Source organism: Staphylococcus saprophyticus subsp. saprophyticus ATCC 15305 = NCTC 7292 (assembly GCF_000010125.1).
Lineage (GTDB): Bacteria > Bacillota > Bacilli > Staphylococcales > Staphylococcaceae > Staphylococcus > Staphylococcus saprophyticus.
In genome coordinates this window covers 1672475-1730145 of sequence record NC_007350.1, presented here as the reverse complement: position 1 = coordinate 1730145, position 57671 = coordinate 1672475, and the positions used below count along the sequence as shown (strand labels likewise).

Here is a 57671-nt window from a genome sequence, read left to right as displayed (position 1 = left end):
ATCCTCAATAGAGATATGAGGTCGTTCATAGTGCTTATGTATCTCACATGGTACGACATCTTTCCAAAGATCCGTTTGATTCATTAATGATTGACGAATAGAAGTGCCGCTTGCAAATGTTTGGTGAGAGATTTCATTATCGTGATGGGCAGACTGAAATCGGGAAATCGTCCATGGTTGTATTGATGGTGCGTATGTTTGGATTGCTCTCACATAAGAAAGGCCTAATGTATTGTTGGGCGATGATAGCAAGTCATTATCAGTAATCAGTTCGCTTAAGATTCTTGGGTAGCTTTTGCCTTCTTTTAATTTTTCTAAAAATAGAGGTGATTGCTCAATTTTATCAATAGACTGTGCCAATGATAGAAAATCATCCATATTACCCGATTCGCTTCCAAATGATAAATGAGAAACATTTAAATAATCTGCTATCTGCACAGCTGTTTTTGCGAAATATTGACCTGCAGACACTGATGCATAAGCTGGAAGCTCTACGACAAGGTCGACGGCACGCAATGCCATTTTTGCACGAGTGAATTTATTGTAAATTGCGGGTTGGCCTCTCATCACAAAGTTTCCACTCATGATTGCTATGGAAATGTCAGAGTTGGTTATTGACTTTGATTGTTGGGCATGGTATAAGTGACCATTGTGGAAGGGATTATATTCAGTGACTAGTGCAACGCTTTTCATTTGCAATTCTTCCTTTCAGAATTCATTATAGATATTGTAACAGATGTAACTGTGTTAAGAAAAAATCTTGACAACTTATATCTATAAAGTTAAAATAAATTTTGTGCTTGTTAGAGGTGAAGCCATATGAAATGGTCAATAACACAATTAAGAAAATTCCAAGATAAACCTTTTGAATTCCATCAAACGGTTAATTTTGATCATTTAGTAAAATCATTAGATTTAATAGATCTATCAGATATTGATGTTGAAGGTGAATTAACCGTCAGATCAAGTGAAGTCATTGCAGATATGCATTTGACTGGGACGTATACGATGTCTTGTGCACGTACTTTAGTTCCTGTTGAAGTTCCTATTGATATCAAGTCTCAAGAGATTTTTGATTTAGAAGGATATGAGCAGTTTGAAAATGATGAAGATGAAGATGAACATTACCATGATGCAACAGACGGTATGATAAATCTAAAAGATATTGCTGAAGAACTAGTTATTATTGAAAAACCAATGCGCGTTTTTTCAAAAGAAAGCGATCAGATGTTACGAGAAGGTAATGGTTGGGAAGTTATTGACGAAGAACAAGCGGTTGAAATTGCGAAAGATAAAGCATCTGCTGAATCAGAGCAAATCGATCCTAGGCTTCAAAAACTACAACAATTATATGACGAAGAGCAATAGCGGATTTAGATAATCTATAGTATAATGGATTATTGAATCTGAAAATATCTATTTAGTGTTTGAATATAAGGAGGATTATCATGGCAGTACCAAAAAGAAGAACGTCTAAAACAAGAAAAAATAAACGTCGTACGCATTTTAAAATTTCAGTACCTGGTATGACTGAATGCCCAAATTGTGGAGAATACAAATTATCTCACCGTGTATGTAAGAACTGTGGTTCATACAAAGGCGAAGACGTTGTATCAAAATAATTTCATTTAATTATTAGGCTATATGATAGCCTAATCTAATCGTTCATTAATTATTCACTTGATAATTTTTGAACGATTTTTTATTTTAGTGATAGTTACTCTATATATTCAACTGATAGGTTGTGTGAATCATATGGAAACAATAAATGCACAAATAATTATAAATAAAATTGAAGATCACGATGCGCAGTGGCTTTATCATCATTTTAGTGAATCATTTCAAGAAGTTTCATCTTTTGAAGAACTTGAGAAATTACTAAGTAATTATAATGCACTTAGAGGCGAAAATAATTTATATAGACATCTCAATATTAATCGACAAGATGAGTACATTTGGTTTGATAATAAAATGGCTACAGGTGCAAGTGTCACATTAAATAAGTACCAAGAGATTGTTGGAATGTCCTTATTGCCAATTGGTCATAACCATAATGCGAAACATACTAAATATAGCTATACCATTCCAATTAAAGAACCGTGCTTAGTTTATTGGGGTGGAGATAATGAATTAACGAATGACCATCATCGATTTAAACAACAACGTCATGCTTTAGATTTAGTGAGAGTTAAAGATGGTTATACATATAAAGGAAATCCAAATGAATGTGAGAATTACTATAGCTATGGAACATCAATCGTAGCGCCTGCAAATGGAGTAGTAGAGGCGATTGTAGATGGTATACCAGATAACTTACCCGGTGATAGTAATACTGTCCATCCAGAAGGTAATTATATTATTATTAAACATGGGCGTAATGAATATAGTATGATTGCACATATTAAACCATATTCTTTTAAGATTGAAAAAGGTGATATGCTATTGCAAGGACAACACATAGCAGAAGTTGGTAATTCAGGTAATACACCAGAGCCACATATACACTTTCAAGTTATGAAAGATAAGCATATTCAAGCGACACAAACATTAAAAATTCAATTTCAAAATGTTACAGCGCTTGTCAAAGGTGATATAGTAACATATAAAGGTGATAGTATTGTGGTAAAAGAAAAACACGAATTGTCTAAATTAGCAAAAGGCATACGTTCGAACATTACACACCTATTCAAAAGTTGAAAATAAATATATAAAGAGGCTATGTTATGGAAATAATAACTTCAGCACAAAATAATAAAATAAAAAATGCAAATAAATTAAAGAAAAAACGTGAGCGAGATAAGACCGGTCTTGCACTTATAGAAGGCTATCATCTTATAGAAGAAGCTTATAAAAGTAAAATCAAGATTCAACAACTCTATGTTGTTGATGCGGATAGAATACATGATGATATGATAAGTTATGCAGAAGAAGTATTTGAAATTAATTTAAAAGTTGCAGAAGTATTATCGGGAACTGTTACACCGCAAGGATTCTTTGCTGTTATTGAGAAACCTATCTACGAAAGTAATAATGCGAAGCAAGTGTTATTAATAGATTGTATTCAGGATCCAGGTAACTTAGGTACGTTAATCCGTACAGCTGATGCTGCAGGTTTAGATTTAATCGTGTTAGAAAAAGGAACTGCAGATCCGTATCAAGATAAAGTAATGCGTGCAAGTCAAGGTAGTGTATTTCACATACCTATTTTAACGACAGAGTTAAGTGGTTTTATTGCTGATTTTGAGGGCGATGTTTATGGGACTGCGTTAGAAGATGCAGTTGTATATAATCAAATACCTAGTCAAGAGACATTTGCTTTACTTTTAGGTAATGAAGGTGAAGGCGTTAATGACAAATTACTCAGTCAAACAACGCAAAATCTAACAATTCCAATTTATGGTAAAGCAGAAAGTTTAAATGTTGCAATAGCAGGTAGTATTGTGATGTATCATTTGAAAGGTTGACCCTATCATAAATCATCGTATATAATAAATGTAATGATATTTAAATATGAACCCATAAAAAGACGTAAACTAAGTAGATACAGAAGTAAAAGGGAGATTATCCACGACTGAAAGATAATCCGATGTAGTTAGTTTTTTTCACCTTTTTGGTTACTTAAAGAAATTTAAGTCGGAAATCATTTCCGTTATCAATGACAACAAGTGTATGCTACGGCATAAATTTGGGTGGTACCACGGAAGACTTCGTCCCAGTTTTAAGGGATGGAAGTCTTTTTTTATGCAATTTTAAAATATAAATATAACAACTTAAAATTCAAGTAGGAGGGCTAAGTATGGCACAAACAGAAGCTATGGCTGAAATCAAGCAGCAGGCATTAGTCGATATTAATGAAGCTCAAAATGAAAAAGCGTTACAGGATGTAAAGGTTAAGTATTTAGGAAAAAAAGGTTCAGTTACTGGATTGATGAAACATATGAAAGATTTACCGAATGAAGAGAAACCTGCATATGGTCAACAAGTAAATGAAGTTAGACAAACGATTGAAAAGGAAATTCAAGCACGTCATGAATTACTGGGTAATGAGCAGTTAGAGCAACAATTGAAAGAAGAAAAAATAGATGTAACATTACCAAGTCGTAAAATTGCGATTGGTGCTAAACATCCGCTCACAAGAACCATCGAAGAAATTGAAGATTTATTTTTAGGTTTAGGTTATGAAATTGTTGATGGTTTTGAAGTTGAACAAGATTATTATAACTTTGAAGCGTTAAACTTACCAAAATCACATCCTGCCAGAGATATGCAAGATAGTTTTTATATAACGGATGAAATTTTAATGCGTACACACACATCTCCAGTACAGGCTAGAACAATGGAAAAACGCAATGGTGAAGGCCCAGTTAAAATTTTGTGTCCTGGTAAGGTTTATCGTCGTGATTCTGATGATGCGACACATAGTCACCAATTCACTCAAATTGAAGGGTTAGTTGTTGATGAAAATATTAAAATGAGCGATTTGAAAGGTACTTTAGAATTATTAGCTAAACAACTATTTGGTGAAGATAGAGAAATACGTTTACGACCTAGCTATTTCCCATTTACAGAACCTTCTGTTGAAGTTGATGTATCTTGTTTCAAATGTAAAGGTGAAGGTTGTAACGTATGTAAGCATACGGGTTGGATAGAAATATTAGGTGCTGGTATGGTTCATCCTAACGTTCTTGAAATGGCAGGCTTTGATTCAAATAAATATACTGGTTTCGCTTTTGGTATGGGACCAGATCGAATCGCTATGTTGAAATATGGTATTGAAGATATACGTCATTTCTATACAAATGATGTACGTTTCTTAAGTCAATTTAAAGCAGTAGAAGACAGAGGTGAAAAATAATGTTTATTTCTAAAGAATGGTTAGAGTCATATGTAGAAATTAATGAACAAGTTAATGTACTTGCAGAACGTATTACACGTACTGGAATTGAAGTTGACGATATTATTGATTATACAAAAGAGATTAAAAACCTTGTAGTAGGCTATGTACAATCCATAGCTGCACATCCAGATGCCGATAAACTTAATATATGCCAAGTTGATATTGGTGAAGCGGAGCCAGTACAAATCGTTTGTGGTGCGCCGAATGTAGATGCAGGCCAAACAGTGATCGTTGCAAGTGTTGGTGGCAGATTACCTGGTGGTGTGAAAATCAAACGTGCGAAATTACGTGGAGAACATTCTGAAGGTATGATTTGTTCATTACAAGAAGTTGGGGTGCCTAGTAATTTAGTACCGAAACAATTTGAAGATGGTATATTTGTATTTTCAACTGAAGTTAAACCGGGAACAGATGCATTAGATGCATTATATTTAAATGATCAAGTGATGGAATTTGATTTAACACCAAATAGAGCAGATGCATTAAGTATGATTGGTACAGCCTATGAGACTGCTGCACTATATAATGTTCCAATGACGAAACCTGAAACACAAAGTACAGAAACAAGTGATCAAACAAATGATGAAATTAGTGTCAACATTCAAAATGAAGATAAAGTACCATATTACAGTGCACGCGTAGTGAAAAATGTAACAATTGCACCTTCTCCAGAGTGGATGCAAATGCGTTTAATCAAAGCTGGTATTCGCCCAATTAATAATGTTGTAGATATCTCTAATTATGTATTAATTGAATACGGTCAACCGTTGCACATGTTTGATCAAGACCAAATTGGTTCCAAACATATAGAAGTGAGACAAGCTAAAGCTGATGAAGAGATGACAACTTTAGACAACCAGGAACGTCAACTAAAAGAAAATGACATTGTTATAACAAATGGAGAAACACCTATTGCGATTGCAGGTGTAATGGGCGGAGATTTTTCTGAAGTTACAGAAGCAACGAAGCACGTTGTAATAGAAGGCGCTATTTTTGATCCAGTATCCATAAGACATACATCACGTCGATTGAACTTAAGAAGTGAAGCATCTAGTCGCTTCGAAAAAGGTATTGCAACTGAATTTGTAGATGAGGCCGTTGATAGAGCTTGTTACTTATTACAAACCTATGCTGGCGGTTCAGTAGCACAAGGACGTGTTTCTCAAGGTGAACTTGGATGTTTCGTTACACCAATTGATATTTCAGTTTCAAAAGTGAATCAAACAATCGGTTTTGAACTCAGTGCTGAAGATATTGAATCTATATTTGTTCAATTAGGTTTTGAAACAACTAAAAATAAAGATGTACTCACTGTCATGGTGCCTTCACGTCGTAAAGATATTTCAATTAAGGAAGATTTAATTGAAGAAATCGCACGTATCTATGGTTATGATAAAATCCCTTCAACATTACCTGTATTTGATCAAGTAACACATGGCGCGTTAACAGATAGACAATCTAAATCAAGAATAATTAAAGCGACATTAGAAGGTGCTGGATTAAACCAAGCAATTAATTATTCACTTGTAGATAAAGACAGAGCAAAAGATTTTGCATTACAAGAACGTGAAACAATTGACTTACTCATGCCTATGAGTGAAGCTCACTCAACTTTACGTCAAAGTTTAATCCCGCATTTAATTGATGCAGTTGCTTATAATGTGGCACGTAAAAATAGCGATGTGCGATTATATGAATTAGGTAGCGTATTTTTTGCGAATGGTGAGGATGAACTTCCTGATGAAGTAGAATATTTAAGCGGTATTTTAACAGGTGATTATACAGTTAATCACTGGCAAAGTAAAAAAGAAACGATTGATTTCTTCGTTGCTAAAGGTATCGTTGATAGAATCGCTGAAAAGCTAGATATCCAATTTGAATATGAAGCTGGAGAAATAAATGGACTGCATCCAGGTAGAACAGCTTATGTGGAATTAAATGGCGAAATTGTTGGTTTCGTAGGTGAACTACATCCTAAAACTGAAAAGGACTATGACCTAAAACGCACGTATGTCTTTGAATTAAACTTTGATAAATTAATGTCAGTATCCGTTGGTTATATTAATTATCAAGCAATTCCAAGATTCCCAGGCGTATCAAGAGATATCGCATTAGTGGTTAATCGTGCAACACCATCAGCCAAATTAGTAAACATCATTCATGAACATGGTGGCAATATTTTACAAGAAGCAGAAGTTTTCGATGTCTATGAAGGTGAACATATGGCAGAAGATGAAAAATCAATCGCAATCCGTTTAGCTTATTTAGACACTGAACAAACATTAACGGATGATAAAGTGAATGCTGTACATGAAGCCATATTAGAGGCTTTAAAATCAGAGGGTGCAACGATTAGATAATGATTCACAAACATATATTTTAGATTTGATTTTGTAATATAAGATAAGGGAGTAGGATAGAAATCAAATTTTCTAATAGAAATTTCGAAGTCTCACCTATGCAATCAAGGCAAGGATGACTCGGATAAAGGTTTATTTGAGCTAAAGCGCATGCATAAGTCTAACTAGACTTTTTACGTGGCATACTGATGCTTTTGCATAAGAAGTGAGACATTACAATTTCAATTTCAATTCAGTCATCTACTCCCCAATTGAAAAAGCGCCTTAGACATCTATTTATGTCTAAGGCGCTTTTCTATTTAATCATTATATTTTTTTTGAACTAAATTTTCAGCTTTTTTACGATTGGCAAAATGTTTCTTGGAAATAGAATCAAGGTAAGCTATGCCTTTGCGTTCAATTATTTTAGCTGCAGTTAAATCTACTTTATTACTCGCTCCTTTAGGAATGTCTGTTTTAACTGATTGAGTTAAACGATCCATATGTTTAACGAATGCATACCTTGAAATAATACTTGCAGCTGCAATTGCAATGGATTTTGATTCACCTTTAGTCTCAAATTTCGTTTTATTACTGAATGGTAAGTCACTTAAGGCATAACGTTTATAAACACCTGCTTCGGCAAATTGGTCAATAACGATATAATCTAATTCAGTGGTATCAATTTTTTGAGTGACATTTTTGATCGCTTCATTATGCAATACAGCCTTCATCTTAACTTGAGACCAACCTGCCTTTTGCTTTTCATTATATTTCTCATTATTCATGACCAATAATGAGTGGGGGATAAAGGTAACGAGCTGTTCGGCTAGTTCAACAATTTTTGTATCTGTTAATTTCTTCGAATCATCGACTCCTAGCGCTTTCAAGATTTGTACATTTTTATGTGAGACATAGGCAGCACATACGGTCAATGGTCCGAAATAATCGCCACTTCCTGCCTCATCACTACCAATACATTGAAATTGGTTATATGAAATCGTTTGTTTGGTTGTTGAAGCTTTCTTACTGGATGGTTGTGATTTAGTAACATTAGGCAACAACTGTGCAGCGATACGTTCTGCATCCTTGCCTTGAAACATCACTTTGTTTGAATTATATATTGAAATAGAAGTTCCCTTGTATTTTGTTTTTGCTTTCATACCTTGGGATAGCTGTGATGTTTCAAAGGGTATTTTTGACATTAATTGCTGTATATCTGAATTGGTTAATTTATGTACAATATTTGTCATGTACGGTACCTCACTTTTTATATGAATAACTTATGTATTTAGACATTGAACATCATATCATATGTATGTAAGTGGTGTTAGGAGATAAATATATGATATTTTAATTATTGAAAGAAAATTTTAATTGTTATCGATAAAAAATAGCATTAATAACAAATATTTCTTGTATAACAATTCTCACCTCTTACAAAATAATATTATGTCGTGTATAATGGTTCGTGAATATTCTAAAATACTAAATTACATACTTAATTGAAACAGATAGGAAAATAAGTTCGGAAATATATTAAAAAGTCAGGAGTTATGATATGGGCGAGTTTAAAAATCGGATTAACGTAACTATAAATGATCAACATTATACTATTGTCGGTGAGGACAATCCCGAGCATATCCGTTACGTTGCGCATTTAGTAGACGAAAGACTCAAAATGTTAGCTAGTAAAAGTGCTGGATTAGATACGACGAGAAAGGCGATACTTACAGCTGTCAATATTATGCATGAAAAAGTTCAATTAGAAGAAGAAAACCTTCGTCTGCAACAAGAAATAAAACAATTGAAAAATAGTGAAGACAAATGATTTTAGATTTGATTGTTCTAATTATTTTTCTTTATATTGGAATGATTGGCTTTAGAAGAGGTGCTTGGTTAAGTGCTTTGCATTTAACTTCTACTTTGTTTTCGTTATGGATTGCACAAAGATTTTATCATCAAATTGCTCAGCGATTAGAATTATTTATACCATTTCCCAAGACACGTGCATTTGATTTGAATTATGCCATTCAATTTGATAATATACACCAACGATTTGATCATATCATCGCATTTTTAATTATTGCGATCCTTACTAAAATCATATGTTATGGTATTATAGTGATTTTTGATAATGTGTTAAAATTTAAGCGTCCTAATGTCATAAGTCGAGTGATTGGTGTGATAATGAGTCTGATTTCTTCAATCATTATCAGTGCTACATTGCTTTACACTATTTCGTTGTATCCATTAGAAATAGTGCAACAACAGCTTATAAGTGGGGAAATCTCAGAATTTTTAATATTACATACCCCCTATATATCCAACTATGTTGTGAATATATAGCGTGTTATAGATTAGAATGGTCTTATAAAATATAGGAGGTCAGGACACAATTAATTTACTGAATGCGTGCTACAGTAATCTGTCTTGACCTTTTTTTATGGAGTGAAAATAATGACAAAAAAAGATATTATTCAATTACTAGAAAAAATAGCGACTTATATGGAATTAAAAGGTGAAAATACGTTTAAAGTATCTGCATATAGAAAAGCTGCACAAAGTCTTGAAATGGACGAACGTACGTTAGATGAAATTGAAGATGTGACTGAATTAAAAGGGATTGGTAAAGGTGTAGGAGAAGTGATTGATGAATATCGTCAGTCAGGCCAATCAAGTGCATTAGAAGCATTGCAAAAAGAAGTTCCTGAGGGACTTATTCCTTTATTAAAAATACAAGGTCTTGGAAGTAAAAAAATTGCAAAGCTATATAAAGAATTAAATATTGATAGTAAAGAAGCACTGCAAGTTGCTTGTGAACAAGGAAAAGTTAGTGAGTTAAGTGGCTTTGCTAAAAAGACAGAACAGAATATCCTTGAAGCTGTAAAAGCTTTAGGCGCTAAGAAAGAAAAATATCCAATCGATCAAATACGTGGTTTAAATAGTGAAATTAATGACTATTTAGCTACAGTCAAGGATATAGACAAATACGAAGTCGCTGGTAGTTATAGAAGATATAAAGAAATGAGTAAAGATTTAGATTATATTATTAGCACAGATCATCCTACTTCAGTTCAACAGTCATTATTAAAAATGCCTAACATTGTTAAGCAAGTAGCAGTAGGTCAAACTAAGGTATCACTTGAATTAGCTTATGATGATGAAACGATAGGTGTTGATTTTAGGTTAATTGAACCTGCAGCTTTCTATCATACGTTACAACATTTTACAGGTTCAAAAGATCATAATATTAGAATACGACAATTGGCTAAAGAACAAGACGAAAAGGTAAGCGAATATGGTATTGAACAAAATAATGGGGAAATCATTCAATATCAAAGCGAAAAAGAAATATATGAACATTTTGGAGTGAATTGGATAGAACCTGCATTGAGAGAGGACGGAAGTGAATTTGATAAAAACTTAGATAATATTATCAAACTAACAGATATTCATGGTGATATCCATATGCATACGACATATAGCGATGGTGCATTTAGTATTGAAGATATGGTAAAAGCGAACATTGAGAAAGGTTATGAATTTATGGTGATTACTGACCATTCTCAAAGTTTGAAAGTTGCGAACGGCTTATCAGTCGAACGTTTATTGCGTCAAAATGAAGAAATTAAAGCACTAAATGAAAAATATAAGGAAATTGATATATACTCAGGTATAGAAATGGATATCTTACCTGATGGTCAATTAGACTATGATGATGAGATATTAGCGAAGTTAGATTATGTCATTGCTGCGATACACCAAAGTTTTAATCAGTCGCAAGAAGAAATCATGCGCAGATTGGAAAATGCTTGCCGTAACCCTTATGTACGCCATATTGCACATCCAACAGGTCGCATTATAGGTAAACGTCCTGGCTATGAACCAGACATAGATAAATTATGTCAACTTGTAGAAGAAACTAATACCATTTTAGAAATTAATGCAAATCCAAAACGTTTAGATTTAAATGCAGATACAGTTAAAAAACATCCAAATATACAGCTAACTATCAATACTGACGCACATCATGTCGAACATTTAGAATTTATGAAATATGGTGTTGCAACGGCACAAAAAGGATTTGTTACAAAAGATAGAGTGATTAATACAATGTCTCGAGAAGAATTTAAATCATTCGTTGAGAATAATATTAAACTGAAGAAATAGAGGGATTAGATGAGACAGAAATCTTTAAATGTCTTAGAATTCGATAAAATAAAAGCATTGATAGAAAATGAAACAATCAGTGATTTAGGTAAAGAAAAAGTTGTAGATATGGCACCGGCAACTGATTTTAACACGGTTGAATTTCAAATGAACGAAACAGATGAGATTTCACAAATTTATAACAAACATCGTATGCCTAGTTTAAGTGGATTAGCTAAAATATCCACGTATATTCATAGAGCGAAAATCGGTGGTGTACTCAGTGTTAGCGAATTAAATGTCATTAAACGCCTAATACAAATCCAAAATCAATATAAAACATTTTATAATAATTTATTAAATGAAGAAGAAACTATTAATTACCCTATTCTTAACGATAGAATGGAGCAACTGCCTGTATTGTCAGATTTATATCAAAGTATTCATCAAAAATGTGATACTTATGATTTATATGATAATGCAAGTTATGAATTACAAGGAATTAGAAGTAAAATTTCTAGTACGAATCAAAGAATTAAACAAAATTTAGACAAGATTGTTAAGAGTCAAGCTAACCAGAAGAAACTATCTGACGCGATTGTCACTGTACGTAATGAGCGAAATGTAATTCCAGTGAAAGCAGAGTATCGCCAAGATTTTAATGGTATTGTTCATGATCAGTCTGCTTCTGGACAAACCTTATATATTGAGCCCTCATCCATTGTAGAGATGAGTAACCAAATAAGCCGTTTAAAAAATGATGAAGCGATTGAAAGAGAACGCATCTTATCCGCATTGACAGTAGAAGTAGCTGAAGAAGCAGATGCATGTTTAATTTCAGAGTCAATCATGGGCCAAATTGATTTCTTAACAGCCAAAGCACGCTATGCAAGTTCAATTAAAGGAACCAAACCACAATTTACAAAAGATAGAACAGTTTATTTACCAAAAGCTTTTCATCCATTACTTGATAAGCAAACAGTTGTTGCGAATACAATTGAATTTGCACAAGATATTGAAACAGTTATTATTACAGGTCCAAACACCGGTGGTAAAACAGTTACATTGAAAACATTAGGCTTAATCATTGTTATGGCACAATCAGGTATACTTATCCCGACATTAGATGGTAGCCAATTAAGTATTTTTGAAAATGTATACTGTGATATTGGTGATGAACAATCTATTGAGCAATCACTTTCTACTTTCTCTTCACATATGAAGAATATTGTTGAAATTTTACAAGATACAACTAAAAACAGTTTGATATTATTTGACGAGTTAGGTGCTGGAACTGACCCGAGTGAAGGTGCTGCACTAGCAATGAGTATTTTAGATCATGTTCATGAAATAGGCTCATTAGTTATGGCAACAACGCATTACCCAGAGTTAAAAGCATATAGCTATAACCGAGAAGGTGTAATGAATGCCAGTGTCGAATTTGACGTCAATACATTAAGTCCAACCTACAAATTATTAATGGGTGTACCAGGACGTTCAAATGCATTTGATATTTCTAAAAAACTTGGGTTAAATATGAAAGTCATTCAAAAAGCAAAATCAATGATTGGCCAAGATGAGCAAGAAATTAATGAAATGATTGCTTCATTAGAATCTAATTCAAAACGCGTAGATGAACAACGTATCGAGTTAGATTATTTATTAAGAGAAGCACAAGATACACATGATGCTTTAGCTAAACAATACGAACAATATCAAAATCATGAAAAACAATTGATGAATGAAGCAAAAGAAAAAGCGAACCAACGTGTGAAATCAGCTACAAAAGAAGCTGACGATATATTAAAAGAACTGCGTGAATTGAGAGACCAAAAAGGTGCCGATGTAAAAGAACACGAGCTCATTGATAAGAAGAAACAACTTGATGATCAATACGAAGCCAAATCCCTAAAACAAAATGTTCAAAAGAAAAAATGGGATGAAATCAATGCAGGTGATGAAGTTAAAGTGCTAACTTATGGCCAAAAAGGCGAAGTTTTAGAATTGATTGATAATAATGAAGCGGTTGTTCAAATGGGTATTATTAAGATGAAATTACCATTAGAAGACTTAGAAAAAACGAAGAAAACGAAATCGGAACCAACGAAAATGATTAAACGAGAAAATCGTCAAAGCATTAAAATGGAACTCGATTTACGTGGCTATCGTTATGATGAAGCAATGGTTGCTGTAGATCAATATTTAGATCAAGCTGTATTGAGCAATTATGAGCAAGTTTACATTATTCATGGTAAAGGTACAGGTGCATTACAAAAAGGTGTGCAAAATCATTTAAAACGACATAAAAGTGTGGCATCATATAGAAACGGTATGCCAAGTGAAGGTGGATTTGGCGTTACCGTTGTAGAAATAAAATAATTGTGAGCAAGAGGTATGCAGATTTGTATAAAGTCTGTTATAATTTCTTCATCATTTGAAATTTAAGGAGGATTGGCAGTTATGGCAATCGTAAAAGTAACAGATTCAAACTTTGATGATAATATTCAATCAGGGGTCAATTTAGTAGATTTTTGGGCAACTTGGTGTGGTCCATGTAAGATGATTGCTCCAGTATTAGAAGAATTAGCTGGTGACTATGATGGCAAAGCTAATATTTTAAAATTAGATGTAGATGAAAATCCATCAACAGCTGCTAAATTTGAAGTTATGAGTATCCCAACTTTAATCGTTTTTAAAGATGGCGAACCAGTTGACAAAGTTGTTGGTTTCCAACCAAAAGAAAACTTAGCTGAAGTAATCGAAAAACACTTATAATAAATTGAGCAACTTTCTGGGACATTAATCTTGATTAATGTCCCAGTTTTCAATTTATAAGCATATCAATCAATTGAGAAACATTGCGAAGCTATTTTATAATATAAATAAATGTAAATTAAAACTATGTTGATATCATATAAAACCAAGCTATTTATTGAAAAATCGAACTATAAAATTTTGTGTGAAAGGAGGAGGACAATTTATGGAAACATACCAAGAAAAAATTAAGCAGAAACTGACAGTAGTACCAATAGAGCCCGGTTGTTACCTAATGAAAGATCGAAATGATCAAATTATATATGTAGGTAAAGCAAAGAAACTTAGAAATAGATTAAGATCTTATTTTACTGGTGCGCATGATGCGAAAACCACAAGACTTGTCGGTGAAATTCGAAACTTTGAATTTATCGTAACATCCAGTGAAACTGAATCGCTACTATTAGAATTAAATCTTATAAAACAATACCAACCGCGTTATAACATCTTATTGAAAGATGATAAAAGTTACCCTTTTATAAAAATAACGAAAGAAAAATATCCAAGGCTCATTGTAACGCGAACAGTGAAAAAGGGAAGTGGGAAATACTTTGGACCATATCCCAATGCATATTCAGCACAAGAAACAAAAAAATTACTAGATCGTATCTATCCGTTTAGAAAATGTGATAAAATGCCTGACAAATTATGCCTTTATTATCATATTGGCCAATGTTTAGGGCCTTGTGTGTATCCAGTAGATTTAGAAAAGTATGCTGAAATGACAAAAGAAATAACGGATTTTTTAAATGGAGAAGACAAAACGATTTTGCATAATTTAGAGCAAAAAATGCAAGAGTCAAGTGAATCACTAGATTTTGAACGTGCCAAAGAATATAGAGACTTAATACAACATATCCATAACCTTAATAAAAAACAAAAAATCACATCTTCTGATAATACGATTAGAGATGTGTTTGGTTACAGTATTTCTAAAGGGTGGATGTGTATTCAAGTATTCTTTATTAGACAAGGTAATATGATTAAACGAGACGCAACGATGATACCGCTCCAACAAACGGAAGAAGAAGAGTTCTATACATTTATTGGACAATTTTATGATTTAAATCAACATATTTTGCCTAAAGAGGTACATGTACCGAAACATTTGAATAAAGAGTTGATACAATCCGTTGTGGACACAAAAATTGTACAACCACTTAAAGGCAAAAAGAAAGATATGGTTGATTTAGCAAATCATAATGCAGAAGTTACGTTAGAAAATAAATTTGAACTCATTGCAAAGGATGAATCACGCACTGTTAAAGCGATTGAAGAGTTAGGCGATGTAATGGGTATACAAACGCCTATAAGAATAGAGGCTTTTGATAACTCTAATATCCAAGGTGTAAATCCTGTGTCTGCAATGGTGTCTTTCATTGATGGTAAACCAAACAAAAAAGGTTATAGAAAATATAAAATTAAAACAGTTGATGGACCCGACGATTATAAATCAATGCGTGAAGTGGTACGCAGGCGATATACACGTGTATTAAATGAGGGCAGTCCATTACCAGATTTAATTATTGTAGATGGTGGTAAAGGCCACATGAGTGGCGTCATTGATGTTCTAGAAAATGAATTAGGTTTAGATATTCCCGTTGCCGGATTGCGTAAAAATGATAAGCACCAAACGTCAGAAATTTTATATGGAGAGCAAGCAGAGGTTGTACCTATGAAAAAAAATAGCCAACCATTTTATTTGTTGCAAAGAATTCAAGACGAGGTGCATAGATTTGCAATCACTTTCCATAGACAAACAAGACAAAAGACAGGATTACAATCTGTTCTAGATACAGTTGATGGAATTGGTGCCAAACGTAAGACTAAATTATTACGTACATTTGGGTCAATTAAGAGAATGAAAGAAGCAAGTGTAGAAGATTTAAAAAACTCTGGTCTTCCTCAAAATGTGGCTGAGAATCTTCATCACGCCTTATCCAATAATTCATAGATATAACTTTGTGGCATGAGAATCATTCTCATGCCCAATTTCTATTTAATTAGTGTTACAATAACAAATAACAGGAGTTCTTTTTTTACAAGTATATGGAAGCGTTTTCTAATTGAGAATGTTCTCAACAACCTTTTATTTAAACTGTAAACTACAACGTCTCAAAAATGCAGTGATGTTTAAATAATTATGCAATGTTATTGTGTTGTAAAAAACATACGTCACAAAAAAATCATTGTTCATAAGGTTTATATGAAAATTGCCATTACTTTGTACGGTAAAAAAAGAAATCTAAAAAATTATCTGTTTCACAGGGGGGACTTCCTTTTGGCATATTCGAAAAATCAATTCTATTTAAGACGCTTACATTCTTTGCTAGGCGTAATACCAATAGGTGGATTCTTATTAGTTCATTTACTTGTTAACCATCAGGCAACACAAGGTGAGGCCGCGTTTAACAAGGCAGCTGGATTTATGGAATCTATACCTTTTTTAATTGCAGTGGAATTTATCGTTATTTATATTCCAATTCTGTATCATGCGGTTTACGGCGTACATATTGCCTTTACGGCAAAGGAGAATGTAGGGCATTATTCTGCATTTAGAAACTGGATGTTTTTACTACAACGTGTGACTGGTGTCATAACATTTATCTTTGTAGCAATTCATCTATGGCAAACACGTATCCAACGTGCGTTAGGACATGAAGTGAACTTTGACATGGTTCATGACATTGTGACGAATCCATTTTGGTTAATTTTTTACATTGTATGTTTATTAGCAGTAACATTCCACTTTGCGAATGGTTTATGGTCATTCTTAGTTACTTGGGGTGTTTTACAATCTAAAAAATCTCAACAAATATTCACTTGGGTTTCACTTGTTGTATTCCTAGTTGTTTCTTATATCGGAATCAGTGCAATCTTAGCATTTTTATAAAGAATTAAAACTAAGTTTCATATATATTTGAGGGAGTGACATATATGGCAGAGAAGAAAATTATTGTTGTCGGTGGAGGACTTGCCGGTCTGATGTCAACAATTAAAGCAGCAGAACAAGGCGCACACGTTGACTTGTTCTCACTTGTTCCTGTTAAACGATCACACTCTGTTTGTGCACAAGGTGGTATAAACGGAGCGGTAAATACAAAAGGTGAAGGGGACTCACCATCAGTACATTTAGATGACACTGTATATGGTGGAGACTTTTTGGCAAATCAACCGCCAGTTCAAGCAATGACGGAAGCTGCACCAAAGATTATCCATTTACTAGACCGTATGGGTGTTATGTTTAATAGAACTAAAGAAGGTTTATTAGACTTTAGACGTTTTGGTGGAACGATGTACCACAGAACAGCGTATGCTGGTGCGACAACTGGCCAACAATTACTTTATGCTTTGGACGAACAAGTTCGTAGCTTTGAAGTCGATGGTTTAGTTACAAAGTATGAAGGTTGGGAGTTCTTAGGTATCGTTAAAGATGACGATAATATGGCGAGAGGTATTGTTGCTCAAAATATGACAACATCAGAGATTGAATCATTTGGTTCAGATGCAGTCATTATGGCAACAGGTGGTCCTGGTATTATCTTCGGTAAAACGACTAACTCAATGATTAATACAGGTTCAGCAGCTTCTATCGTATATCAACAAGGCGCAATGTATGCAAACGGTGAATTTATTCAAATTCATCCGACCGCAATTCCTGGAGATGACAAACTTAGATTAATGAGTGAGTCAGCACGTGGTGAAGGTGGTCGTATTTGGACATATAAAGATGGTAAGCCATGGTACTTCTTAGAAGAAAAATACCCAGATTACGGTAACTTAGTACCTCGTGATATTGCAACGCGAGAAATCTTTGATGTATGTGTTAACCAAAAATTAGGTATCAATGGTGAAAACATGGTATATCTAGACTTATCACATAAAGATCCACATGAGTTAGATATTAAACTTGGTGGTATTATTGAAATTTATGAAAAATTCACTGGTGATGACCCTCGTAAAGTTCCGATGAAGATCTTCCCAGCAGTTCACTATTCAATGGGTGGTCTATACGTTGACTACGATCAAATGACAAATATTAAAGGTTTATTTGCAGCTGGTGAGTGTGATTATTCACAACATGGTGGTAACCGTCTAGGTGCAAACTCATTATTATCAGCGATATATGGTGGAACAGTTGCAGGACCAAATGCGGTTGAATACATCTCAAATATCGAAGATTCATATACAGATTTAGATCAAAGTTTTTATGAAAAACGTGTACAAGAAGAACAAGAAAAATTTGATCACTTACTGAATATGAAAGGCACTGAAAATGCGTATAAACTTCACAGAGAACTTGGTGAAATTATGACAGCGAATGTCACAGTTGTTCGTGAAAATAAAGCGTTATTAGAAACAGATAGAAAAATTGTAGAATTGATGGAACGCTATCAAAATATAGATATCGAAGATACGCAAACTTGGAGTAACCAAGCGGTATTCTTTACACGTCAATTATGGAATATGTTAGTGCTTGCAAGAGTGATTACAATCGGTGCATACAACAGAAATGAGTCTCGTGGTGCGCATTATAAACCAGAATTCCCAGATAGAAATGATGAAGAATGGTTAAAAACAACACTAGCTACTTATCAAGGTAAAACAGAGGCGCCTAAGTTTACTTATGAGCCTGTAGATATTAGCTTGATACCACCACGTAAACGTGACTATTCTAGTGTGTCAAAAGGAGGTAAATAATTATGGCAGATACTCAAGAAGTACATGATGCTCCTGAACAAAACGAACAAAATCAACAACCTAGCCAAAAAACAATTAAATTAATTATTAAACGTCAAGATACGGATCAATCAACACCTTATATGGAAGAATTTGAAATTCCATATAGAGAAAATCTTAACGTGATTGCATGTTTAATGGAAATTAGACGTAATCCAGTTAATAGTAAAGGTGAGAAAACAACACCTGTCATTTGGGATATGAACTGTTTAGAAGAAGTATGTGGTGCATGTTCTATGGTTATCAATGGTCAAGCAAGACAGTCTTGTTCTGCGATTGTTGACCAATTGGAACAACCAATTAAATTAGAGCCAATGAGCACGTTCCCAGTCATTCGTGATTTACAAGTTGATCGTACTAGAATGTTTGATAACTTGAAACGTATGAAAGCTTGGGTACCAATTGACGGTACGTATGATTTGGGACCAGGCCCTCGTATGCCAGAGAAAAAACGACAAACAGCATATGAATTATCTAAATGTATGACATGTGGTGTTTGTTTGGAAGTTTGCCCTAACGTTACTAAGAAAAATGACTTTGTTGGTGCGCAAGCAATTTCTCAAGTTAGATTGTTTAACTTGCATCCAACAGGATCAATGACTAAAGATGAACGACTTGAAGCACTAATGGGTGGTGGCGGTTTACAAGCATGTGGTAATTCACAAAACTGTGTAAATGCTTGTCCTAAAGGTATTCCTTTAACAACTTCTATCGCTGCTTTAAATAGAGAAACATCATTCCATATGTTCAAATCATTCTTTGGTTCAGATCACCAAGTACAATAAAAGCTCAAATTAAATAAATAGGACTTAGCATTTGTTTAGTACAAATGCTAGGTCTTTTTTTATAAAATAAAGTACGATAGGTTATATATTTTGTTTAGTAAAGGATACATACTAAAAATTATTAATAAATGACAGTGTTGTTAAATGATAATAAAAACAGGTCTATGCTACAATAAAGTAGAAGATGATAAGTAAGGATGTAATTGAATATGGAAAAACCAATTGGTGTAATTGATTCAGGTGTTGGCGGTCTAACAGTCGCAAAGGAAATTATGCGTCAACTACCAAATGAAACAATATATTATTTAGGCGACATTGAACGTTGTCCATACGGATCTAGAGAAGGATCTGAAGTAAGACAATTTACTACTGAATTAGCACAAAAGTTAATGACCTTTGACATAAAAATGCTAGTCATTGCTTGCAATACTGCAACAGCCGTTGCACTCAACCATTTACAAAATATTTTACCGATTCCAGTGATAGGTGTCATTGAACCGGGCGCACGTACAGCGATTATGACAACAAAAAATAATGATGTTTTAATTTTAGGAACAGAAGGCACAATTAAATCAGAAGCATATAGACATCATATTAAGGCAATTAACCCGAACGTTGAAGTGACAGGTATAGCATGTCCAAGTTTCGCACCTATGGTAGAACAAATGCGTTATAAAGACCCAATCATTACTAGTATTATTATTCATCAAAATTTAAAACACTGGCGAAATAGCAATGCAGATACAGTTATTCTGGGTTGCACACACTATCCATTGCTTTACCAACCTATTAATGATTATTTTGGTGGAGAGAAAACAGTGATTTCTTCTGGGCTAGAAACTGCTCGTGAAGTCAGTGCTTTACTAACATTTAGTAATGAACATGCTGGTTATCAACGTCAACCTAAACATCGTTTTTTCGTGACTGGTGAAACGGAATATATAGAACGAATCATAACAGAATGGTTAAATATAAGTGCTACCGTTGAAAAAATAGACTTAAAAGAACAGGAGGCATAACAATGGAAGATATTGTAATTGCATCGACGAACAAAGGTAAAATTAACGATTTTAAAGTTATATTTCCAGATTTTAATGTTATAGGTATAGCTGAAATTATAGAAGATTTCGATGTTGAAGAAACGGGAGATACATTTGAAGCAAATGCTAAATTGAAATCAGAAGCTGCTGCAAAAGCATTGAATAAACGTGTGATTGCTGACGATAGTGGACTTGAAGTATTTGCTTTAGATGGAGAACCAGGCGTTTATTCTGCGCGTTATGCTGGTACTGATAAAGACGACGATGCCAATATCGATAAATTATTAACCCAGCTTGGTGATGAAACAGACAGAAGCGCACAGTTTGTATGTGTGATTAGTATGAGTACGCCAGGCGAGGAAACTGTACAATTTAAAGGTACCGTACAAGGTGAGATTACATTGAGTAAAATAGGTGAACATGGCTTTGGCTATGACCCGATTTTTTACTTAGATGATAAAAACAAAACGATGGCACAGCTTTCTGCAGAAGAAAAAAGTGAAGTCAGTCATAGAGGTAAAGCAATAGAAAAATTACGACAATATTTAGAAGGTGATGAATCATGACAAAATGGATTATAGTTAGTGATAATCACACAGAGCAAGGTGTGCTTTTTGATGTTATTAATCACCATGATCATATTGATGTTGCAATTCATTTAGGCGATTCAGAATTTGCATATGATGATAGTGAACTAAGTCGTTTTTATAGAATTAAAGGAAATACAGATTTTTATGCTGAATTTCCTAATGAAGAGACTATAGAAATAGACGGTATTAAAGCCTTTTATACGCATGGTCATCTTTATAATGTGAATCGTTCACGCATGCAACTTGCAGAACAGGCTAAATCGTTAGGCTGTCAATTTGCTTTTTACGGTCATACACACGTGGCTAAACATGAAAATATCGCTGGCGTACATGTAATTAATCCAGGAAGTATATCACAATCGAGAAGTAATATTGAAGAAACGTATGCAGAATTAGTTATTGATGAACAAAGTAAGGAAGTAGTACTGAATTTTTACAATCGTGATCATAAGGTCATTGATAGTGAAACTTTTGAAATCTAATCGTTAAATACATACGATGGTTATGTTAATACGAAAATTTGCTTTCAATATGCAGAAGTAAGAAATCAAATATACACGTATTTGATTTCTTATAGTGCTGCTTTATGATAATCATTGATCAGTAAAAGCAAATGAGATAACTTAGTTTTTAATTAGAATTTTAAAATATATTTAGAAAAGATGATAAAAAGTCCATTAAAGTGAAAAATCATATTTATTTTTAGCGCTTAGAGTATTGCTTTATAGCACTAAGTTAGATATAATTATTTTTGTGTTCAAAAACAATATGTCCTGGTAGCTCAGCTGGATAGAGCAATGGCCTTCTAAGCCATCGGTCGGGGGTTCGAATCCCTCCCAGGACACTAATAGCGTTAAATAGCGCACAATTCAAACTAGGAAACCCCGTAACGACGGGGTTTCTTTTATTTTATCTACAATGCGATACAATAGAAAACAAAATTTTATGGCATTGGCATGGCACCGAGAACATATTTTTACATTGCTGATAAAATTTCAATTGCTTTGTTATTTTCTTCAAGATATTTTTCTTCCAATAAATGGGAATAGATTTCAGTGGTAACAGAAATATTTTTATGGCCAAGCCTTTTTGAAATATAATAAATCGATACATCATTTGCGAGGAGATAAGAGCAATGCGTATGTCTTAACGCATGTGAAGTAATCTCTTTTATATCGTGTAACTTACATGCCTGTTTTAGTTGCTTGTTAACTGCGTTAATAGTAAGTGTAGTCCCAAAAGAATTAAATAGTAATCCTTTGGTATTTAGTTTGAGTTTTTCAATCATTTCAATGATGTGTTTCATATCATCTTTAGCGATTGTTAAAGTACGAGGTGACACATCATTTTTACGTTCATCTATAAATAATTCATTTTTTACTTGGTTAATGTATTCATACTTCATATTTAAAACACCACTTATTCGACAGCCCGTACAAATCATTATAAATAGAGCGAGGGATGAACGATTATTTTGTGATTTGAAATATTTTTTAAGTGTTTCGTATTCTACTAGGTTAATATACTTGCTTTGTTCATCTTTTGGGGGGTTAGATCCTTTAAATGTAACATTGTAAGTAATATTCTTAGGTAATAGTCCTTCATAAACAGCATCATCTAATGCAGATCTGATATATCCATTTAGTTTTCTTATTGTTTCTTTTGAGTGTGTTTTAGAAAATTCATTTATAAATTGTTGATACATATTTCGTGTTAATGATTTAAGGCTTGTCTGCGAAAATGAATGATTACCAATATGTTTGATAGCTGCCTTATATGAGGTTCTGTTGCAAAGTTGAATTTATAGTATAATTTTAACAAAAAGGAGTCTTCTGTATGAACTATTTCAGATATAAACAATTTAACAAGGATGTTATCACTGTAGCCGTTGGCTACTATCTAAGATATGCATTGAGTTATCGTGATATATCTGAAATATTAAGGGAACGTGGTGTAAACGTTCATCATTCAACGGTCTACCGTTGGGTTCAAGAATATGCCCCAATTTTATATCAAATTTGGAAGAAAAAGCATACAAAAGCTTATTACAAATGGCGTATTGATGAGACGTACATCAAAATAAAAGGAAAATGGAGCTATTTATATCGTGCCATTGATGCAGAGGGACATACATTAGATATTTGGTTGCGTAAGCAACGAGATAATCATTCAGCATATGCGTTTATCAAACGTCTCATTAAACAATTTGGTAAACCTCAAAAGGTAATTACAGATCAGGCACCTTCAACGAAGGTAGCAATGGCTAAAGTAATTAAAGCTTTTAAACTTAAACCCGACTGTCATTGTACATCGAAATATCTGAATAACCTCATTGAGCAAGATCACCGTCATATTAAAGTAAGAAAGACGAGGTATCAAAGTATCAATACAGCAAAGAATACTTTAAAAGGTATTGAATGTATTTACGCTCTATATAAAAAGAACCGCAGGTCTCTTCAGATCTACGGATTTTCCCCATGCCACGAAATTAGCATCATGCTAGCAAGTTAAGCGAACACTGACATGATAAATTAGTGGTTAGCTATATTTTTTTACTTTGCAACAGAACCTATATATCTAATCATCTAAGTGCAAGTACAAAACATATAACTTACGTAAAAATTGTTTTATTACCTCAATCCAAAAAAAGTGGAAATGAGGTTTTTATTATGCCCAATTTTGAGAAATACAATCTATCACAAGTAAAAACTGAAAGGTTTTATCAACTGCCTAAATATTTATTTGAAGATATATATTTTAAGAAAATGTCAGCAGAAGCCAAAATTATGTATGCGTTATTAAAAGATCGTTTTGAATTATCCATCCAAAATGAATGGGTAGATAAAAATAATAACATTTACTTTATTTTCAGTAATAAACATTTGTGCGAATACTTAGGTTATGCAGAACAAAAAATCATAAAATTGAAAAAAGAGTTAGTAAGTTTTAATTTACTAACTCAAGAACGTGTTGGCCTTAATAAACCCAATAGATTGTATTTATTAAAACCCAATTATGATGTTGAAGGCAGTCGTACCAAGGAACTTCCAAATTCACAGTTCCAGAACAATGAATTTGGAAGTTCTAGAACTATGAATTTAAGTGGTCAAGAACTTCCAAATTCACAGTCTAATGATACTGACTTAAGTAATACTGATTATATAGAGACTGAGAATAATGATACGTATGATATGAATGATACATATAACAATTCAATAAGTCATAATCATTCGGGTCATACAAATCATCAACAAACTGAATTTAATAATGATGCGCTTAAGTTCCAACTCCTTGAAGAATTGCCGCAACAACTTCAAGGCTATTTAAGTAAATTTGAAATTAGAGAAATTCGAATTATTAAAAGTGTATTACTCAAAGGGAAGAAATCATTTAATAATACACACGATACCTATTATCGTTTAGAAGATGTGGAGTTTGAAATTGTAAGCGTGTTGAAACGCTTTAAAGCGATGCTGCTACAAAAAAACGAATCTGTTGAAACAATGCAAGGATATTTAATGCAATCAATTAAAGCTGAATTCGAAGAAACACATGCGCTTTATATGAGACGTCAAAACATGAAACAACATAATATCTTCAATCAGTAATTCAAATAATTTTATAGCAATCAAAGAAACCTCAAAATATTCGGTTAAGTCATTGGATTTTTTAACTGATGACGACGAAAAAAATCAACACTGGTTTTGCTCAAATTTTAGTTGATGTAATTAAAATATATTTATTTGGCTCATATTTGCATTTTAAGAGCTTATATTCGTTTTTAGGCATAAAACTATATGATTTACCCCTAAATCTTTAAAATACCCCCTTAAAATCCAAAGTAAAGGTATTTAAAATTCAAATAGTTCTTGTGATAAAGTTTTTTAAAAAAGAAGGTTATATTTTTATGTGGTTACGTTTTTCTGTGCAATTACTTCTGTCTATTTTGATGCTACTTTTTATATATCAGCAAATAAATCAAAGTCATTTAGATTTTTGGTTTATTATTTATTACTTATTTTTTATGGCTGTGGTTTTATTTTGGAAACCTTCAGAAAACAAAAAATAGAGCACGCATTTATGCCGAGAAAGTTTATTGTGGGTTGAAAAGAACCCTTAACTAAACTTGCAGATGAATGTCGGCATAGCGTGAGCTATTAAGCCGATCATTCGACAAGTTTTGGGATTGTTAAGGGTTCCGAGGCTCACCGTCAATAAAGCAATTGGAATAAAGCAACTATAATACTTGAAAGTTTATAGTATACGGATTTGGGCTATTTAATTTGTGTATTTAGGTTTAAAAATAAGGTTCAAAGGAGAATGATTATGAATAAAGTTGTTTTAGAGAAAGAAGCGAAAGAGTTTAGTGAAGCTAATGCGCCTCATCCTAGAATATATGAATTAGAACCTAAAGATGGTCGTAAATTGTTAGAAGAAGTCCAATCCTCTCCAGTTGAAAAACTAGATGTTGATATTAAAGATGAAAAATATTCGACGGGTAAATGGGGAGAAATTCCTGTACGTTTTATTAGTCCTAAAGGAAACACAGATGTACTTCCTGTTATATATTATATACATGGTGCTGGATGGGTCTTCGGAAGTCCAGAGACACATGATAAATTAGTTAGAGAATTAGCTGTAAGAACAAATTCAGTTGTAGTTATGCCGGATTTTACATTATCTCCTGAAGCGAAATATCCAACGGCTATTGAGCAAAATTATAGTGTTTTACAGCAATTAAAAGATGTAGCTGAAGAAAAGAAACTTGATCTTAATCGTTTAACTGTATCTGGTGATTCAGTTGGGGGTAATATGTCTGCGGTAATGACAATTATGACAAAACAACGTAATGGATTGCCGATTAATCAACAAGTCCTATATTACCCAGTGACAAATGCTGAGTTTGATACAGATTCATATAATGAGTTTGCTGAAGGTTATTATTTAACTAAAGAAGGTATGGAATGGTTTTGGAATCAATATACAACAAGTGAACAAGAGCGAAATGAAATTACAGCATCACCTCTTAAAGCATCGGTTGAAGAGCTAAAAGATTTACCACCAGCAATAGTTTTAAATGCAGAAGCAGATGTTTTACGTGATGAAGGTGAAGCTTATGCCAATAAATTAAGAGAAGCAGGGGTTGAAGTGACTCAAATGCGTTTCCAAGGTACAATCCATGATTTTGTTATGGTTAATTCTTTAGACCAAACAAATGCAACGCGTGCTGCGATGGATGTATCGACAGATTGGATTAATAAAAAGAATAAGCAGTAATAATAAATAAAAAGCTACCTAAACTTTAGGTAGCTTTTGTTTTTTTTAGAAACGAGTTAAAAACGAGTTTCTTCTTGTCTTGATATACTATAAAATAAAAAAACTTATGTTTTATATAACGCTGTTAAAAGGCTTGGTCAAAACAGGTTAAAGCTTTTCCTTTACTTAATCATCTTAATTTGTTTACTTAAATAAATTAAAGGTATTAATATAATATCCACCTCAGCTTAACTCTTTGTTTAACACTTACTACTGTTAGCATTAATTGCTAGCAGTAGTTTTTATTTTAATTCTAAAATGATCTTAAAATTTTAAGAAGCACTTTTTGCAATTAAATATTAAATTATGATTTTCACACTTTTTAAGTACTCTTTATTATTTTAAATTGATTTATTAAGTTTTTTTCTGATCTACTTAGAGTGTTTATTCCTTTTGTATTAGCAGTTTGTGTTAATAGTTTGGAGCTTTAATTAACATAGTTCAACTTATCGGAAGTGAATATGCTTATGTATTTACAAATGATATAATAATGGAGTCGCCTATCTCTCAGGCGTCAATTTGACGTAGAGAGGAGGTGCATACGCGATGTCTGAAATCTTTGTGAACATCATGACCACAGCAGCAAGTGGTTGTCTCGTTGCGCTATTTGCGCATTGGCTACGCAAGCGTAATGACGAATAGGCGACTAGTCACACCAAAAAATCCCCTTACTACGGCCATAGTAAGGGGATTTGGTGCATACATGCCTGATAATCTTTGTTGATTGCATTATAACACTATAATTGGTAGGAATGCAAAGTAGTTTTATCTGTTTAGGTTATGTGGATGCAATATATTTAAAAATAGGAGTGATTATAATCAATAAAGTTAATTTACATCACAGGATGAAAATCTTTTAAAACAAATTAATGGAGTAAATCAACAATAGAATCAGATAATGAAATTTCTATTATTTTATTGATTGTAATAGCTTCAGTACATTTTTATCAACTTTAGCTTTGTATTGTGCTTTTTTCGTTCTATTCAGTAGGATTGTGGATATGTTTACTAGTAACATAATTAGATATTAAACGCTATATTATTGTGTCATTTCAATTAATAATGCTTAGTTATAATAAATTCTGAAATAAAGTTTCTACTTTTTTAGGACTGTCTTTGGGAGCAAGTTTTTTTACTACATTACCATCTTTAGCAATAATAAATTTTGTGAAATTCCATTTGATTTTCTTTCCATATTTCAGCTATTTGGTCATCAGTCCCAGGTTCTTATTTAGCAAATTGATTACAAGGAAATCCAAGTATAATTAGCCCTTGCTCTTTATATTTTTGGTATATTTCTTCTAATTCTTCAAATTGACCACTTAAGCCACATTTTGTGGCAGTATTAACTAACATAATAACTTTACCTTTGTAGTCATTTAAACAATACGTAATACCTACTATCATCTTTGTTAACAACTTGTATATCATAAATATTACTAGTTATTTTATAGCACTCCTTTTATAACATTGCTAATTTTAATTGATCTATAACGCCACTTGATGATCCAGGAAAAGCAAAGATCATTTTATTTAAATCTTGAGCCGTTAGTTTTTGGTTTACAATGAAAGTTAATAAATTAACTAAATCTGGTGCATCATCAGCATATATAGCAGCTCCCACTAATTGTTTATCATTATTTAATACAATTGTCATTTCAGCTTCAGTTTCATTTTTGTATTCAAACACCATTTGTTTACCAAAAGGAATATCTATCACTTTATAGTCCTCACTAGTATTAGCTTCATCTACAGAAACTCCAATATTAGACAATCTTGGTAGTGTATATAAAACTGAAGGTATTGCAGGATAGGTAATAGGATTTTTATTCATACCCAAAATATGCGCAGCAATATAGTTAGATTCAAATGTTGCAGTAGGTGTTAATTTAGGAATTACTTTATCTAACACATCACCACTAGCATAAATATTAGGGATATTTGTACGTAAATATTCATCTACCTGTATACCTCGAGTAGTGAAGTTAACGCCAGCTTCTTCAAGTCCAATACCGTTGACATTTGGTCTACGTCCAGTAGCATCTAACACATAGTTAGTAGTAATCTCTAATCCTGATTCTGTTGATACAGTATAATTGTCACCTTGCTCTTTAATTACAGTAGTATTTTCATTCATATGGAATTGAACTCCTTCTGTTGCCAATTTATCCATTAATTTAGCAATATGTGCTGAATAAAAACCTTTGAGCGGTTCATCGTCAACATGAATCATATGAGTTTCCACACCAGATTTAATGGTTATGCTAGCAAATTCAATACTAATAATACCTACACCTATAAATGTGATACTATTTGGCATTTGCTCTAAGGATAAGAAGTCTCTACTATCGTGTGTATATTCAGACCCTTCAATATCTAACTTATTGCTGTGTTGACCTGTTGCAATAACTATGTTTTCACCGTAATATTGTTCGCCATCTACTACGAGGTGATGCTCATCTAATAATTTTCCTGCCCCTTCAATAATATCAATACCTTGTTGTTCAAATAAACCTTTCAAAGTATTTGCCATAGGGTCAATGATTTTATGTTTATAAGACATAAGGTTTTCCCAATTCACTGATAATGCTTCAGTATTAATTATGTTGGGATAGTGTGAAGCTTGCTCTAGTACTTCATAAGGGTTTTCCAATAAAATTTTGGCATTGCACCCATAGTTTGTACAAGTACCTGCTATACGATCTTTTTCGACAATAGCAACCGATTTCCCCGCTTTGTTTAAAGTCAGCGCACTATGCCAAGCTGCGTGTCCACTACCTAAAAATACAACATCATATTGTTTCATTTGAATCATCCTTTGTAATAGTTTTCAACGTTTCTTCTAAATTATCCATAATACTTTTGGCTTTCATATATTCATCTACATCAAATTGTGACGAAATGCATTTAGCAATAGCTTCATGTACTGCTTCTTGCTCATTTAGACCTTTTATCGTTAAAGTTATGATAAGGTTACGTTTATCGCTTTCATCTCTATTTCTTTGAACCCAGCCAGCTTTCTCAAGTCTTTTTAGTAATGGGCTTAGGGTATTACTTGCTAGATTCAACTTTTTACCAATGGATAATAAAGTTTGAGGGTTCTCTTCCCATAACGTTAATAGCACTAGATATTGAGAAAAAGTTAAACCGAATTGACTTAATTGCTTTTCATAAAATTTGCTGAATAATTTGTTAACATTATAAGTAGAAAAGCATAGCTGGTGTGCCAATTTCATTTCATCATCAATCAATTTAATCACTCCTATTCTCATTAAAGAATAATCAATCGCAAACGATTAATCAATTGAACAAACTTATAATGAACCACATACGTTTGTTTAATTGATTACTAACTTTTAAAATTTTTCATCAATTGTGCAAATTGATTTCGATTTTAAAAATAGTGCGTAAAACTTATGGTTTCAGGGTATTATTTAAAAGAGGAATGAACAAGTCATTAAAAATATACGTAAAGTAATTGAAAAAAGAACTATAATTTAGTTCTTTTTTCATACTTATATATCGTCGTTTAACGATATGACGATTTGAGTGTTTTGTAAATTTTTCCATAATACTAATAAAAAGGAGTTTTAATAGTGAAAGCATGGCAATTAGAAAATTTTGGTTTAGATAACCTTAAACAAGTTGAACTAGAGAAACCCGAAATTGCAGAAGATCAAATTTTAATTAAAGTTAACTCTGTCTCACTTAATTATCGAGATACTGCAATTGTCGAAGGTATATATACGCCTGAATTATTAAAATTTCCGTTTATTCCTGTTTCAGATGCTTCAGGAATAGTTGTAGAAATCGGCTCAAAAGTTACCAAATTTAAAAAAGGTGATCGTGTTACTTCACATATGTTTACCAAGTGGCTAGATGGAAAACCTAAAAGCGATGAACAATCACATGCCTTAGGTGCTACAGTAGATGGTGGACTTTCAGAATACATGGTATTGAATGAAAATGCAGCTGTATTCTCTCCTGAAACACTTACAGATAATCAATCGTCAACTTTGCCAGTAGCAGCATTTGTGAATTGGTTCTCATTAGTTGAGTATGGAAATATTAAAGCAGGTGATAAAGTTCTTGTTCAAGGCACAGGTGGCGTTTCTATATTTGCAATTCAAATAGCATCAGCATTAGGAGCAGAAGTTATTGCAACAAGTAGCAGTGACGAAAAATTAGAAAAAGCCAAAGAACTTGGCGCTTCTAAAGTAATCAACTACAAAACACACCCTGATTGGGAAAAAGAAGTGCAAAAATTAACAAATGGTAAAGGTGTAGAACATATTGTAGAAGTGGTTGGTGGGTCAAGTATTGCTAAATCTATAGATGCTTTAGCTTTTCAAGGGCATATATATGTTATTGGATTTCTTGAAAATATGGAAGCAAATGTTAATTTATTCGCATTACTTGCTAAACAAGCAAGAATCCAAGGTGTCAATCTAGGACACCATAGAGCATTTGAAGATTTCAATAAAGCTTTAGATCAAATAAATATAGATCCTGTAATTGATACGGTTTATTCATTTGATCAAGCAAAAGAAGCATATGAACATCAAATGAAAGGCGCGTTTGGTAAAATTGTTATAGATTTTAATAAATAGGCCCTGTCTTCTATATTAATAATTATTTTATGTAATCCTTCCTTTGTATAAAGGAAGGATTTTTTAATATTAAAAATGTCTAATTTATCAGGTAATATAATTACCATAGAGCAATTAAAATGACACGATGCAAATAAGCACGTCTCTCATCGTCTGAAAACTCACGATTTTTGATATTTTCGATACATTGATTATAGTACAAGTTTATAGACTTAAATTTTCAAGAAAAACCTCTTAATTTTATGTCAGTTTTGGAGTTATATGGCACAAATTTTGTTCTTTAAATGGCAAAACACCCCTTATTTAGTTAATAAGAAGTGTTTATTATTATCTCAATTTAAACTTTTCTATAGCTAATTTAATCTCGTCTCTAACACGTTGAAATTCTGACCATTCTTTACCTGCTGGATCCTCAAAACCCCAATGTTCTTTTTTAACGTTTGGTGGTAAAATAGGACAATTATCGTCTGCATCACTACATAACGTTACGACCAAATCTGATTGTTTTAAAATATCATTATCAATCAAGTCTGACGTATGGTTTGATATATCAATATCTACTTCTTTCATAGCTTCTATTGCTCTAGGATTAACACCATGCGTTTCAATACCAGCAGAATAGACATTCCAATCTTCACCCAATATTTCCTTTCCCCAACCTTCAGCCATTTGGCTACGACAAGAGTTTCCTGTACATATAAAATAAATTGTTTTCTTATCCATAATTAAAGCCTCTTTTCTTAAAATATGATTAGTGTAAGGTATAAACCTAAGAGTGTTACAAATAGGACTGGAATAGTAATGATAATTCCAGTTTTAAAGTATGTCCCCCACGAAATCTTCACACCTTTTTGTGTTAAGACATGTAGCCACAATAATGTTGCTAAAGAACCAATCGGTGTTATTTTAGGTCCTAAATCAGAACCTATGACATTCGCATAAATCATACCTTCTTATAATATACCTGTAGCACTGGATTGACCAATCGCTATTGCCTCTATTAAAACAGTTGGCATGTTGTTCATGATTGAAGATAAGAAAGCAGCTATAAAGCCCATACCCATGATACTGCTGAACAACCCATAACTTGAAATATTTGTTAGGATATCCCCAAGAATCGTTGTAATACCTACATTTTTTAGTCCAAACACAACAAGATACATACCAATAGAGAATACAACAATATTCCATGGTGCTCCTTTAATGACTTGTTTTGTATGAACTGCTTTAGATTTACGAGCTAATATTACAAAGATAAGAGCAATAATACCAGCAATGATTGACACAGGTATTTGAATAAACTAACTAACAAGATAACCTACAAGTAGTATTGCTAATACAATCCATGAAACCTTAAATAATTTAGGATCTTTGATTACATTTTTAGGGTCTGAAAGATTTTCTGTATCGAACCTTATAGGTATAGATTTTCTGAAATATAACCATAAAACGAGGATACTAGCAATCAGACAGAATATATTAGGAATAATCATTCGACTAAAATACTCAACAAACCCAATATCAAAGTAATCTGCAGAAACAATATTAACTAAGTTACTTACAATTAAGAGCAGTGATGTAGTATCTGCAATAAAACATTGATAGAGTAAGTTAAGTTATATTATAATCCTTGTACTTAAGGCACCTCGTTAATTTAGTTTAGTGGTATTTATTAAATGATAAAGAATTAGCTTATTTTTTAAAGTATTTCAATATAAAAATACATATAAATACAGAGCGTTTTGGCGAGACACTTGAAGGAACGGGATAAGCTGAAGACTACAGGCTGAAGCCGTCCTCTAAGAAAGCGAGACAACAATACGAAGTATTGTAAATAAAACAGCCAGTAAATGAATTTATAATAAACTCATTTACTGGCTGTTTTTCTAGTAATTATGTCCCAGACTCTTTTTAATTCTTAGTTTACCATCTAATATAACTTACAGTTGTATTGTAATATTCTTCAAAACCATGAATACCATCTGCACCACCAAGACCAGATTCTCTCCAACCTGCGTGATAACTATTGATTGCTTCTTCAGCCTCGCAGTTCGCATAAACTTCTCCAAATTTTAAACATTCAGTAGCTGTCATAATTTCTTTTAAGCTTTCAGAGAAAATATAAGATGATAGACCTGCATTAGTATCATTTGCCATATCAATAACGTCATCAAAGTTTGTATATGTGGTTATAGCAAGAACAGGACCGAAAATTTCTTCTTTAAAAGCACTATCAGTTGTTTTTACATGATCTAAAATAGTAGGTGCATAGAAGAATCCTTCAAGGTCTAATTTATGACCACCTAATACTAAATCTGCTCCATTCTTAATTGCTTTTTGAACTTTATCATCAATACTATCTAATTGTTTTTGATTCATAATTGCACCATAGTCAGTGTTTTCATCATATGGATCTCCAACTTGAAGAGCACCCATTTTATCTTTAACTTTGTTAATAAAGTCGTCATGTACATCTTCATGAACAAAGATCCGTTCTGGACATGTACATACTTGGCCAGCATTATTAATACGTGCAGTAACGATATAATCAACAGCCTTATCTAAGTCAGCGTGTTGTGTGACAAGAACAGGGGCATTTCCACCTAGTTCTAAGTTGAGTTTTTTTATGCTATCAGCCGCATTTTTAAATACAGCTTTACCTGCTCCCATGCTACCTGTTAGTGAAACAAGCTGAATATCTTTATGTGTCGCCAATTGTGTTCCAACTGTTTCGCCAGTACCTGGGACAATTTGGATGAGTCCAGCAGGAATGGTTGAATCACGGAAAAGTTCAGCAATTTTTAATGTTAATAATGTTGTTTCTTCACTTGGTTTGATAACGACAGAACAGCCAGTTACAATAGCTGGAATCACTTTGCGCATAAGCACCAAAATCGGAGCATTCCAAGGTACAATGCCAGCAGTAACGCCGATTGGTTTTTTTGTCAGTTGAATGGTTTCGTTTACTATAGTATTTTGTAATACTTCACCTTTGTTACTCATACTTAAACTTGCCATATAATCAATGTATTCTATTGATTTATCAATTTCATCTTTAGCTTGCGCTATTATTTTACCTTGTTCTTTGACGTATAAATGAGCGATATCATCTTTATGTTGTTTAAGTAAAGGAATTAATGATTTTACACGCTCAGCACGTGTAGGAGCCGGTACTTTTTCCCATTCAAGTTGAGCGCATTTAGATTTTTCAATTGCGTCGTTTACCTCTTCTTCAGTAGCAAATGTAATCGTATCGATTGTTTCTCCCGTTGCTGGGTTAATCACATCCAATGTTTCTTCAGATGTACTTTCTACAAATTCATTATTAATAAATAGTTGATTCGTCATTAACGACACCTCCTTGGGTCTGATTCCCGTAAAGTATTAAATTTAAACTATATCTGATAATCAGTAATTATGTTAATATTTTAGCTTCTTATTTTTAAGTGTATCTAGAAATTCATCTTCCCAATTACAAATTGAAAAGACTACTTTATCAAGCTTTAATCCTATTTTGGTCAACTTATAGTCTACATTAGAAGGTACTAGCGGGTAGACCGTCCTTTCAATGATTTTGTCTTGCTCTAATTCTCTGAGTTGTCTTATTAACATACGTTGATTGATATCAGGAAGTTTGTTTTGTAATTCACTTAATGGTATTTGATAACCTAGAATAAGTTTTATAGACAATTTAATAGTAAATTATTAATTGAGTATAGTATTTTCTTAAATAAAAATAGATTATGGGCATAACGCTAGCTTATTACATTGAATATTTTCTAATAGTATAGAAGTATAAAATTGATTAATATACAATCCTCTCTTTTAAAAAGTTTCAAAAATTTTTCAGCTTTTAAAGACACAGTTTTTTATCGTTATACTAGATTGAAATTGAAATATTTTGAAAAAAGTATTAATGAGGTTTCGCTAACAATAAAATAGTGAAGTATATATTTATAATAATTTAGGAGGTAAGAAAATGAATAATGTAAAAGATAAAGTAGTTGTGATAACAGGTGCATCTAGTGGTATTGGTGAGGAAACTGTGAATTTGTTATCTGAAAATGGTGCCAAGCTTGTTTTAGGTGCGAGACGTTTAGATAGATTAGAAAAAATACAACAAAAAGTAGGTCATGATAGTGTAAGCATTAAAAAAACTGATGTAACAAAACCCGATGAAGTAAATGCATTAATTGAAACAGCTTATAATGATTTTGGTCGTATAGATGTTTTAATTAATAACGCGGGTCTTATGCCTCAATCCTTTTTAGAAAAGAATAAGCAAGATGAATGGAATCAAATGATAGATGTGAATATTAAAGGTGTATTATACGGCATTGGTGCAGTATTACCTTATATGAGAAAACAAAAATCAGGCCATATTATTAATTTGGCTTCTGTGGCGGGACATGTTGTTTTCCCAGGTAGTGCTGTTTATTGTGGTACCAAATATGCAGTGAGAGCGATAACTGAGGGATTAAGACAAGAAGAAGCTATAGTGGGTTCAAATATTAGAACAACAATTCTATCTCCGGGGGCTGTCAGCACTGAATTAACAGACCATATTAGTGACAAAGATATGAAACAAGATATAGATGAATTATATAAAAATGCAATTAAACCAGATGCTATTGCTAGAGCTATTAATTACGCAATTAATGAGCCGGAAGAATCTTCTGTAAATGAATTTATCATTCGTCCTAGTAGCCAAAGTTTATAATTTGGAATCTCTTATTTAGTAACTAATTTTAATAAAATACGCTGAGTAGTTTATTTTATAATTTACTTAATCTTAAACGATTAATTTGCAAAAGGTAGAAGATAAAAGTGATTTTCATCTTCTACCAATTATAGAAAAGCTAAATATTTGGGTATATAAAATTCTTTATTATTATATTAAATTAACAACACAACATCTTTAATTTTTATAGTGACAAAAATGTCAGTATTGTTATTTGTCGTAAATAATACCATAATTATAATATAAAAGATAGATAGGAGGGCGTTTTAATGGAATTACAATTAGCAATTGATTTATTAAATAAAGAGGATGCTGCAGAATTAGCAAATAAAGTTAAAGATCATGTAGATATCGTAGAAATTGGAACACCAATTGTTATAAATGAAGGATTACCAGCTGTACAACATTTAAATGATAATGTTGATGGTGTAAAAGTATTAGCAGATTTAAAAATTATGGATGCTGCCGATTACGAAGTAAGCCAAGCAGTTAAATTTGGTGCAGACATAGTAACAATTTTAGGCGTTGCAGAAGATGCATCAATTAAAGCAGCAGTTGATGAAGCACATAAACATGGCAAACAATTATTAGTAGATATGATTGCAGTACAAGATTTAGAAAAACGTGCGAAAGATTTAGATGATTTAGGCGCAGATTATATCGCTGTTCATACTGGTTATGACTTACAAGCTGAAGGTCAATCTCCTTTAGAAAGTTTACGTAAAGTTAAATCTGTAATTAGTAATTCTAAAGTAGCAGTCGCAGGTGGTATTAAACCAGATACAATTAAAGATATTGTTGCAGAAAATCCTGATTTAATTATTGTTGGTGGCGGCATTGCAAATGCTGATGACCCTGTAGAAGCTGCTAAACAATGTCGTGATATTGTAGATGCCCATACAAAGGCATAATCAGTTACAATTAATATTAAATAAGATTAAACTAAACAGATAAAAATGCACATGTAGTTTGTGAAAAAATTAGAAAACATTTTATGTTTAAACTTCCTTTTTCTAGTGTATATAGTACTTAGGTTTTAAAATATAATTGAAAGGTAGGTTGTATTATGACTAAAAAAGTAGCAATCATTTTAGCAGATGAATTTGAAGATATAGAATTGACTAGTCCAAAAGAAGCATTAGAAAATGCTGGATTTGAGACTGAAGTTATTGGAGATACAGAAAAACATGAACTTGTTGGCAAACATGGGGAGAAAGTAACTGTAGATGTTAGCATTGCAGATGCGAAACCAGAAAATTATGATGCATTATTAATTCCTGGCGGATTCTCACCTGATCATTTACGTGGTGATGAAGAAGGTCGCTATGGTACATTTACTAAGTATTTTACTCAAAATGATGTGCCTACATTTGCGATTTGTCATGGTCCACTTCTACTAGTTGATACTGATGATTTAAAGGGCCGCACAATAACTGGCGTTATCAATGTACGTAAAGATTTATCTAATGCTGGTGCACACGTTGTTGATGAATCAGTTGTAATAGATAACAATATTGTAACGAGTCGTGTCCCAGATGACTTAGATGATTTCAATAGAGAAATTATTAAAAAATTAAAAGCATAATTTTATAATATCAATCAGTATTTATTATCTAAGAGACTAACAGCAAAGTTTATAATTTTGCTGTTAGTCTCTTATTGTTAGGTTTTTATAAAAATAAAATGAACTTAACTTCATTAAGATAACTTATAATCTACGATAAAATATTAGATATTCTACATACTGTTTTTGTAATGTAACCTATTTCGAAATTCTACTAATCTTTTAACTTCATCTATACTATTAATTGTTAAAAATTACAATGGAGGGCAATTTAATTTATGAATGATATTACCATTATAGGAGCTTCACAAAATAATTTGAAAAATATAAATATAACTATACCTAAACATTTAGTTACAGTATTTACAGGTCGTTCTGGTTCAGGTAAGTCATCATTGGTTTTCAGAACAATAGCTGCTGAATCTGAACAACTTTTAAATGAAAGTTATTCTAGCTACATTCAATTTCATTTAAATAAGCAGCCTAAACCAAAAGTAAATGCAATTAAAAATCTTCCTGTAGCAATGACGATTAGTCAAAAAAGATTTAATGGTAATTCTCGCTCTACTGTAGGTACAGTATCTGATATATACGCCTCTGTTAGATTGTTATGGTCAAGGATAGGTGAACCTTTTGTCGGTTATTCAGATGCCTTTTCATTTAACAGTCCCAATGGTATGTGTGAAACATGTGAAGGATTAGGTTACATTGAAGACATTAATTTAAATGAGCTCTTAGATTGGAACAAATCTTTAAATGAAGGTGCTATTAATTTTCCATCTTTTGGACCTGATAAAGAAAGAGGGAAAGCTTATCGTGATAGTGGTCTGTTTGATAATGATAAAAAATTAAAAGCATATACAAAAGAGGAATTAGATTTGTTTTTGTATCAGGAGCCAATAAAATTAAAAAAACCACCTGAAGAATGGCGGAAATCAGCAAAATATGTGGGACTTATACCTAGGTTTAGAAGAATATTCTTGGGAGATAAAGAATTTAACAAAAAACGTTATGCTAAACATCTTAAAAATGTTGTGGAAAACAAAGTTTGTCCAACTTGTAACGGTCAACGTTTAAATTCGAAAATTTTGAGTTGTAAAATTATGGGGAAAAATATTTCAGATTTCACACAAATGACTGTAAAAGAAAATTTAGCATTTCTTAATAAATTAAATAATTCAACAGCCCAGTTTATTATTGAACCACTCCGAAAACAATTAGAAGCACTTGATTATATAGGATTAAGTTATTTAACTCTTGACCGTGTAACCACTTCTTTATCAGGTGGAGAAGCACAACGGCTTAAATTAATACGACATTTAAATAGTTCGCTATCTGATTTGGTTTATATCATTGATGAACCAAGTGTTGGTTTACATCCAGAGGATATTGCAAAAATAAATGAAATTTTGAAATCTTTAAAACATAAAGGTAATACAGTATTAATTGTAGAACATGATCCTGATGTAATTAAAGAAGCAGATTATATTATTGATATGGGGCCAAGTTCAGGGGCGCAAGGTGGAGAGATAACGTTTAAGGGAACATACAAAAAATTATTGTCTTCAGATACATCTACTGGGGAAGCACTACGTATCAAACATCACTTAAAAAATGAGATACGTGAAGCAAAGAGTTTTTATCATCTTGGACCAGTAACCCAAAACAATTTGAATAATGTGACAGTGGATATACCCAAGCATGTTTTGACAGTATTAACTGGAGTAGCAGGTTCTGGGAAAAGTTCACTTGTTAAGGCAGGTTTTGCAAAAAATGATAATGCAGTATTTATGGATCAAAAAGCGATACAAGGTTCCGATCGGTCTAATTTACTAACTTATTTAGGTGTTTTTGATAGAGTCAGAAATTTTTTCAGCAAAGAAACTGGATTAAATAAATCTATGTTTAGTTATAATTCGAAAGGAGCTTGTCCCAATTGTGGTGGTAAAGGTTATATTGAAACAGAACTTGCATTTATGGGTGAATTTTCACAAACATGTGAAGTGTGTCACGGTAAACGTTATAAGCCAGAAGTGTTGAATGCAACTATAGATGGCTATTCCATTGCTGATTTCCTTGAATTGACTGTTGACGAAGGTATAAGATTTTTTGATAAAGAAAATGAAATTCAGTCTAAGTTACAAGCTATAAGTAAAACTGGATTAAATTACGTAACCCTTGGCCAACCTCTATCTACATTATCAGGTGGTGAAATTCAACGCGTTAAATTAGGCCAATATTTAAATGATGATGTTACAGATAGTATTTTTATATTTGATGAACCTACAACAGGTTTACATGAAGCTGATATTCCTATATTGATAAACTGTTTTAATGATCTTATTGAACAAAATAACACTGTTATTTTAATTGAACACAATTTATCAATTATGTGTGATGCTGATTGGATTATAGATGTAGGACCAGGACCTGGTCTAGATGGGGGTAAAATACAATTTAGTGGCTATCCTATAAACTTTGTTAAAGAGAATAAAACATTAACATCTAAGCATTTGAAACTTTATATAGCAAATGATTAAAGTTGTTTCATATTTTCATAGAGCATTGGTTAGATTTAGAAATTTTGAAACTTAGCGATTCTGAAAATTATCACATGAAATTAATAAAGAAGTCTATATACTGGTTATAATCTGTATATAGACTTCTTTATTAATTTATTATTATGGTTTTAGAATTACTTTAATATTATTATCTTTTTTCTGATCGAAAATATCATACGCTTGTTTTGCATCTTCTAAAGGCATTGTATGAGTTATAATTTCTGTTGGATCAAAAACCTCATTTTTAATCATTTCATATAATTTTGGCATTTGATGAATAACTGGCGCTTGTCCACTTTTTACTTGGACATCTCTATTGAAAATTAAATCTATTGGAAAATTGTCTGCAGGTGTACCGTAAATACCAGTTAATTGAATCGTTCCAAATTTTCTTACTGATTCAGCTGCTGTAATAATGGGACTAATATTACCTCGTTGCGCTGAATTTGAACTTATCTCTAAATCATCTTGAGCAACTTGGCCATCCATTCCAACACAATCTATAACGACATCTGCACCACCGCGTGTGCTTTCATGAAGTAATTTTCCTATATTATCTTCTTTAGAAAAATTATATACTTCAGCGCCATTGGATTTTTTGGCATGGTTTAATCTATGTTCTACATTGTCAATGGCAATAACACGTTCAGCGCCTTTTAATTTAGCAAATTTTTGTGCCATTAAACCGATTGGGCCACAACCGAGAACAATAACGGTATCTCCAGATTTTACGCCTGCATGTTCAACACTCCAATAAGCTGTTGGGACCACATCAGATAAAAATAATACTTGTTCGTCTTTCAAATCACTATCTGGAACTTTGAAAGAGGAGAAATCGGCAAATGGGACTCTCAAATACTCTGCTTGACCTCCCCAGTGGTTTCCGTGCATGCCACCAAAACCGAAGAGTCCACCATTATTCATTTTCCAACTTGCCGGTGATGGATTAGAATTATCACACTGAGACTCCATTTCATTATTACAATAGAAACAATCGCCACAACCTATGTTAAAAGGTATAACTACTCTATCTCCCTTTTTTAAGGTTTTAACCTCTTTTCCTACTTCTTCTACAATTCCCATTGGCTCATGTCCAATAACAAAATCAGGATCCATAAATAAATCACCTTGATGGTAAAGATGTAAATCAGAACCACATATACCTGAAGCTGTTATTTTTATAATTGCATCCGTTGATTCTTCTATTATTGGATCATGTACTTCACGCACTTCCATATTTTTATGACCTTGATAAGTAACTGCTTTCATTTGTACCATCCTCCTCTAAAGATTTTACCCTTGATATTATAATGTAAACTCAGAGTAATAAATTGATTTATTACTCTTTTCAGAAAATTGTTAGTTCATATGTAGCAAAATGCCAAACATCGTATTTATTTAGCCAAAATTAATTAAAAAGTAATTATAGATAAGTTTAATACATGTAAGCAATATACTAGAATAAAATTAAAGATTTACCTAAAAGTAACTATACAGTTTTGACCCGTTTATAAGTAATTGCTGATTTTAAAGAAGAATTTGTGTGTTTTCTTAAACCGAAATAAAAATCTGAAAAGCGAAGGATTTTAATGTTTATTGCTTTTAAAAGCTGATAATTTAAATGCACATTATGTTATTGCTACTTTTTGGGAAATTAAGTTACTTACAAACTATGGAAGATTCTCGAAAATATAAAGTACCTCATAAGAAAAGAGAGATAAAAAATGTATAGATCAAGATATATTCGTTAACGAGCATGTTTTGAAATGATTAAGACACTCTTTATAAAGAAATATCTTTTTTATACTACTTTATAGCTTAAAAATTTTGAAAAATTTGTTTAATTTTCATACTTACTTTTTTTCGGTGTAGTTAAAGCTACGACAGCTATAATAATAAATAGTCCGCCTACTAGTTGATAGTATCCAAAGGATTCATTTAACCAAGTAATTGAAATGATGATGGCAACAAGAGGTTCTATACTGGATAAAATGCTTGTTTCAGATGGGGATAAATACTTTAAACTTCCGATATAAAGAAGAAATGAAAGAGTTCCACTTATAATCACACCTAATAACATAACAGTTGTTGTGATTGTTAAGCCTTCAATAAAACTTTGAATACTTAAATTTAAATTTAATAAAAAGGAAAATACACCTGCGATTAACATCCCCCACCCAACTACAAGAATGACGCCCCATTTTTTGATTAAAGAAACCGGTTGTATAGTGTAAAATGTAAAACCTAGCATTGTAAGAAGTCCAAAAATAATACCCTGTTTGGTTAGAAGAATGTTTTGATACGAACCATTTGTGATTAAAAAATAGAGACCAATTAAAGCTATAACTATAGAGATAAATTGTCTGGCAGTTGGTAGCTGCTTGATTTGTATGGATACATAAATTGTAATAAGTATTGGAGAAAAAAACTGAAACAACATAGCCGTGACAGCATTGCTTACATTGATTGTCTCGATAAAAAAGTATTGAGCACCGAGCATACCAATAGCGCCAAATAATATGAGTTGAAATCTGTGACCTGGGTACTTCCAAATTTCAAAGATTTGTTTTTTTGAAAAAGAAAGATACAAGAGAAGAAAAATTCCAGCTAATAGTAAGCGAAAAACAAGAAAATCTATGGATGAAATGCTGGAATGTTGGAAAAGCCACTGTATCATCGGACCCGATAGGCCCCAAAGAGTTGCTCCACTAATAATCATAATATATCCTATATGTTGATTTTGCTGATTCATTTTAACCCTCCATTGTTAGTATTTTTTATTGCTATGATGTAAAAATTGTACTCTTACGGTATTATAGTGAATATCTGACTCTTTTATAAGTGCCAGTATTTTATTAGTAGAGGGGGCCAGAGTTAATGTTACAGTTAACACCGAATTTTGATATTCAAAGCAAAGATCCGATTTATATCCAGTTATATTCGTATATTAAACAAGAGATAAAGAAAAAAAGGTTATTACCTGAAATGAAGTTGCCTTCAAAACGAAAACTTTCTCAGCATCTTTGTGTTAGTCAAAATACTGTTGAATCTGCCTATGGGCAATTAGTTGCTGAAGGCTACTTAAAAGCACTTCCTAGAAAAGGATATTATATTTGCGATATTGAAGAAGAGGATTTTAATATAAATTATCAAAACCCCCAGTATGTGGAGGAAAAATTAAATAACAACGATGGTTATACCTATGATTTTGCATACACTGGTGTTGATCCAGAATCTTTTCCTTTTAACCTTTATAGAAAGTTGGTAAATGAAATATTTCAAAGTGATAACAAACAAATATTACAGTTAGGCCATCCTCAAGGAGAGCTATATTTACGAAGAGCAATTGCGGATTATATTTACGAAGCAAGAGGAGTAAAATGTTATCCAAGTCAAATTGTTATCGGATCTGGCACACAAACTTTAATGAAGATACTTTTTCTATTATTACCAAAGAGCAAATTTGCTGTTGAAGACCCTGGATATCATAGGAAAATGATGTTATTTGAAAAAGAAGCAAATCAAGTAGAATTCATTCCAATCGATTCAGAAGGTATGCTTGTTTCTCATTTAATTAAATCTGATGCAAATGTAGCGATTGTGACGCCGTCCCATCAGTTTCCTAGTGGTATGATTATGCCGGTTTCAAAACGCTTACAAATATTGAAATGGGCAAAAGAACAAAAAGACCGTTATATTATTGAAGATGATTATGATAGTGAATTTCGATATAGTGGTAAACCAGTACCTGCGCTTCAAGGGTTAGATACCGGAGAAAATGTAATTTATATGGGTACTTTCTCCAAATTACTATTACCTTCTCTGCGTATTAGTTATATGGTTTTACCAATTTCTCTAATCAATATCTACCAAGAAGACTTTTTCTTTTATGCTCAAACAGTCTCTCGCATAGACCAAAATATCTTAAAAGAATTTTTAAATAGAGGACATTGGGAAAAACATATTCAAAAAATGAAAGTGGTTTATCGAAAAAAAAGAGATGTTTTAATTACAGCTATTTCAAAACATTTCCCAGAAAGTGTTGAAGTTATAGGCGAAGACTCTGGTTTGCATTTAACCCTACGTTTAAATAATGGTATGACAGAACAAGAGGCTATTGATCAAGCAGCAAAATTTGGTGTAAAAGTAAATTCTGTTTCTGAATACGGGGAAAATGATGGCCAAACCGTCCTCCTTGGCTTTGCAGTACTATCCATAGAACAAATAAAAGCAGCAGTTAAACTGCTTGAAAAAGCATGGTTTGAAAAAAATACAAGTAATCATTATTAAGAATTTCTTTTTCAATAATGACTTTAAAGGTAAGTATATACAAAGTATTGTATATAAGAATGATGCTAAAAGAGACTTTTGTTACTCATACTGTGATATCAACAATAGTTTCGATAGCAAGGTTAGTATTTATACTAATATTCCATTATTTTTAATATTAATTTTATTATAAAGATTAACTTAAAGCGAAGTATAATTATACTTCGCTTTTTTAAATATATAATCTAATGACCCTATATACACTATTAATATCAGAAAAAATATTTTGTATGTTTAGAGCGTACTTATATGTCTCTGAGTCATTCTCTATTTATATCAATTTACTAGTCAATATAAAAACATATCAATATTCCTCAAAGAGATTATATAAAGTTCGGTTCAATTTTTCTTCTTTAAAAAAATTAACTAATTTTCATTATTAATTAATTTCAAATATTCATCTCCCCATTCACAAATACCATAGACCACATTGTCGAGAGACAAACCAACACTAGTTAATCGATATTCAACTTTTGGAGGGACTACTGGATATATAGTTCTTTTTATTATCATATCCTTTTCAAGCTCCCTTAATTGTCTAATTAACATTCTTTGATTAATATCTGGTAATTTTTTTTCTAATTCACTCAACCTAAGTACTTCTGATTGTAATAAATGATAAATAATAGGGATTTTCCATCTACCACCAATTACTGATAAAGCTAAATCTTTAGAAGTGTAAAATAATTTATTATTATATTCTATTAACAATTTCTTCTCCTCAGTGACATATTTGTCAGTATTGTATTTCCGAAGTTATTATAGCATAATGAATACATAATATATAGGAGGTAACAACATATGGAATTACAATTAGCAATTGATTTATTAAATAAAGAGGAAGCAACAATACTTGCGAATAAAGTTAAAGATTATATAAATATCGTAGAAATTGGAACACCAATTGTTATAAATGAAGGATTACCAGCTGTACAACATTTAAATGATAATATTGATGGTGTAAAAGTATTAGCAGATTTAAAAATTATGGATGCTGCCGATTACGAAGTAAGTCAAGCAGTTAAATTTGGTGCAGACATAGTAACAATTTTAGGCGTTGCAGAAGATGCATCAATTAAAGCTGCAGTTGATGAAGCACATAAACACGGCAAACAATTATTAGTAGATATGATTGCAGTACAAGATTTAGAAAAACGTGCGAAAGATTTAGATGATTTAGGCGCAGATTATATCGCTGTTCATACTGGTTATGACTTACAAGCTGAAGGTCAATCTCCTTTAGAAAGTTTACGTAAAGTTAAATCTGTAATTAGTAATTCTAAAGTAGCAGTTGCAGGTGGTATTAAACCAGATACAATTAAAGATATTGTTGCAGAAAATCCTGATTTAATTATTGTTGGTGGCGGCATTGCAAATGCTGATGATCCTGTAGAAGCTGCTAAACAATGTAGAGCTGCGATTGAAGGAAAATAATGATGACAGAAATCACAAATTATCGTTTAATACTAGATGAAATAGACAACACATTATCACATGTGAAAGACAGTGAAGCCGAAACGTTTTTAAAGCAAATTATTAAAGCAGAGCAAGTTTTTGTATCTGGAAAAGGACGTTCGGGTTTTGTAGCAAATAGTTTTGCGATGAGATTGAATCAGCTTGGGAAGGGTGCGCATGTAGTTGGTGAGTCCACTACACCTTCCATTACCGAAAAAGATTTGTTTGTTATCCTTTCTGGCTCAGGTTCGACAGAGCATTTAAGATTATTAGCAGATAAAGCTAAAGCTGTAGGTGCAGAAGTTGTATTATTGTCAACAAATCCAACGTCAAAGATTGGTGAACTTGCAAATGCAGTGATTGAATTACCGGCGGGAACGAAATATGATACTGAAGGTTCAGCACAACCTCTAGGTAGCCTATTTGAACAAGCATCACAAGTGTTTTTAGATAGTATTGTTTTAGATTTAATGACTGAGATAAACGTTGATGAAGAAACAATGCAGCAAAATCATGCTAATCTGGAATAAAACCTACAAAAGATATTCACTTTAATACTCCACATTTATTTGTGGGGTGTTTTTAATTTAAAGAAACGCCTTGAGATATTTCCTAGTAGTTATAAAAATTAATTAGTATTGAATATCACGACTACATTTTTGAAAAGTGATGTAGATTTATAGCCATAATTTTTAGATTTACATTGACGATACTGCATCAAAAGAAAAAGCCAATCTACTTTTTCTAGGTTGACTTTTATTTTTATATCTAAAGGCATACTTACACACCTAAAAAACGTCGTGCTAAAAACAAATTTACATGTGGTAATCCAGTATCCTTATTATACATTTTAACAGTTGGTTTAAAGCAAACTTTAAAAATATATAATTTTTAACCTATTCAATTACATTTGTTTCTTAAAACGCATATATGAGCCAGAATAGAAAAGAGTTGCAGGAAAGATCAAAGATTGCTTAAGAATCAGCAAGTTTTGGCGTTAGAGAGTAATAAAAAAGATTCAAAAATCAATTAGAAGAAGAGAGGCTGCTTAATTATTCCTTTGATACACCTACTAATGATAGATAAAACGTAGATGTGTAAGAAGCATCATATACTACAGACGCTGTAAATATTAATCAACATCAGGAAGAAAAAAGGGTAAATAAACACAACTTAAAAAGGCTTTTAGAGTCGTTTGTTAGTAACTAATTGTCATTAAAAAGGTGCGACAAGCTCATAAACTTGTCGTACCTTTTTATGTGAATCGTACTTCTGATACTCATCAATTTAATTTTAAATTTAAGTTCATTTATCAATAAAATTGGGTATTATTTATTAAGAGACGTAGAACTCTTGCCACACTTATATCAAATTAATTTAATTGTAATGAGTAATTTAGCTTATTATGAAAAAGATGAGCTGAGGCAAGCATGTGCCTGCTCATTTTAAAATTGAAGGCTAAATTTACGAAAAAATTCTATTAACAGATGCTTCAGCATATATAGTAAATAAGTCTAATGAACAAAATGTTACATGGAAATCTTCAGATTTATTTAATTTAAATGAGATAACAGAAGTAATGAAAAACGTAGATATCGCTATGTATCTTGTTCATTCGATCATACCTTCAGCTAAGTTAACACAAGCAAGTTTTAAAGATATAGATGAAATATTAGCAGATAATTTTGCTAAAGCATCAAGGTTTTAATAAAGTTAAACATATCATATTTATGAGTGACCTAATTCCAAATACGAATGAATTACCACCATGTTTAAGAAGTCGCTTAGAGTGTAAAGACATTTTAGGAGCATATGGTGTGCCAGTAACTACGTTGAGAGCTGGACTAATTATAAGTGCTAAGGGAAGTTCTTATCCAATACTAAAAAATTAGTATCCAATGCTCGTTTTTATATAGTTAATATGAAATTTATATTCATAGATTGTTTAATATAAATTGTTTTATGTTATCTTTAATTTCCTACTACTATTTTCTAAAAAAGAAAAGGAGCTAAATATGATTAATATTATATCAGCGATAGGATCGCTTGGAACATTTATTATGGCGTTATTTTATTTTGTATCAGTATCAGTTCAACTTTACCAAATGAAAATAAGTTTTATTCCTGCATTAGGATTTAATCAGATTTTATTAATTAGAGATAAAGACCAAAAATTAAAATTAAAAAACACCACTTCCAATGTGGAAGAAAATGAAGATTATTTGAAATTATATAATTTAGGAGGCGGTGCAGCAAAAAAATCACCATTGAAGTTTTATTAGGTGAAGATAAAGTTATTCAAAAAAAGTATGTTAATATGTTGCCTAGTAAAGAAGGTTATATGTTACCTATAAATAAGACAGTATTTGATGAATTAGAAGATACTATAAAAAACAACGGTTACGAATCCAATATGAACATTAAGTTATCCTATTATCATAATGTGAGTAGAAAAAAACAAGAAATATTTTTAAAAGGGCATATAGATGCATTCAATAACTACGAAGATAAGAACATTTATGAATTACAGTTTATTTAAAGTAATAAAATGAATGAAAAATAAGATAGTTAATAGTAAGGCCTTTCTTTAACAAAATGCTTTTTAATCATAAAATAACTAAAACGAAATATACAAAAGTACATTAAAGTTCTTCATAAAAAATAACTAGCCTAGAATTACAAAGAGTGTAAATTTATGTCTATAATTAAAATTCTAGTTAGAAAAATCGTTCTCTTCTGGGACATTTGTAAATTCTGCAAATCCACCATCAGAACCTAAACCTATAAATGAATAACCATCGTAAAGATCAATATTTTCTTCTTTTTCACGATTTGAAACTGTAGGATTAATGACAACACGATCGCCTTTATTAAATTTTGTAACCTTAGAACCAATATCATCTACTACACCTGCAAATTCGTGGCCTAATGTAACGGGCGCTTTTTGGCCAAGGAACGGGTCAGGTTTGTCTGTTGAAATAAATATAGGGCCTTCTAAGTATTCATGTAAATCTGTCCCACAAATGCCAGCCCAAGACACTTTAACTTTAACCTCATTATCTTGTAACTCTTTAGATTTTCGATCTTCAACTCGTACATCCTTTTGACCATACCAAACTGCTGCTTTCATTGATAAAATCTCCTTGTTTTAGTTAATTTAATAGTATGCCTTTTAAAAGTTACTTTCAAAGGTTCTGTTGTAAAGTTGAATTTATAGTATAATTTTAACAAAAAGGAGTCTTCTGTATGAACTATTTCAGATATAAACAATTTAACAAGGATGTTATCACTGTAGCCGTTGGCTACTATCTAAGATATGCATTGAGTTATCGTGATATATCTGAAATATTAAGGGAACGTGGTGTAAACGTTCATCATTCAACGGTCTACCGTTGGGTTCAAGAATATGCCCCAATTTTGTATCAAATTTGGAAGAAAAAGCATAAAAAAGCTTATTACAAATGGCGTATTGATGAGACGTACATCAAAATAAAAGGAAAATGGAGCTATTTATATCGTGCCATTGATGCAGAGGAACATACATTAGATATTTGGTTGCGTAAGCAACGAGATAATCATTCAGCATATGAGTTTATCAAACGTCTCATTAAACAATTTGGTAAACCTCAAAAGGTAATTACAGATCAGGCACCTTCAACGAAGGTAGCAATGGCTAAAGTAATTAAAGCTTTTAAACTTAAACCTGACTGTCATTGTACATCGAAATATCTGAATAACCTCATTGAGCAAGATCACCGTCATATTAAAGTAAGAAAGACAAGGTATCAAAGTATCAATACAGCAAAGAATACTTTAAAAGGTATTGAATGTATTTACGCTCTATATAAAAAGAACCGCAGGTCTCTTCAGATCTACGGATTTTCGCCATGCCAAGAAATTAGCATCATGCTAGCAAGTTAAGCGAACACTGACATGATAAATTAGTGGTTAGCTATATTTTTTTACTTTGCAACAGAACCTTAATATTTATAGTTTCATTTATTATGAAAGTAATTAGAAAGTAACCATAGAGAAAAATAACCACCCTGATAATTTTGGGAGGTTATTTTTTTATTTACATATGCGAACAAGTGTTCTATTATATTCATGAGGTGATTATATGAAACCTAATTTAGATTGGAGTAAAAATTTTCAAGAATTTCAAGAAATATTAAATTCTGGAATTAATCCAGAGTGGTTATATAATGCTAAAGCGAATATGGTTTTAAACCCAGCTTATACTGGTGAAGGCAAGCAATTTTTCTTTACTAAGGACATTATAGAAGCTAGTAAAACTATTCCATTTTTTTGAGGTGATAATATGAAAATAATAAATCCTAACGCACCAGATGAATATAAATACGAAACTGATTATCGCAATATATCGAGAGAATATCTTAATTCACATATACCAGAAAGTAGAGGCATCGTTAAGTGGCAAGCCTTCAAGACACTCCCCGAACAATACGAGCAACTAGAACAATACATACAAGATCAAAATAAGATTGATAGACCGATATTAGACGACGATCAATTGAATGACCTTAATAACACATTAATTTTCAAAATGTATAATGACCCATCAATTGAATTGCGTTACTTCGAAACTGGATATATTAAAACAAAAGTAGGTTATATTCATAAAGTAGACGTGCATACTAAAACACTACACATGTATGAAGATACTGGAATGAGTGTGTTGAATTTAAAAGATATTGTGGAGATAAAATAAGGGAGCTATTATGGAAACACATCAGTCCGCCCGAGCATATCGTTGAGTAGTTATTATTGTTATTAAAGTTGACATAGATTTTTTTAATTACTCTTATTATTGTATATTAAAATTAGCTAGTGAAAAACTAGCGCAATTCACCTTTTGTAAAATGATATATTTTTAACAGTCTGCCCCCACAGGCTGTTATTTTTATGTAAATTTACTTAACATAAATTTTTTCACAAAAAATAAATAGTATATAATGATTTTAGCTAGCGGAAACTAGCTATCTTAACCTTCCACTATTTAAATAAAAACGAGCGTGATAATTATGAGTGAATACAAACAGGTAATCAAAAAACTAATTGAAAGCGAGATAACTGGTTATCAAATATATAAGAACACACTTATAAATCAAGCTATAATTTCTACTTTAAGAAACGGGAAACGTGATTTAGACAATCTATCATTAAAGAATGCAGAAAAACTATACCAATATGGAAAAGCCCACCTAAGTGAATAGGTGAATATTTTTTAGGGCAAAAAAAGACAGATTATTTAAAAAAGTGCAGACGCTCATAGAAATATAACATTTTAAAAGTCTTTTAAAACAGTAATTCCACAAGTCCTTTTAAACATCAATATACAATCGTAAAAGTAATAACAAGAATCTGTCAAGGTGTTTAAAATTGCACAATAATAGATTTAGTAACGTTAAAGATAACGAACTAGTTTCTACCATTAAAATGTAAGAAATATATAATCAATATTTTTATGGCACTGGCATGGCACTAAAACGCTACAAAAACTGATAATAAGGGCTGTATAGCAGCCCTCCCAGGACACTAAAAGAATAAATTACATATTATTCAATTAAGAATCTTGCGCTTGCAAGGTTCTTTTTTTATAGTATTAATGTAAGCGGGATAGTAAGCGAAATGGAAAGATTTGAAGAAAGCAGATTAAGGTGAGCAAGTTGGATAGATGGTGGCTAATATCAGTATAAAGTGAGGTGGTGCTTATGAAAGTACCGACAAAATCTTTAGAAAGGAGACGCCTTGTTTGGTTTCAATTGTAGAAGTGCCGTACTTAATGTTAGGTTTCGGTACATTCATCGTTACCTTGTTAGGTATAGCAATCACAATTGTTAAATCAAGCCATAAAAAATAACCATCCCAACTTTTGATACACTCCCCTAAAAGTAGACACTTTAAATATAAAAAGTGAACTATAATTAGGGGAGTGTATTTTTTATGACTACAAATAAGATGCCTTTAGAAAAGCGTATTAAAATAGTTGAAGATATAGTTGATGGAAATATATCTAGATATAGTACAGCAAAAAACAATGGAGTTTCTAGCGCTACATTACAAGAATGGGTAAGAAGATATAAAGCTTATGGTGTAGATGGATTAAAACCTTTTAGTAAAAGAAATAAATACTCTGCAGAGATTAAAGCAATAGCTATAGAAGATGTGTTAGAAAGGAATATTCCACTGTATAAAGTTGTTAACAAGTATAATATTAGCTCTATATCAGTTTTAAAATTGTGGTTAAGAAATTATAAAAAGGGAAAATCTAACAAGCACACAGGGAAAGGGTTTTCCACTATGAATAAATCAAGAAAAACAACTTTATCTGAACGTATTGAAATTACTGAAAATGTCATAGCTAAAAATTATAACTATCAAGAGGCTTCCGTGGAATATGGTGTTTCCTACCATCAAATATACCATTGGGTGAAGAGCTATAAAAAGAATGGTATAGATGGATTAAAAGATAAACGTGGAAAAAATAAAAAACAAGAATTATCTGAAATAGAACTAATAAAATTAGAAAATAAAAAACTAAAAACAAGAATAGAATACTTAGAAATGGATAAAGCAATCGTAAAAAAGTGGCAAGAGTTCAAGTATCGAAACAATCATTTTCATTAGGTCATAAAGAACATTTATATCAAATGATATTTGAGCTCAACAGAGAACAAAATTACAGTATTAAAATGTTATGCGAGCGTCTAGAAGTCAGCCGTAGTGGTTATTATAAATGGTGTAATAAAGAAATTTCTAATAATGAAAAACGCTCTAAATTAATTGCAAAAGAAATTAAGTGTATATTTAAGAACTCTAAAGAAACCTTCGGTGTAGTAAGGATACATTACGCTTTAAAAAGAGAGTGCAATTTAAATGTTAATATAAAATGTATTAGAAGAATTATGCGAATTTTAGGTTTACAAGCACAAATCAGAAAAAAACGTCCTAATTGGACTAGAATCAAACCACATTTCACAGCTGAAAATATATTGAATAGAAATTTTGAAGCCAATAAACCAAATCAAAAATGGTTTACAGATATTAGTTACTTAAATTATGGAAAAGGTCAAAAAGCTTATATTAGCGCTATAATTGATAGGTATGATTTAAGTATAATTGTTTATAAAGTGAGTAAGCGTAATGATTTAAAATTGGTTATGGACATATTGAAATTAGCCTTACAAAATAATGATGCATCTAATACAATTTTACATAGTGACAGAGGTTTTCAATACACTTCTAAACATTACAAGAACTATTTAGATACACATAACGTAAAAATTAGTATGTCAAAAGCAGGAAGTTGTTTAGATAATCAACCGATAGAAGCTTTTTGGGGTACGTTAAAATCAGAATATTACTATAGAAATCAATTCAGCACATATGAAGATCTTGAAACAGGCATCAGTGAATATATTAATTATTATATGAATAAAAGATATGTTCCAAAATTTGATGGACTAACACCAAATGAATATAGGAACGTATCTTAAGAAAGAATAATTACAGACTAACTAATAAAATTAATTAGGACAAACGAAATTCTAATTAACATTATAAAAAGGATTGAATAACATATTATCAAATGGTAATATGTTATTTATATTAGTCTTAGGTAATATGAGGTGATTAAATGCATGATATTGAGTTAAAAGCACATTTTATACATGGTCTTTCTAATAAAGTACGTTTGATGATATTAGAGCTACTTAAATCGAAAGAAATGACTGTCAATGAGATTGTTAAACAATCTCAAATAAGTCAATCTAGTATTTCTCAACATTTATCTTGTCTCAAAGGGTGTGGTTTGGTTAATTCTAGACAAGAAGGTAAATACGTTTATTACCAAATAAAAAACAATCAAATTTTAGAACTGCTTAAACTTATTGATTCTGTAGTTGAAAATACTGAAGATGATATTCAAAGTTGCCAGTATCATACTATATAACGAAAGAAGATGACTTAAATGAGTACTAATTGCTGTAATAATAAAGCTGAATCTAATACTTGTTGTACAAGTAACTCAGTTAACGAAAATAAGTGTTGTAGTAATGAGCCTAAGGTAGCAAATCAAAATGACGAATGCTGTACAAATAACGGTGAAAGCATCGATTCAACTCATAACATTTCATGTAATGCTATGAGTAATAGTTCTGAAGAAGACGATGAAGTAGCCACCCCATTTTCAAATTATAATTTTAAAGTAACAGGTATGGATTGTAGTTCATGTGCAATAACCATTGAAAAAGCGTTAAGACCTTTAGACGATGTAACTAATCCTAAAGTTAATTTTTCTACAAGTAAATTAAGCGTTGGACTAAAATCTCAAAGTAGTATTAATCAAGTGACTCAAACACTAAAAAAATTGGGTTATGGTATCGAAGAAAATGATAGCAATCAAAACTATACAATATTTTCAATAGAAGGTATGGATTGTGGTAGTTGTGCTAAAAGTATTGAAAAACATTTGAACAATTTACCCTATGTAAATGACACACAAGTTAGTTTTTCAACTGGAAAAATGCAGATTGATTTTGAAGGCAATCAAACTAAAAATATTGAAAAAGAAGTTTCTAAAATCGGTTATTCTGCTACATTACAATCCAGTAATAAAAATAATAATACAAAGTGGCGTTTGTTTAGTAAGCCTATTATATCAACACTATTTCTTATCCTTGGTATTGTTTCATCTATGGTATCACTACCCATTTGGATAACTAATTTGATGTATATCATAGCTATTGTAGTCAGTGGTATAAAACCCTTAAAAAGTGCCTATTATGCTATTAAATCTAAGAGTTTAGATATGAATGTTTTAATGTCTGTAGCTGTTATTGGTGCCATATTAATTGGTGAGTTTTTTGAAGGCGCAATCGTCGTTTTACTATTTACTATTGGCACTTTATTACAAACTATTTCTATAGATAAAACAAGAAATTCTATTCAATCGTTAATGGATATTACACCAGCAGAAGCAAACGTTGTAACAGAGACGGGGATAATTTCAAAAAACTTAAAAGATATTAGTATTGGAGAAATTTTACTTGTAAAACCAGGCGATCGAGTACCACTAGATGGTACGATTATAGAAGGATATTCAAGTTTAAATCAGGCACCTATAACTGGTGAATCTATTCCTGTAGACAAAACGATAAATGAAGAAGCTTATGCAGGTTCTATTAATGAAAACGGGACTTTAAAAATACGTGTTTCAAGATTAGTTAAAGATACCACACTGTCTAAAATCATTCATATGGTTGAAGAAGCACAAGAAAACAAAGCACCTACACAAGCTTTTATCGACCGGTTTTCTGAAATTTATACACCCATTGTATTCATATTAGCATTATTAGTAATGGTAATCCCTCCTATTTTTTCTTTAGGAACATGGGGAGAATGGTTTTATAAAGGACTTGAACTACTTGTCATAGCATGTCCGTGTGCACTAGTTATTTCGACTCCTGTAGCTATTGTCACTGGGATTGGTAGCGCAGCAAAAAAAGGTGTACTTATCAAAGGTGGCAACCATTTGGAAGCTTTAGGTACACTTTCAGCTTTAGCTTTTGATAAAACTGGAACGCTGACTGAAGGACGCCCAAAAGTTTCAGAAATTAAAACAATCGAATCTGACAAAGAAATGTTTTTGAATATTGCGCTAAGTTTAGAATCATACTCAACGCATCCAATTAGCAATGCAATTGTTGATTATGTCTCACAATTTAAATCTATAACATACGATGTTACTGATTTTGAAAATATTGTTGGACGAGGTATTAAAGGTAAAATTGACCATAATAATATTTATGCAGGAAACATAAAGTTAATCGAATCTATAAATGAAAATATTGTAAATTATAAAGAAGAAATATATTCATATGAGCAACAAGGATATACAGTTATTATTATTGCAACAGCAGATAAAATCCATGGTTTTATTACTGTTGAAGACCCATTAAGGTCGGATATTAAGCAAACATTACAACAATTAAATGGAAGTAATATTAAAAATACTATAATGCTTACAGGTGATAATAAAGGAACTGCACATAAAATAGCGCAACTTTCAGGTATCAAAGAGGTTTATGCTGAGTTAATGCCTGAAGATAAATTATCAGCTATCAAAGATTTACAAAGCAAAGGCTATCGTGTAGGAATGATTGGTGATGGTATCAATGATGCCCCTGCTTTAGCACAAAGCGAAGTTGGTATTGCAATGGGCGGTATTGGTTCAGATACTGCAATGGAAACAGCAGATGTTGTATTAATGTCAGATAATGTACATCAACTAACAGACACTATCACTATTAGTAACAAAGCTAAGAATATAATTAAACAAAATATATATTTCTCTATTATTATTAAAATGATTGCTTTTATCTTAGTATTCCCTGGGTTACTAACACTTTGGTTAGCCGTATTCAGCGACACTGGCGCAGCGATATTAGTTATACTAAATTCATTGCGCTTATTAAGAACTAAGAAAAACAATTTATTATAAGTTTGTCCAACAGTTTGAATGAAATAATATTAACTAATACAAAAGCTAGAACAGCATTTACTGTTCTAGCTTTTGTATTTACTTCTATATTAAGTGAAATTATTATAAAAATAAAAGATACGTTCTGTAATTTCACAAATTATTGCCAAACTCTGGAACGTATCTAAATAATTAATTTTATATTTAAGGTGTCTACCTTGACGGTAGTGGTTTATTTGGCAGGTTGAGGGTTATTTTTTAACTATAAATTTCAGGAACCGTCTTTTTAACGGGCTCAATTGGGCGATACACTTATGTGTGTTGCCCTTTTTTCAACATACAAATTAAAACAACACAAAATATCAACAAATTATATAAGCAAGCAGTTTTATAATATTTTAGTAATTCATTGAACACATAAATCATAGTGTGGTCATATATATGAAAATACTTAGTGGACAATCTACTATGAGTTTTTAAATTGTTTATAAGTTAAGCTATTTTGACTCTAAGACATTTATTTATATATAAGACTCGCAATAACCAAAAAGTAATTAACAAAAACGATATTGTAATCATTTAATGTTTTGTAGTTAATATCTTGAGGGATAATGCAATTAAAGTTGTACTAACGATATAATCGAAACACATTTTAACCTTAGGTTTTTCAAAGATGATTTTTATGTAATTAAAGACCAAAGTACATAAACTAAACCATGTGATTACAGTTATTATAAATAGGATTGAAAATATTGCTACTTGGATACTTTGGTTACTTTGATGGTTTATAAATTGAGGTAATATACTAATATAAAATAGAATTGCTTTTGGATTTAAAATCATAGTGATGAATCCTTGTTTATATGACTTAAATAAATCGGGTTTTTCTGTATTTAAGCCATCTGATTTATCATACTCAAATTTGTGCGCATTCAGTATGTTTTTCAAACCAAGATAAATAATGTAGGCTGCACCTAATATTTTGATTAATAAAAATATAGTTTGTGAACTTACGAGTATAAAAATAAGCCCAAGTGTTGCTAATGTAGCGTAAATTAAATGGGCACTGGCGATACCTAATGTTGTGGAAATACCGCTTTTAATGCCACCATGTGTACTGTTTTTTATAACTGCAAAAAAACTAGGCCCCGGTACAATAAGTATGAGTAATGACATAATAATAAAGTTAATCCAATGATTCATATGAAATTCCCCCTTATATTGAATTTTAGAA

50 protein-coding genes, 1 tRNA gene and 8 pseudogenes (1 of these 59 cut by a window edge) are annotated in these 57671 nt (G+C 31.8%); 44 read left to right on the top strand and 15 right to left on the bottom strand.

Translation table 11 applies throughout. The features are described 5' to 3' along the window. Positions 1 to 693 carry the 5' portion of a nucleotidyltransferase gene (locus SSP_RS08375; RefSeq protein WP_011303392.1) on the bottom strand. 441 nt of this gene lie to the left of the window's left edge, so 693 of the gene's 1134 nt are visible here — the first part of the coding sequence; it begins with the start codon at positions 691 to 693; its stop codon lies beyond the left edge, outside the window. 126 nt (positions 694 to 819) lie between these two features. On the opposite strand from SSP_RS08375, the gene SSP_RS08370 reads away from it, so the two are divergent. The 6 genes from SSP_RS08370 (at position 820) to pheT (ending at position 7257) form a co-directional block, all read left to right on the top strand. Further along, positions 820 to 1368, top strand: a complete 549-nt coding sequence (locus SSP_RS08370; protein ID WP_002483644.1) for a YceD family protein — start codon at positions 820 to 822, stop codon at positions 1366 to 1368. 80 nt (positions 1369 to 1448) lie between these two features. Further along, positions 1449 to 1622, top strand: coding sequence for a 50S ribosomal protein L32 (gene rpmF, locus SSP_RS08365; RefSeq protein ID WP_011303391.1), 174 nt, complete (start codon positions 1449 to 1451; stop codon positions 1620 to 1622). A gap of 133 nt (positions 1623 to 1755) precedes the next feature. Continuing rightward, the gene (locus SSP_RS08360; protein ID WP_011303390.1) at positions 1756 to 2697 is read left to right on the top strand and encodes a M23 family metallopeptidase; all 942 of its coding nucleotides are present in this window, start codon (positions 1756 to 1758) and stop codon (positions 2695 to 2697) included. 26 nt (positions 2698 to 2723) lie between these two features. Further along, positions 2724 to 3464 (top strand): TrmH family RNA methyltransferase, encoded by a 741-nt coding sequence (locus tag SSP_RS08355; protein ID WP_011303389.1) that lies wholly within the window; start codon positions 2724 to 2726, stop codon positions 3462 to 3464. A 332-nt stretch (positions 3465 to 3796) separates the two neighbouring features. Then, on the top strand, positions 3797 to 4855 hold the full coding sequence (pheS, locus tag SSP_RS08350; RefSeq protein WP_002483641.1) for a phenylalanine--tRNA ligase subunit alpha: 1059 nt from the start codon (positions 3797 to 3799) through the stop codon (positions 4853 to 4855). Continuing rightward, entirely contained in the window at positions 4855 to 7257 is a 2403-nt protein-coding gene (gene pheT / locus SSP_RS08345; protein ID WP_011303388.1) for a phenylalanine--tRNA ligase subunit beta, read from the top strand. Before pheS ends, pheT begins: the two co-directional genes overlap by 1 nt. 299 nt (positions 7258 to 7556) lie before the next feature. Here pheT and rnhC read toward each other — a convergent pair whose 3' ends face one another. Beyond that, positions 7557 to 8489, bottom strand: a complete 933-nt coding sequence (gene rnhC / locus SSP_RS08340; protein ID WP_011303387.1) for a ribonuclease HIII — start codon at positions 8487 to 8489, stop codon at positions 7557 to 7559. Positions 8490 to 8797: 308 nt separating this feature from the next. Between rnhC and zapA the strand changes: the two genes are divergently transcribed. The 13 genes from zapA to SSP_RS08275 all read left to right on the top strand — a co-directional run bounded on the left by zapA (position 8798) and on the right by SSP_RS08275 (position 22201). Beyond that, positions 8798 to 9067 carry a cell division protein ZapA gene (zapA, locus tag SSP_RS08335; RefSeq protein ID WP_002483638.1) on the top strand — a complete coding sequence of 90 codons (270 nt, stop codon included), beginning with the start codon at positions 8798 to 8800 and terminating at the stop codon, positions 9065 to 9067. Next, positions 9064 to 9585: a CvpA family protein gene (locus tag SSP_RS08330; RefSeq protein ID WP_011303386.1), complete on the top strand. Its 522-nt coding sequence runs from the start codon at positions 9064 to 9066 to the stop codon at positions 9583 to 9585. The genes zapA and SSP_RS08330 overlap by 4 nt, the downstream gene beginning before the upstream one ends. A 111-nt stretch (positions 9586 to 9696) precedes the next feature. Beyond that, complete coding sequence (polX, locus tag SSP_RS08325; RefSeq protein ID WP_011303385.1) at positions 9697 to 11409, top strand: DNA polymerase/3'-5' exonuclease PolX; 1713 nt, start codon at positions 9697 to 9699, stop codon at positions 11407 to 11409. A gap of 9 nt (positions 11410 to 11418) precedes the next feature. Next, a complete protein-coding gene (locus SSP_RS08320; protein WP_011303384.1) occupies positions 11419 to 13767 on the top strand; it encodes an endonuclease MutS2 in 2349 nt (782 codons plus the stop codon). 81 nt (positions 13768 to 13848) lie between these two features. Further along, positions 13849 to 14163, top strand: coding sequence for a thioredoxin (trxA, locus tag SSP_RS08315; RefSeq protein ID WP_011303383.1), 315 nt, complete (start codon positions 13849 to 13851; stop codon positions 14161 to 14163). 205 nt (positions 14164 to 14368) lie between these two features. Next, a complete protein-coding gene (gene uvrC, locus SSP_RS08310; RefSeq protein ID WP_011303382.1) occupies positions 14369 to 16156 on the top strand; it encodes an excinuclease ABC subunit UvrC in 1788 nt (595 codons plus the stop codon). 327 nt (positions 16157 to 16483) lie between these two features. Then, entirely contained in the window at positions 16484 to 17095 is a 612-nt protein-coding gene (locus tag SSP_RS08305) for a succinate dehydrogenase cytochrome b558 subunit (protein ID WP_011303381.1), read from the top strand. A gap of 44 nt (positions 17096 to 17139) precedes the next feature. Continuing rightward, positions 17140 to 18903, top strand: a complete 1764-nt coding sequence (gene sdhA, locus SSP_RS08300; protein WP_002483631.1) for a succinate dehydrogenase flavoprotein subunit — start codon at positions 17140 to 17142, stop codon at positions 18901 to 18903. Positions 18904 to 18905: 2 nt separating this feature from the next. Then, positions 18906 to 19727 (top strand): succinate dehydrogenase iron-sulfur subunit, encoded by an 822-nt coding sequence (sdhB, locus tag SSP_RS08295; RefSeq protein ID WP_002483630.1) that lies wholly within the window; start codon positions 18906 to 18908, stop codon positions 19725 to 19727. Positions 19728 to 19936: 209 nt separating this feature from the next. Next, on the top strand, positions 19937 to 20746 hold the full coding sequence (gene racE / locus SSP_RS08290; RefSeq protein WP_011303380.1) for a glutamate racemase: 810 nt from the start codon (positions 19937 to 19939) through the stop codon (positions 20744 to 20746). 2 nt (positions 20747 to 20748) lie between these two features. Beyond that, the gene (locus SSP_RS08285; protein WP_011303379.1) at positions 20749 to 21333 is read left to right on the top strand and encodes an XTP/dITP diphosphatase; all 585 of its coding nucleotides are present in this window, start codon (positions 20749 to 20751) and stop codon (positions 21331 to 21333) included. Then, a complete protein-coding gene (locus SSP_RS08280; RefSeq protein WP_011303378.1) occupies positions 21330 to 21839 on the top strand; it encodes a YfcE family phosphodiesterase in 510 nt (169 codons plus the stop codon). The genes SSP_RS08285 and SSP_RS08280 overlap by 4 nt, the downstream gene beginning before the upstream one ends. A gap of 288 nt (positions 21840 to 22127) precedes the next feature. Continuing rightward, positions 22128 to 22201, top strand: a tRNA-Arg gene (locus tag SSP_RS08275). A gap of 132 nt (positions 22202 to 22333) precedes the next feature. On the opposite strand, the gene SSP_RS08270 is transcribed toward SSP_RS08275, so the two are convergent. Continuing rightward, complete coding sequence (locus SSP_RS08270; protein WP_011303377.1) at positions 22334 to 23062, bottom strand: tyrosine-type recombinase/integrase; 729 nt, start codon at positions 23060 to 23062, stop codon at positions 22334 to 22336. 131 nt (positions 23063 to 23193) lie between these two features. On the opposite strand from SSP_RS08270, the gene SSP_RS08265 reads away from it, so the two are divergent. The 5 genes and pseudogenes from SSP_RS08265 to SSP_RS13015 all read left to right on the top strand — a co-directional run bounded on the left by SSP_RS08265 (position 23194) and on the right by SSP_RS13015 (position 27315). Beyond that, on the top strand, positions 23194 to 23868 hold the full coding sequence (locus tag SSP_RS08265) for an IS6-like element IS257 family transposase (RefSeq protein WP_011303376.1): 675 nt from the start codon (positions 23194 to 23196) through the stop codon (positions 23866 to 23868). 158 nt (positions 23869 to 24026) lie between these two features. Then, positions 24027 to 24965, top strand: a complete 939-nt coding sequence (locus SSP_RS08260) for a replication initiator protein A (RefSeq protein ID WP_011303375.1) — start codon at positions 24027 to 24029, stop codon at positions 24963 to 24965. Between the two features lie 16 nt (positions 24966 to 24981). After that, positions 24982 to 25053 (top strand): annotated as a pseudogene (locus SSP_RS13200) (replication protein); the annotation flags it as partial. Positions 25054 to 25680: 627 nt separating this feature from the next. Further along, a complete protein-coding gene (locus SSP_RS08255) occupies positions 25681 to 26634 on the top strand; it encodes an alpha/beta hydrolase (RefSeq protein ID WP_041784908.1) in 954 nt (317 codons plus the stop codon). A 585-nt stretch (positions 26635 to 27219) separates the two neighbouring features. Beyond that, a complete protein-coding gene (locus SSP_RS13015) occupies positions 27220 to 27315 on the top strand; it encodes a type I toxin-antitoxin system Fst family toxin (RefSeq protein WP_014287283.1) in 96 nt (31 codons plus the stop codon). 428 nt (positions 27316 to 27743) lie between these two features. Here the strand turns inward: SSP_RS13015 and SSP_RS12675 are convergent. The 3 genes and pseudogenes from SSP_RS12675 to SSP_RS08240 all read right to left on the bottom strand — a co-directional run bounded on the left by SSP_RS12675 (position 27744) and on the right by SSP_RS08240 (position 29924). Continuing rightward, positions 27744 to 28104, bottom strand: a pseudogene (locus SSP_RS12675) (glutathione peroxidase). A gap of 31 nt (positions 28105 to 28135) precedes the next feature. Next, positions 28136 to 29479 carry a dihydrolipoyl dehydrogenase family protein gene (locus tag SSP_RS08245; protein WP_011303371.1) on the bottom strand — a complete coding sequence of 448 codons (1344 nt, stop codon included), beginning with the start codon at positions 29477 to 29479 and terminating at the stop codon, positions 28136 to 28138. Continuing rightward, positions 29466 to 29924: a MarR family winged helix-turn-helix transcriptional regulator gene (locus tag SSP_RS08240; RefSeq protein WP_011303370.1), complete on the bottom strand. Its 459-nt coding sequence runs from the start codon at positions 29922 to 29924 to the stop codon at positions 29466 to 29468. The genes SSP_RS08245 and SSP_RS08240 overlap by 14 nt, the downstream gene beginning before the upstream one ends. 345 nt (positions 29925 to 30269) lie before the next feature. Here SSP_RS08240 and SSP_RS08235 point away from each other — a divergent pair, with 345 nt between their 5' ends. Beyond that, positions 30270 to 31283, top strand: coding sequence for a zinc-dependent alcohol dehydrogenase family protein (locus SSP_RS08235; RefSeq protein ID WP_011303369.1), 1014 nt, complete (start codon positions 30270 to 30272; stop codon positions 31281 to 31283). A gap of 327 nt (positions 31284 to 31610) precedes the next feature. Here the strand turns inward: SSP_RS08235 and arsC are convergent, their stop codons facing one another. The 4 genes and pseudogenes from arsC to SSP_RS08215 all read right to left on the bottom strand — a co-directional run. Next, positions 31611 to 32006, bottom strand: coding sequence for an arsenate reductase (thioredoxin) (arsC, locus tag SSP_RS08230; RefSeq protein ID WP_011303368.1), 396 nt, complete (start codon positions 32004 to 32006; stop codon positions 31611 to 31613). A gap of 17 nt (positions 32007 to 32023) precedes the next feature. Further along, a pseudogene (arsB, locus tag SSP_RS13100) lies at positions 32024 to 32878 on the bottom strand (arsenite/antimonite efflux transporter); the annotation flags it as partial. 328 nt (positions 32879 to 33206) lie between these two features. Continuing rightward, the gene (gene aldA, locus SSP_RS08220) at positions 33207 to 34631 is read right to left on the bottom strand and encodes an aldehyde dehydrogenase (protein WP_011303364.1); all 1425 of its coding nucleotides are present in this window, start codon (positions 34629 to 34631) and stop codon (positions 33207 to 33209) included. Positions 34632 to 34703: 72 nt separating this feature from the next. Continuing rightward, positions 34704 to 34940, bottom strand: a pseudogene (locus SSP_RS08215) (winged helix-turn-helix transcriptional regulator); the annotation flags it as partial. Positions 34941 to 35262: 322 nt separating this feature from the next. On the opposite strand from SSP_RS08215, the gene SSP_RS08210 reads away from it, so the two are divergent. The 4 genes from SSP_RS08210 to SSP_RS08195 all read left to right on the top strand — a co-directional run bounded on the left by SSP_RS08210 (position 35263) and on the right by SSP_RS08195 (position 40128). After that, positions 35263 to 36003 (top strand): SDR family oxidoreductase, encoded by a 741-nt coding sequence (locus SSP_RS08210; RefSeq protein ID WP_002509534.1) that lies wholly within the window; start codon positions 35263 to 35265, stop codon positions 36001 to 36003. 290 nt (positions 36004 to 36293) lie between these two features. Continuing rightward, positions 36294 to 36935 carry a 3-hexulose-6-phosphate synthase gene (gene hxlA, locus SSP_RS08205; protein WP_011303362.1) on the top strand — a complete coding sequence of 214 codons (642 nt, stop codon included), beginning with the start codon at positions 36294 to 36296 and terminating at the stop codon, positions 36933 to 36935. 155 nt (positions 36936 to 37090) lie between these two features. Next, positions 37091 to 37609 carry a type 1 glutamine amidotransferase domain-containing protein gene (locus tag SSP_RS08200; RefSeq protein ID WP_011303361.1) on the top strand — a complete coding sequence of 173 codons (519 nt, stop codon included), beginning with the start codon at positions 37091 to 37093 and terminating at the stop codon, positions 37607 to 37609. 257 nt (positions 37610 to 37866) lie between these two features. Next, positions 37867 to 40128: an ATP-binding cassette domain-containing protein gene (locus tag SSP_RS08195; protein WP_011303360.1), complete on the top strand. Its 2262-nt coding sequence runs from the start codon at positions 37867 to 37869 to the stop codon at positions 40126 to 40128. 141 nt (positions 40129 to 40269) lie between these two features. Here SSP_RS08195 and SSP_RS08190 read toward each other — a convergent pair whose 3' ends face one another. Continuing rightward, positions 40270 to 41418, bottom strand: coding sequence for an alcohol dehydrogenase catalytic domain-containing protein (locus SSP_RS08190; protein ID WP_011303359.1), 1149 nt, complete (start codon positions 41416 to 41418; stop codon positions 40270 to 40272). 571 nt (positions 41419 to 41989) lie between these two features. After that, the gene (locus SSP_RS08180) at positions 41990 to 42901 is read right to left on the bottom strand and encodes a DMT family transporter (protein ID WP_011303358.1); all 912 of its coding nucleotides are present in this window, start codon (positions 42899 to 42901) and stop codon (positions 41990 to 41992) included. 125 nt (positions 42902 to 43026) lie between these two features. On the opposite strand from SSP_RS08180, the gene SSP_RS08175 reads away from it, so the two are divergent. Next, positions 43027 to 44439, top strand: coding sequence for a PLP-dependent aminotransferase family protein (locus SSP_RS08175; RefSeq protein WP_011303357.1), 1413 nt, complete (start codon positions 43027 to 43029; stop codon positions 44437 to 44439). A 405-nt stretch (positions 44440 to 44844) separates the two neighbouring features. Here SSP_RS08175 and SSP_RS08170 read toward each other — a convergent pair whose 3' ends face one another. Next, the gene (locus SSP_RS08170; protein WP_002508649.1) at positions 44845 to 45189 is read right to left on the bottom strand and encodes a winged helix-turn-helix transcriptional regulator; all 345 of its coding nucleotides are present in this window, start codon (positions 45187 to 45189) and stop codon (positions 44845 to 44847) included. Positions 45190 to 45279: 90 nt separating this feature from the next. Between SSP_RS08170 and hxlA (SSP_RS08165) the strand changes: the two genes are divergently transcribed. The 5 genes and pseudogenes from hxlA (SSP_RS08165) (at position 45280) to SSP_RS08155 (ending at position 48472) form a co-directional block, all read left to right on the top strand. After that, positions 45280 to 45912, top strand: a complete 633-nt coding sequence (hxlA, locus tag SSP_RS08165) for a 3-hexulose-6-phosphate synthase (protein WP_011303356.1) — start codon at positions 45280 to 45282, stop codon at positions 45910 to 45912. A gap of 2 nt (positions 45913 to 45914) precedes the next feature. Beyond that, complete coding sequence (gene hxlB / locus SSP_RS08160; protein ID WP_011303355.1) at positions 45915 to 46463, top strand: 6-phospho-3-hexuloisomerase; 549 nt, start codon at positions 45915 to 45917, stop codon at positions 46461 to 46463. Positions 46464 to 46900: 437 nt separating this feature from the next. Continuing rightward, positions 46901 to 47016, top strand: a pseudogene (locus SSP_RS12800) (DUF536 domain-containing protein); the annotation flags it as partial. 379 nt (positions 47017 to 47395) lie between these two features. Beyond that, positions 47396 to 47819, top strand: a pseudogene (locus tag SSP_RS12795) (NmrA family protein); the annotation flags it as partial. A 129-nt stretch (positions 47820 to 47948) separates the two neighbouring features. Further along, positions 47949 to 48472 (top strand): annotated as a pseudogene (locus SSP_RS08155) (hypothetical protein). A gap of 189 nt (positions 48473 to 48661) precedes the next feature. Here SSP_RS08155 and SSP_RS08150 read toward each other — a convergent pair. Next, positions 48662 to 49063: pseudogene (locus SSP_RS08150) on the bottom strand (alcohol dehydrogenase catalytic domain-containing protein); the annotation flags it as partial. A gap of 116 nt (positions 49064 to 49179) precedes the next feature. On the opposite strand from SSP_RS08150, the gene SSP_RS08145 reads away from it, so the two are divergent. The 9 genes from SSP_RS08145 (at position 49180) to SSP_RS08110 (ending at position 56458) form a co-directional block, all read left to right on the top strand. Then, on the top strand, positions 49180 to 49854 hold the full coding sequence (locus tag SSP_RS08145; RefSeq protein WP_011303348.1) for an IS6-like element IS257 family transposase: 675 nt from the start codon (positions 49180 to 49182) through the stop codon (positions 49852 to 49854). Between the two features lie 199 nt (positions 49855 to 50053). Continuing rightward, positions 50054 to 50245, top strand: coding sequence for a hypothetical protein (locus SSP_RS08140; protein ID WP_011303347.1), 192 nt, complete (start codon positions 50054 to 50056; stop codon positions 50243 to 50245). A gap of 9 nt (positions 50246 to 50254) precedes the next feature. Next, positions 50255 to 50665, top strand: coding sequence for a YolD-like family protein (locus SSP_RS08135; RefSeq protein WP_011303346.1), 411 nt, complete (start codon positions 50255 to 50257; stop codon positions 50663 to 50665). A 313-nt stretch (positions 50666 to 50978) separates the two neighbouring features. After that, the gene (locus SSP_RS13195) at positions 50979 to 51170 is read left to right on the top strand and encodes a hypothetical protein (RefSeq protein WP_011303345.1); all 192 of its coding nucleotides are present in this window, start codon (positions 50979 to 50981) and stop codon (positions 51168 to 51170) included. Positions 51171 to 51709: 539 nt separating this feature from the next. Continuing rightward, positions 51710 to 51817, top strand: a complete 108-nt coding sequence (locus SSP_RS13000; protein ID WP_011303344.1) for a putative holin-like toxin — start codon at positions 51710 to 51712, stop codon at positions 51815 to 51817. A gap of 83 nt (positions 51818 to 51900) precedes the next feature. Beyond that, positions 51901 to 52584: a helix-turn-helix domain-containing protein gene (locus tag SSP_RS08125; protein WP_011303343.1), complete on the top strand. Its 684-nt coding sequence runs from the start codon at positions 51901 to 51903 to the stop codon at positions 52582 to 52584. Continuing rightward, a complete protein-coding gene (locus SSP_RS08120; RefSeq protein WP_011303342.1) occupies positions 52545 to 53453 on the top strand; it encodes an IS3 family transposase in 909 nt (302 codons plus the stop codon). Before SSP_RS08125 ends, SSP_RS08120 begins: the two co-directional genes overlap by 40 nt. A 140-nt stretch (positions 53454 to 53593) precedes the next feature. Then, positions 53594 to 53908: an ArsR/SmtB family transcription factor gene (locus SSP_RS08115; RefSeq protein ID WP_011303341.1), complete on the top strand. Its 315-nt coding sequence runs from the start codon at positions 53594 to 53596 to the stop codon at positions 53906 to 53908. 18 nt (positions 53909 to 53926) lie between these two features. Then, positions 53927 to 56458, top strand: a complete 2532-nt coding sequence (locus SSP_RS08110; RefSeq protein ID WP_011303340.1) for a heavy metal translocating P-type ATPase — start codon at positions 53927 to 53929, stop codon at positions 56456 to 56458. A 558-nt stretch (positions 56459 to 57016) separates the two neighbouring features. Here SSP_RS08110 and SSP_RS08105 read toward each other — a convergent pair. Beyond that, complete coding sequence (locus SSP_RS08105; protein WP_011303339.1) at positions 57017 to 57640, bottom strand: LysE family translocator; 624 nt, start codon at positions 57638 to 57640, stop codon at positions 57017 to 57019. Between the last annotated feature and the right edge of the window lie 31 nt (positions 57641 to 57671).

Bases quoted from the DNA above. Each gene is read 5' to 3' on its own strand.
- SSP_RS08370 (WP_002483644.1), top strand. From the start codon at position 820: ATGAAATGGTCAATAACACAATTAAGAAAATTCCAAGATAAACCTTTT.
- rpmF (WP_011303391.1), top strand. From the start codon at position 1,449: ATGGCAGTACCAAAAAGAAGAACGTCTAAAACAAGAAAAAATAAACGT.
- SSP_RS08360 (WP_011303390.1), top strand. From the start codon at position 1,756: ATGGAAACAATAAATGCACAAATAATTATAAATAAAATTGAAGATCAC.
- SSP_RS08355 (WP_011303389.1), top strand. From the start codon at position 2,724: ATGGAAATAATAACTTCAGCACAAAATAATAAAATAAAAAATGCAAAT.
- pheS (WP_002483641.1), top strand. From the start codon at position 3,797: ATGGCACAAACAGAAGCTATGGCTGAAATCAAGCAGCAGGCATTAGTC.
- pheT (WP_011303388.1), top strand. From the start codon at position 4,855: ATGTTTATTTCTAAAGAATGGTTAGAGTCATATGTAGAAATTAATGAA.
- rnhC (WP_011303387.1), bottom strand. From the start codon at position 8,489: ATGACAAATATTGTACATAAATTAACCAATTCAGATATACAGCAATTA.
- zapA (WP_002483638.1), top strand. From the start codon at position 8,798: ATGGGCGAGTTTAAAAATCGGATTAACGTAACTATAAATGATCAACAT.
- SSP_RS08330 (WP_011303386.1), top strand. From the start codon at position 9,064: ATGATTTTAGATTTGATTGTTCTAATTATTTTTCTTTATATTGGAATG.
- polX (WP_011303385.1), top strand. From the start codon at position 9,697: ATGACAAAAAAAGATATTATTCAATTACTAGAAAAAATAGCGACTTAT.
- SSP_RS08320 (WP_011303384.1), top strand. From the start codon at position 11,419: ATGAGACAGAAATCTTTAAATGTCTTAGAATTCGATAAAATAAAAGCA.
- trxA (WP_011303383.1), top strand. From the start codon at position 13,849: ATGGCAATCGTAAAAGTAACAGATTCAAACTTTGATGATAATATTCAA.
- uvrC (WP_011303382.1), top strand. From the start codon at position 14,369: ATGGAAACATACCAAGAAAAAATTAAGCAGAAACTGACAGTAGTACCA.
- sdhA (WP_002483631.1), top strand. From the start codon at position 17,140: ATGGCAGAGAAGAAAATTATTGTTGTCGGTGGAGGACTTGCCGGTCTG.
- sdhB (WP_002483630.1), top strand. From the start codon at position 18,906: ATGGCAGATACTCAAGAAGTACATGATGCTCCTGAACAAAACGAACAA.
- racE (WP_011303380.1), top strand. From the start codon at position 19,937: ATGGAAAAACCAATTGGTGTAATTGATTCAGGTGTTGGCGGTCTAACA.
- SSP_RS08285 (WP_011303379.1), top strand. From the start codon at position 20,749: ATGGAAGATATTGTAATTGCATCGACGAACAAAGGTAAAATTAACGAT.
- SSP_RS08280 (WP_011303378.1), top strand. From the start codon at position 21,330: ATGACAAAATGGATTATAGTTAGTGATAATCACACAGAGCAAGGTGTG.
- SSP_RS08270 (WP_011303377.1), bottom strand. From the start codon at position 23,062: ATGTATCAACAATTTATAAATGAATTTTCTAAAACACACTCAAAAGAA.
- SSP_RS08265 (WP_011303376.1), top strand. From the start codon at position 23,194: ATGAACTATTTCAGATATAAACAATTTAACAAGGATGTTATCACTGTA.
- SSP_RS08260 (WP_011303375.1), top strand. From the start codon at position 24,027: ATGCCCAATTTTGAGAAATACAATCTATCACAAGTAAAAACTGAAAGG.
- SSP_RS13015 (WP_014287283.1), top strand. From the start codon at position 27,220: ATGTCTGAAATCTTTGTGAACATCATGACCACAGCAGCAAGTGGTTGT.
- SSP_RS08245 (WP_011303371.1), bottom strand. From the start codon at position 29,479: ATGAAACAATATGATGTTGTATTTTTAGGTAGTGGACACGCAGCTTGG.
- arsC (WP_011303368.1), bottom strand. From the start codon at position 32,006: ATGGATAAGAAAACAATTTATTTTATATGTACAGGAAACTCTTGTCGT.
- aldA (WP_011303364.1), bottom strand. From the start codon at position 34,631: ATGACGAATCAACTATTTATTAATAATGAATTTGTAGAAAGTACATCT.
- SSP_RS08210 (WP_002509534.1), top strand. From the start codon at position 35,263: ATGAATAATGTAAAAGATAAAGTAGTTGTGATAACAGGTGCATCTAGT.
- hxlA (WP_011303362.1), top strand. From the start codon at position 36,294: ATGGAATTACAATTAGCAATTGATTTATTAAATAAAGAGGATGCTGCA.
- SSP_RS08200 (WP_011303361.1), top strand. From the start codon at position 37,091: ATGACTAAAAAAGTAGCAATCATTTTAGCAGATGAATTTGAAGATATA.
- SSP_RS08195 (WP_011303360.1), top strand. From the start codon at position 37,867: ATGAATGATATTACCATTATAGGAGCTTCACAAAATAATTTGAAAAAT.
- SSP_RS08190 (WP_011303359.1), bottom strand. From the start codon at position 41,418: ATGAAAGCAGTTACTTATCAAGGTCATAAAAATATGGAAGTGCGTGAA.
- SSP_RS08180 (WP_011303358.1), bottom strand. From the start codon at position 42,901: ATGAATCAGCAAAATCAACATATAGGATATATTATGATTATTAGTGGA.
- SSP_RS08175 (WP_011303357.1), top strand. From the start codon at position 43,027: ATGTTACAGTTAACACCGAATTTTGATATTCAAAGCAAAGATCCGATT.
- hxlA (WP_011303356.1), top strand. From the start codon at position 45,280: ATGGAATTACAATTAGCAATTGATTTATTAAATAAAGAGGAAGCAACA.
- hxlB (WP_011303355.1), top strand. From the start codon at position 45,915: ATGACAGAAATCACAAATTATCGTTTAATACTAGATGAAATAGACAAC.
- SSP_RS08145 (WP_011303348.1), top strand. From the start codon at position 49,180: ATGAACTATTTCAGATATAAACAATTTAACAAGGATGTTATCACTGTA.
- SSP_RS08140 (WP_011303347.1), top strand. From the start codon at position 50,054: ATGAAACCTAATTTAGATTGGAGTAAAAATTTTCAAGAATTTCAAGAA.
- SSP_RS08135 (WP_011303346.1), top strand. From the start codon at position 50,255: ATGAAAATAATAAATCCTAACGCACCAGATGAATATAAATACGAAACT.
- SSP_RS13195 (WP_011303345.1), top strand. From the start codon at position 50,979: ATGAGTGAATACAAACAGGTAATCAAAAAACTAATTGAAAGCGAGATA.
- SSP_RS08125 (WP_011303343.1), top strand. From the start codon at position 51,901: ATGACTACAAATAAGATGCCTTTAGAAAAGCGTATTAAAATAGTTGAA.
- SSP_RS08115 (WP_011303341.1), top strand. From the start codon at position 53,594: ATGCATGATATTGAGTTAAAAGCACATTTTATACATGGTCTTTCTAAT.
- SSP_RS08110 (WP_011303340.1), top strand. From the start codon at position 53,927: ATGAGTACTAATTGCTGTAATAATAAAGCTGAATCTAATACTTGTTGT.
- SSP_RS08105 (WP_011303339.1), bottom strand. From the start codon at position 57,640: ATGAATCATTGGATTAACTTTATTATTATGTCATTACTCATACTTATT.